49 protein-coding genes, 4 pseudogenes and 4 other annotated features (1 of these 57 cut by a window edge) are annotated in these 57,671 nt (G+C 35.3%); of the genes and pseudogenes, 17 read left to right on the top strand and 36 right to left on the bottom strand.

Going from position 1 to position 57,671, the window contains the following annotated elements:
- Positions 1 to 228, bottom strand: the 5' portion of a protein-coding gene (locus tag LOK41_RS06185; protein ID WP_241815722.1) for a thymidylate synthase. Its footprint begins 729 nt before the window's first position; the window shows 228 of its 957 coding nt (coding positions 1-228); its start codon is at positions 226 to 228; its stop codon lies beyond the left edge, outside the window.
- Positions 229 to 484: 256 nt separating this feature from the next.
- Between LOK41_RS06185 and LOK41_RS06180 the strand changes: the two genes are divergently transcribed.
- Positions 485 to 1,942 (top strand): serine hydrolase, encoded by a 1,458-nt coding sequence (locus tag LOK41_RS06180; protein WP_241815721.1) that lies wholly within the window; start codon positions 485 to 487, stop codon positions 1,940 to 1,942.
- Between the two features lie 307 nt (positions 1,943 to 2,249).
- Here LOK41_RS06180 and LOK41_RS06175 read toward each other — a convergent pair whose 3' ends face one another.
- The 4 genes from LOK41_RS06175 to LOK41_RS06160 form a co-directional block, all read right to left on the bottom strand.
- On the bottom strand, positions 2,250 to 2,825 hold the full coding sequence (locus tag LOK41_RS06175) for a YpjP family protein (protein ID WP_241815720.1): 576 nt from the start codon (positions 2,823 to 2,825) through the stop codon (positions 2,250 to 2,252).
- Between the two features lie 398 nt (positions 2,826 to 3,223).
- Positions 3,224 to 4,594 (bottom strand): IS4 family transposase, encoded by a 1,371-nt coding sequence (locus LOK41_RS06170; protein ID WP_241815719.1) that lies wholly within the window; start codon positions 4,592 to 4,594, stop codon positions 3,224 to 3,226.
- 104 nt (positions 4,595 to 4,698) lie between these two features.
- Positions 4,699 to 5,895, bottom strand: coding sequence for an ABC transporter permease (locus tag LOK41_RS06165; RefSeq protein ID WP_241815718.1), 1,197 nt, complete (start codon positions 5,893 to 5,895; stop codon positions 4,699 to 4,701).
- On the bottom strand, positions 5,873 to 6,598 hold the full coding sequence (locus LOK41_RS06160; protein ID WP_241815717.1) for an ABC transporter ATP-binding protein: 726 nt from the start codon (positions 6,596 to 6,598) through the stop codon (positions 5,873 to 5,875). Before LOK41_RS06160 ends, LOK41_RS06165 begins: the two co-directional genes overlap by 23 nt.
- Before the next feature lie 176 nt (positions 6,599 to 6,774).
- Between LOK41_RS06160 and LOK41_RS06155 the strand changes: the two are divergent.
- Both LOK41_RS06155 and LOK41_RS06150 read left to right on the top strand, forming a co-directional pair.
- Positions 6,775 to 7,206: pseudogene (locus LOK41_RS06155) on the top strand (GNAT family N-acetyltransferase).
- A gap of 26 nt (positions 7,207 to 7,232) precedes the next feature.
- Positions 7,233 to 7,772, top strand: a complete 540-nt coding sequence (locus LOK41_RS06150) for an HAD-IIIA family hydrolase (protein ID WP_241815716.1) — start codon at positions 7,233 to 7,235, stop codon at positions 7,770 to 7,772.
- Between the two features lie 75 nt (positions 7,773 to 7,847).
- Here the strand turns inward: LOK41_RS06150 and LOK41_RS06145 are convergent, their stop codons facing one another.
- From LOK41_RS06145 to LOK41_RS06115, 7 genes are all read right to left on the bottom strand, one after another.
- Positions 7,848 to 8,288, bottom strand: a complete 441-nt coding sequence (locus LOK41_RS06145; RefSeq protein ID WP_241815715.1) for a GNAT family N-acetyltransferase — start codon at positions 8,286 to 8,288, stop codon at positions 7,848 to 7,850.
- The gene (locus LOK41_RS06140) at positions 8,285 to 8,758 is read right to left on the bottom strand and encodes an SAM-dependent methyltransferase (RefSeq protein WP_241815714.1); all 474 of its coding nucleotides are present in this window, start codon (positions 8,756 to 8,758) and stop codon (positions 8,285 to 8,287) included. Before LOK41_RS06140 ends, LOK41_RS06145 begins: the two co-directional genes overlap by 4 nt.
- A 97-nt stretch (positions 8,759 to 8,855) precedes the next feature.
- Positions 8,856 to 9,572 carry an aspartate/glutamate racemase family protein gene (locus LOK41_RS06135; protein ID WP_241815713.1) on the bottom strand — a complete coding sequence of 239 codons (717 nt, stop codon included), beginning with the start codon at positions 9,570 to 9,572 and terminating at the stop codon, positions 8,856 to 8,858.
- A 120-nt stretch (positions 9,573 to 9,692) separates the two neighbouring features.
- The gene (locus tag LOK41_RS06130; RefSeq protein WP_241815712.1) at positions 9,693 to 11,132 is read right to left on the bottom strand and encodes a GntP family permease; all 1,440 of its coding nucleotides are present in this window, start codon (positions 11,130 to 11,132) and stop codon (positions 9,693 to 9,695) included.
- A 51-nt stretch (positions 11,133 to 11,183) separates the two neighbouring features.
- Positions 11,184 to 12,389 carry an iron-containing alcohol dehydrogenase gene (locus LOK41_RS06125; RefSeq protein ID WP_347269289.1) on the bottom strand — a complete coding sequence of 402 codons (1,206 nt, stop codon included), beginning with the start codon at positions 12,387 to 12,389 and terminating at the stop codon, positions 11,184 to 11,186.
- A gap of 109 nt (positions 12,390 to 12,498) precedes the next feature.
- Positions 12,499 to 13,938 (bottom strand): GntP family permease, encoded by a 1,440-nt coding sequence (locus tag LOK41_RS06120; protein ID WP_174100702.1) that lies wholly within the window; start codon positions 13,936 to 13,938, stop codon positions 12,499 to 12,501.
- A gap of 233 nt (positions 13,939 to 14,171) precedes the next feature.
- Positions 14,172 to 14,882, bottom strand: a complete 711-nt coding sequence (locus tag LOK41_RS06115) for an HAD family hydrolase (RefSeq protein WP_241815710.1) — start codon at positions 14,880 to 14,882, stop codon at positions 14,172 to 14,174.
- A gap of 162 nt (positions 14,883 to 15,044) precedes the next feature.
- Here LOK41_RS06115 and LOK41_RS06110 point away from each other — a divergent pair, with 162 nt between their 5' ends.
- A complete protein-coding gene (locus LOK41_RS06110) occupies positions 15,045 to 15,842 on the top strand; it encodes a lipid II flippase Amj family protein (protein ID WP_241815709.1) in 798 nt (265 codons plus the stop codon).
- Positions 15,843 to 16,007: 165 nt separating this feature from the next.
- Positions 16,008 to 16,583 carry a nucleotidyltransferase family protein gene (locus tag LOK41_RS06105; RefSeq protein WP_241815708.1) on the top strand — a complete coding sequence of 192 codons (576 nt, stop codon included), beginning with the start codon at positions 16,008 to 16,010 and terminating at the stop codon, positions 16,581 to 16,583.
- A 48-nt stretch (positions 16,584 to 16,631) separates the two neighbouring features.
- Here the strand turns inward: LOK41_RS06105 and LOK41_RS06100 are convergent, their stop codons facing one another.
- The 3 genes from LOK41_RS06100 to aspS all read right to left on the bottom strand — a co-directional run bounded on the left by LOK41_RS06100 (position 16,632) and on the right by aspS (position 21,319).
- On the bottom strand, positions 16,632 to 17,546 hold the full coding sequence (locus LOK41_RS06100) for an alpha/beta fold hydrolase (RefSeq protein WP_241815707.1): 915 nt from the start codon (positions 17,544 to 17,546) through the stop codon (positions 16,632 to 16,634).
- A gap of 133 nt (positions 17,547 to 17,679) precedes the next feature.
- Positions 17,680 to 19,020, bottom strand: coding sequence for a sodium-dependent transporter (locus LOK41_RS06095; protein ID WP_241815706.1), 1,341 nt, complete (start codon positions 19,018 to 19,020; stop codon positions 17,680 to 17,682).
- Positions 19,021 to 19,137: 117 nt separating this feature from the next.
- Positions 19,138 to 19,387: a binding site (T-box leader), on the bottom strand.
- A 633-nt stretch (positions 19,388 to 20,020) separates the two neighbouring features.
- A complete protein-coding gene (gene aspS, locus LOK41_RS06090) occupies positions 20,021 to 21,319 on the bottom strand; it encodes an aspartate--tRNA(Asn) ligase (RefSeq protein WP_241815705.1) in 1,299 nt (432 codons plus the stop codon).
- Positions 21,320 to 21,424: 105 nt separating this feature from the next.
- Positions 21,425 to 21,636 (bottom strand) — a binding site (T-box leader).
- Positions 21,637 to 21,923: 287 nt separating this feature from the next.
- Between aspS and LOK41_RS06085 the strand changes: the two genes are divergently transcribed.
- Complete coding sequence (locus tag LOK41_RS06085) at positions 21,924 to 22,412, top strand: hypothetical protein (protein ID WP_241815704.1); 489 nt, start codon at positions 21,924 to 21,926, stop codon at positions 22,410 to 22,412.
- 52 nt (positions 22,413 to 22,464) lie between these two features.
- On the opposite strand, the gene LOK41_RS06080 is transcribed toward LOK41_RS06085, so the two are convergent.
- The 3 genes from LOK41_RS06080 to LOK41_RS06070 form a co-directional block, all read right to left on the bottom strand.
- The gene (locus tag LOK41_RS06080) at positions 22,465 to 23,973 is read right to left on the bottom strand and encodes a M36 family metallopeptidase (RefSeq protein WP_241815703.1); all 1,509 of its coding nucleotides are present in this window, start codon (positions 23,971 to 23,973) and stop codon (positions 22,465 to 22,467) included.
- 321 nt (positions 23,974 to 24,294) lie between these two features.
- Complete coding sequence (gene ileS, locus LOK41_RS06075) at positions 24,295 to 27,396, bottom strand: isoleucine--tRNA ligase (protein WP_241815702.1); 3,102 nt, start codon at positions 27,394 to 27,396, stop codon at positions 24,295 to 24,297.
- A gap of 54 nt (positions 27,397 to 27,450) precedes the next feature.
- Positions 27,451 to 27,690 (bottom strand) — a binding site (T-box leader).
- Between the two features lie 115 nt (positions 27,691 to 27,805).
- The gene (locus LOK41_RS06070) at positions 27,806 to 32,014 is read right to left on the bottom strand and encodes a bacteriocin-processing peptidase family protein (protein WP_241815701.1); all 4,209 of its coding nucleotides are present in this window, start codon (positions 32,012 to 32,014) and stop codon (positions 27,806 to 27,808) included.
- A 484-nt stretch (positions 32,015 to 32,498) separates the two neighbouring features.
- On the opposite strand from LOK41_RS06070, the gene LOK41_RS06065 reads away from it, so the two are divergent.
- Together LOK41_RS06065 and LOK41_RS06060 are read left to right on the top strand one after the other, a co-directional pair.
- Positions 32,499 to 33,065 (top strand): PadR family transcriptional regulator, encoded by a 567-nt coding sequence (locus tag LOK41_RS06065; protein WP_241815700.1) that lies wholly within the window; start codon positions 32,499 to 32,501, stop codon positions 33,063 to 33,065.
- Positions 33,065 to 34,237 (top strand): MFS transporter, encoded by a 1,173-nt coding sequence (locus tag LOK41_RS06060; protein WP_241815699.1) that lies wholly within the window; start codon positions 33,065 to 33,067, stop codon positions 34,235 to 34,237. The genes LOK41_RS06065 and LOK41_RS06060 overlap by 1 nt, the downstream gene beginning before the upstream one ends.
- A gap of 89 nt (positions 34,238 to 34,326) precedes the next feature.
- On the opposite strand, the gene LOK41_RS06055 is transcribed toward LOK41_RS06060, so the two are convergent.
- The 11 genes from LOK41_RS06055 to LOK41_RS06005 form a co-directional block, all read right to left on the bottom strand.
- Entirely contained in the window at positions 34,327 to 35,190 is an 864-nt protein-coding gene (locus LOK41_RS06055; RefSeq protein ID WP_241815698.1) for an MBL fold metallo-hydrolase, read from the bottom strand.
- Positions 35,191 to 35,431: 241 nt separating this feature from the next.
- Positions 35,432 to 36,259 carry a DegV family protein gene (locus tag LOK41_RS06050; protein WP_241815697.1) on the bottom strand — a complete coding sequence of 276 codons (828 nt, stop codon included), beginning with the start codon at positions 36,257 to 36,259 and terminating at the stop codon, positions 35,432 to 35,434.
- A gap of 281 nt (positions 36,260 to 36,540) precedes the next feature.
- Entirely contained in the window at positions 36,541 to 37,434 is an 894-nt protein-coding gene (locus tag LOK41_RS06045) for a methyltransferase domain-containing protein (RefSeq protein WP_241815696.1), read from the bottom strand.
- A gap of 175 nt (positions 37,435 to 37,609) precedes the next feature.
- Positions 37,610 to 38,236, bottom strand: a complete 627-nt coding sequence (locus LOK41_RS06040; RefSeq protein WP_241815695.1) for a Type 1 glutamine amidotransferase-like domain-containing protein — start codon at positions 38,234 to 38,236, stop codon at positions 37,610 to 37,612.
- A 304-nt stretch (positions 38,237 to 38,540) separates the two neighbouring features.
- Positions 38,541 to 40,229: an arginine--tRNA ligase gene (gene argS / locus LOK41_RS06035; RefSeq protein WP_241815694.1), complete on the bottom strand. Its 1,689-nt coding sequence runs from the start codon at positions 40,227 to 40,229 to the stop codon at positions 38,541 to 38,543.
- A 45-nt stretch (positions 40,230 to 40,274) separates the two neighbouring features.
- Positions 40,275 to 40,488, bottom strand: a binding site (T-box leader).
- 40 nt (positions 40,489 to 40,528) lie between these two features.
- Entirely contained in the window at positions 40,529 to 41,305 is a 777-nt protein-coding gene (locus LOK41_RS06030; protein ID WP_241815693.1) for a class I SAM-dependent methyltransferase, read from the bottom strand.
- Positions 41,306 to 41,353: 48 nt separating this feature from the next.
- Positions 41,354 to 41,788 carry a BrxA/BrxB family bacilliredoxin gene (locus tag LOK41_RS06025; RefSeq protein ID WP_241815692.1) on the bottom strand — a complete coding sequence of 145 codons (435 nt, stop codon included), beginning with the start codon at positions 41,786 to 41,788 and terminating at the stop codon, positions 41,354 to 41,356.
- Between the two features lie 83 nt (positions 41,789 to 41,871).
- Positions 41,872 to 42,255 carry a thiol-disulfide oxidoreductase DCC family protein gene (locus tag LOK41_RS06020; RefSeq protein ID WP_241815691.1) on the bottom strand — a complete coding sequence of 128 codons (384 nt, stop codon included), beginning with the start codon at positions 42,253 to 42,255 and terminating at the stop codon, positions 41,872 to 41,874.
- Positions 42,256 to 42,259: 4 nt separating this feature from the next.
- Positions 42,260 to 43,387 (bottom strand): virulence factor, encoded by a 1,128-nt coding sequence (locus tag LOK41_RS06015; protein WP_241815690.1) that lies wholly within the window; start codon positions 43,385 to 43,387, stop codon positions 42,260 to 42,262.
- Between the two features lie 304 nt (positions 43,388 to 43,691).
- Positions 43,692 to 44,342 (bottom strand): PspA/IM30 family protein, encoded by a 651-nt coding sequence (locus tag LOK41_RS06010; protein WP_241815689.1) that lies wholly within the window; start codon positions 44,340 to 44,342, stop codon positions 43,692 to 43,694.
- A gap of 44 nt (positions 44,343 to 44,386) precedes the next feature.
- On the bottom strand, positions 44,387 to 44,737 hold the full coding sequence (locus LOK41_RS06005) for a lmo0954 family membrane protein (protein ID WP_241815688.1): 351 nt from the start codon (positions 44,735 to 44,737) through the stop codon (positions 44,387 to 44,389).
- A gap of 412 nt (positions 44,738 to 45,149) precedes the next feature.
- Here LOK41_RS06005 and LOK41_RS06000 point away from each other — a divergent pair, with 412 nt between their 5' ends.
- Together LOK41_RS06000 and LOK41_RS05995 are read left to right on the top strand one after the other, a co-directional pair.
- The gene (locus LOK41_RS06000; RefSeq protein ID WP_241815687.1) at positions 45,150 to 45,731 is read left to right on the top strand and encodes a TetR/AcrR family transcriptional regulator; all 582 of its coding nucleotides are present in this window, start codon (positions 45,150 to 45,152) and stop codon (positions 45,729 to 45,731) included.
- A 25-nt stretch (positions 45,732 to 45,756) separates the two neighbouring features.
- Positions 45,757 to 46,959: an MFS transporter gene (locus LOK41_RS05995; RefSeq protein WP_241815686.1), complete on the top strand. Its 1,203-nt coding sequence runs from the start codon at positions 45,757 to 45,759 to the stop codon at positions 46,957 to 46,959.
- A gap of 269 nt (positions 46,960 to 47,228) precedes the next feature.
- Here LOK41_RS05995 and LOK41_RS05990 read toward each other — a convergent pair whose 3' ends face one another.
- The 4 genes from LOK41_RS05990 to LOK41_RS05975 all read right to left on the bottom strand — a co-directional run bounded on the left by LOK41_RS05990 (position 47,229) and on the right by LOK41_RS05975 (position 51,068).
- Positions 47,229 to 47,567: a single-stranded DNA-binding protein gene (locus tag LOK41_RS05990; RefSeq protein WP_241815685.1), complete on the bottom strand. Its 339-nt coding sequence runs from the start codon at positions 47,565 to 47,567 to the stop codon at positions 47,229 to 47,231.
- A 157-nt stretch (positions 47,568 to 47,724) separates the two neighbouring features.
- On the bottom strand, positions 47,725 to 48,456 hold the full coding sequence (locus LOK41_RS05985; RefSeq protein WP_241815684.1) for a Bax inhibitor-1/YccA family protein: 732 nt from the start codon (positions 48,454 to 48,456) through the stop codon (positions 47,725 to 47,727).
- A gap of 75 nt (positions 48,457 to 48,531) precedes the next feature.
- Positions 48,532 to 50,424 carry an ABC-F family ATP-binding cassette domain-containing protein gene (locus LOK41_RS05980; RefSeq protein WP_241815683.1) on the bottom strand — a complete coding sequence of 631 codons (1,893 nt, stop codon included), beginning with the start codon at positions 50,422 to 50,424 and terminating at the stop codon, positions 48,532 to 48,534.
- Positions 50,421 to 51,068: an HD domain-containing protein gene (locus LOK41_RS05975; protein WP_241815682.1), complete on the bottom strand. Its 648-nt coding sequence runs from the start codon at positions 51,066 to 51,068 to the stop codon at positions 50,421 to 50,423. Before LOK41_RS05975 ends, LOK41_RS05980 begins: the two co-directional genes overlap by 4 nt.
- 117 nt (positions 51,069 to 51,185) lie before the next feature.
- Here LOK41_RS05975 and LOK41_RS05970 point away from each other — a divergent pair, with 117 nt between their 5' ends.
- Entirely contained in the window at positions 51,186 to 51,938 is a 753-nt protein-coding gene (locus LOK41_RS05970) for a hypothetical protein (protein WP_241815681.1), read from the top strand.
- Positions 51,939 to 52,592: 654 nt separating this feature from the next.
- Here the strand turns inward: LOK41_RS05970 and LOK41_RS05965 are convergent.
- Positions 52,593 to 52,706 (bottom strand): annotated as a pseudogene (locus tag LOK41_RS05965) (N-acetylmuramoyl-L-alanine amidase); the annotation flags it as partial.
- A 290-nt stretch (positions 52,707 to 52,996) separates the two neighbouring features.
- On the opposite strand from LOK41_RS05965, the gene LOK41_RS05960 reads away from it, so the two are divergent.
- The 6 genes and pseudogenes from LOK41_RS05960 to LOK41_RS05935 all read left to right on the top strand — a co-directional run bounded on the left by LOK41_RS05960 (position 52,997) and on the right by LOK41_RS05935 (position 56,424).
- Positions 52,997 to 53,272 carry a TIGR04197 family type VII secretion effector gene (locus LOK41_RS05960; protein WP_241815680.1) on the top strand — a complete coding sequence of 92 codons (276 nt, stop codon included), beginning with the start codon at positions 52,997 to 52,999 and terminating at the stop codon, positions 53,270 to 53,272.
- Between the two features lie 41 nt (positions 53,273 to 53,313).
- On the top strand, positions 53,314 to 53,676 hold the full coding sequence (locus LOK41_RS05955) for a DUF3958 family protein (RefSeq protein ID WP_241815679.1): 363 nt from the start codon (positions 53,314 to 53,316) through the stop codon (positions 53,674 to 53,676).
- Positions 53,673 to 55,238: an EndoU domain-containing protein gene (locus LOK41_RS05950; RefSeq protein ID WP_241815678.1), complete on the top strand. Its 1,566-nt coding sequence runs from the start codon at positions 53,673 to 53,675 to the stop codon at positions 55,236 to 55,238. Before LOK41_RS05955 ends, LOK41_RS05950 begins: the two co-directional genes overlap by 4 nt.
- An 11-nt stretch (positions 55,239 to 55,249) precedes the next feature.
- A complete protein-coding gene (locus LOK41_RS05945) occupies positions 55,250 to 55,582 on the top strand; it encodes a hypothetical protein (protein ID WP_241815677.1) in 333 nt (110 codons plus the stop codon).
- A gap of 110 nt (positions 55,583 to 55,692) precedes the next feature.
- Positions 55,693 to 56,106, top strand: a pseudogene (locus LOK41_RS05940) (RNase A-like domain-containing protein); the annotation flags it as partial.
- Positions 56,107 to 56,124: 18 nt separating this feature from the next.
- Positions 56,125 to 56,424, top strand: a complete 300-nt coding sequence (locus tag LOK41_RS05935) for a contact-dependent growth inhibition system immunity protein (protein WP_241815675.1) — start codon at positions 56,125 to 56,127, stop codon at positions 56,422 to 56,424.
- A gap of 179 nt (positions 56,425 to 56,603) precedes the next feature.
- On the opposite strand, the pseudogene LOK41_RS05930 reads toward LOK41_RS05935, so the two are convergent.
- Both LOK41_RS05930 and LOK41_RS05925 read right to left on the bottom strand, forming a co-directional pair.
- Positions 56,604 to 57,386 (bottom strand): annotated as a pseudogene (locus LOK41_RS05930) (SDR family NAD(P)-dependent oxidoreductase).
- Between the two features lie 22 nt (positions 57,387 to 57,408).
- Positions 57,409 to 57,597, bottom strand: a complete 189-nt coding sequence (locus tag LOK41_RS05925) for an SDR family NAD(P)-dependent oxidoreductase (protein WP_241815674.1) — start codon at positions 57,595 to 57,597, stop codon at positions 57,409 to 57,411.
- Positions 57,598 to 57,671: the final 74 nt, after the last annotated feature.

Raw genomic sequence — 57,671 nt, 5'->3', positions numbered from 1 at the left:
TAAATAACGAATGTTTGTATCGCCTTTCATAAACCAAAGAAGTTCACTAGCTACTAAGCGGAATGGCACACGTTTTGTCGTTAGTAAAGGGAACCCTTTACTTAGATCAAAACGCATTTGATATCCAAATACAGATACAGTCCCTGTTCCTGTACGATCTTCTTTTTTGGTACCATGTTCCATCACATGGCGGCACAAATTTAAGTATTCATATTCAGCATGTTTCATATGTAAGAAAAACCCTCTTTCACATCTATTTCCTATATGGAGTTTATCATACAAAAAATATTTCTGCATGCAAAACTCTCAGTAAGATAGATAAAAAACATTTCAATATAGTAAGTATTAACTGAAATCTAATACGGAATATCAATTTTAATGAATCTTACAAAATTCTTAACTTTTCATCTTTTAAGAGGGATTTCACTCCTTACCAAAGAAACTATAGTGCGGAAGTATAAAATAATATTTGGAGGTTAGAAAAATGTCTCAAATTGAAACTCCTGTTATTAGCACGATACAAACAACAATTGAAAAAATGATGACAGATTTAAATGTTCCAGGAGCTGCTGTAGCGATTATAAAAGATGGGAAAGTTATTATTTCAGAAGGGTTTGGCTATCGTAATGTAGAAAAAAAAGAAGCTGTTACACCACAAACACGCTTCGCAATCGGCTCTGCTACTAAAGCGTTCGGTACATTTTCTCTAAGTTTATTAGCAAAGCAAAAAAAGTTTGATTGGGATGCTCCTGTTCAATCTTATATTCCTACGTTCTCTTTATCCGATGTATTTGCAAGCTCACAAATTACAGCACGAGATTTAGCCTCCCACCGCTCTGGTGTAAGTCGTCATGATGCACTTTGGTACAACTCTTCCCTAACCCGAAAAGATATCGTTGAAAAAATAAAGCATTTATCACTCGATGCACCATTTCGCACTGCTTTTTTATATAACAACTTAATGTATGCAACAATCAGCTATCTTGTAGAAAGCATTACAAATCAAACATGGGAACAATACGTAACAGAACATATTTTAGAACCACTTCAAATGGAACAAACGAATTTCTCTATTACAGACTCACAAAATACGAATGACTATGCATTGCCTTACGTTGAGAAAGACGGAGAAATAAAAGAGGTACCATTCCGTAATATCGATACAGTAGGAGCTGCTGGATGCATCAATTCCACAATTGAAGATATGGCGAATTGGGTACTGTTCCATCTTAATCAAGGAAAAACAGGAGATCATGAATTACTATCTTCTGAATTACTAGAACAAATGTATACACCGCACAATACAATTCCTGATCAACCACTTTTATCTCCTCCTGAATCACCAGTAAATAGTTACGGTCTTGGTTGGTTTATTAGTTCTTACCGTGGCTATAAAGTGATTCATCACGGCGGAAATATTGATGGTTTTACGGCACTCGTCTCGTTTATTCCAAAAGAAAATATAGGTCTTGTCATATTAACGAACTCGGGAAGTACATTACTCCCTAGTTATCTCGCAAATCAAATCTATGACGAACTCCTCGGATTAAAAACAATTGATTGGCATAAGCGCGCTATAGAAGACACTGATAAGTTGAAAGAAATGATGAAAGAGGTAAATCAATCACTTCCAGAGCAAATAAAAGAGACTGCACCTTCTCATGCATTAGAAGACTACAGCGGAACCTTTGAACACCCGGCTTACGGGACACTAGAAGTATATAAACAAAATGAAGAATTATATGTACAATTTACAGAGATGAAAGTCCCACTACAGCATCATCACTATGATATGTTCTCTGCAACTTTAGACTTATTCCAAATAGAAATGAAGGTGTTGCTTGCTTATGAGATGGATATAAAAGGGCAATTCCAAACAATCCAATTACATGTACCAGCTATGTTAAGTACACAGCCTCTTACATTTACGAAAATGAAATAAACATATAATAAATAATATGAACTATATAGAGGGATGCATAGCTTCTCTCTATTATTAATTATACGGGCCTCCATCACATTTCCACATTAAGCGTATAAGCAACTTCTACTGCAAACTCATTCAGTCTTGAACTCCCCCCACTTAACATTCTAACAAACTGTTTGAAGTGGGGGATTCCTACGAACACCAAAGTATCCCTCGGCTTTATGAGTAGGCACTCCCCTCGCTATTAAGATCCTCTTTACCTTTAAATTTTCACATCTATAAAACAAAAAAAGAACAAGGTCATTACCCTTGTTCTTTTTCATTAAGACAGCCATTTCGGCGGCATATTTGTATTCCAATAAATATCCCCTAGTTCATGATGCGCTGTATAACCATCATCAAAGCGATGGTAATGGAAATTAAAATAATATCCATCTTGCGGTGGATGATCACGTCTTACATGAAAACGCAGTAAATCGTTTCCTGTTTTTGTATCATATACATGAAAAATCTTTTCATTATTGCCACCTGTTGGTTTCTGTGAAATTGCTAATGATTGTAAAGTTTCTTCTGGTACATCTGTCGCAAGTTCTGCGATTGCCTCTTCAATTTTAGGTAAAATAATATCTTTAAACTCATCTTCAATCACAGGTCCAATTTTAGAACCGAACTTTTGCATGGATTGTTTTTCAGCCTCTTGCATCGCATAAGTGATAAAGGTGTCTGTGGTTAACCTCTCACGATCTTCTTCATATGTATAGGACGGCTGCTCCAAATTTTGTTGCCTTGTAGGCTTGTCCGCTTTTGCATTATCAAGCAAAATAGAAGGAGGCGTCACTAAGCCAAATGTAAATACAGTAATTAATGCGACTAACGTCTTTCTAAACCAATTTGGCATTTTTTTATTCCCTCCTCTTTCACTACTTATATTTTTATAACCGTTGTTTCTTCTATTATACAAAATGATGCTAATTTTTGCACTTTACAAATTTATTAACTTTCATATTTTTTTCATTTGAATATGAAATAGTAAGATTTCATATAATATAAGTACAACAATAGTGAGGAGGATTTTTAATGACTCTAGATGTCATGTACTCCGTCGTGAGCATTTTTGTTCTCTTATATTTTATTTATCAGTCCATTACAGACTAAAAAAGAGCCATTCCGGCCATTGCCATCAATTTTAAAAAAGTGTCTCCGATGCCAAAGGCATCGGAGACACTTTTTTTACAATCTTTGAGTAAAATCCTGTATTTTGGGCATACTCAAATAGAACTTCCCTTGGTTCATATTTTATGAAGCCACTGGAAGTTGCTCCGTTGATATCTCTATTAAGCCTAGGATTTCAAACGGCGTTATTTTTCGGTACCGCCGCGCTTTTTTCCCATTCTTACTAATATCTTGAAAGAGCCTGCTAAGCACTGAAACAGGATGTTGGAAAGTACAAAAAAGTGTGGTGTGTATTTTTTTTAGATAGATTTGCACCATATAAGCGCACTTAAGCTCACTCATTTCTTTTCTATGTTTCTCCCATAAAAGTCTCCGCATTTGATAGGTCGTGCTTGCGACTAGACATAATCGCAAGAGTTGGCCATATAAGTGACATTGAAACCGTTCTAGTTTCATTCGTTTGTTTACATGAATGCTAAATATAGATTTCCATGTTTTGAATACAATTTCTACTTGCCATCGTAAGGAATAAAAAGCGTAAACTTCTGTGGCTGGCAATATTTCTGAAGGAGTGTTGGTAACTAATAAGTTTATCCGGCTTGCAGCTTTAGGCATCTTCTTCTTCATTTTTTTATGATGTACCAAGCGTTTATCCCATTCATTTTGTGTTAAACGGTATAAGATGAGTCTAGTTCGATGCTTGGACTTCAATCCGATATATACCTCTGGCAATTCTAGCGTCTCTCCTTCTTGTAAGTTCTTCGTTAAGGTTTCTATATGTAATAGAATCCATTTCCCATCTTCACCCTTTTGGTACACTTGCGTGTTCCACCGAATTCTAGATATATAGTAAGCCTCGCGCAGTGAGATATTCTCTAAATCACCAATATCATGATACCCAAGATCACGAAGTACAAGATCGCCAGCTTGTAAGGTCTTGGTGCGTTCTTGCCCATATTTTGCGTCGTTGCTAGTAGCGTGGTCTACCATCATGCCTAGAAATTCTCCTGAAAGTAGCTCATATTCCAATTGAATCTTCACACCAGCCTCAGAACCTCCACCCCCAAAGCCTTTATAAATTTCGGCATAGGAAGAAGGTAGTTGAAAGGATGTCGAATCTAAAATACGGATCCGTGTAAAGCGACTGGATAATGATGTGGCGGAACAAACTTTTTGCCGGAAGGCATACAGAAATAACTTTTTAAGGAATGCTACAGTCCGCGCGTTCCAACGCTTATTGAGCGCTTCGGCAGAGATACAAGTTCCTGTGGCTTCATTTAATTTTGTGCAGAGACTAACTAAAGACTCAGAACTGATTGTTTGCCCCAAAAATACACAGAGTGATACAAGGTCTTGTGCCTGAAATTTTCGTTTTCGTTGGATCATACCTGTTTGATACGCAAGTTCTTGTAAGTGATGGATAGAAAATTTATTTCGAAATTCTTCACCCAGTATGTGTAATTCCTCAACTAATATGTTGTTGTTTGTAGACATAAATTAAAACACCCTTTCATGCAGTACTGCATGAAAGGGTGCCCTAATTTTATTATTTTATTCATTTTCTTAAGTTGATGGCTATGGCCATTCCGGCTCTTTTTCTATGGTAAAAATACGATCCATCCTATTACTATTAATAACAGGATACCTATAACAATAGCTGGTAATAAATAAAATTGTGCCAGAAGAACTATTCCATAAATGAAAACAGCCGGAATAAACAAGCCCATCGTGGCCCTTCCTTTTAACAATAATAACTTCCCTTGTTCACAATATAACTGAAGAAACATTTTTTTCGCAAACTCATTCCATTGATCTCCTGAATAACGTGCAATAGCAACACCCGAAAATACAACAATAATAAGTGCAATCCACCACGGTGTTACTTTTATAGATGTTGCACTCAAAAAAATAATTTTTATATAAAAACTTAGAGAAGCACCTGATCGAAAATACTCCTTGAAAAACAATTCAATAATACGTGAATCAGATTTCTTTCCCAATATATGCTTAGAACGTGGAAACAACCATGGTCTCGCATTATTACTTGGCTTTGTTGTTTGACCACTGAAATGCATAATTTCCATCGTCCAGCGCATTCCTTCTTCCTTTTCTTTTTCAACTTCTTTAAAAAAGAAACGCTTATAATTCATTTTTTCTTTTATTAATATCAAACTAATTCCAATCAATACAATAATAAATAGCATTGCATATACTGGATGCTGAAAACCTAAAAACACTCCACTTCCCAAGCAAATAAAACTCATAAAAAATACAATAATCTTTACAATCCATAATATCCAGCGTTTACCTCCACGCACATCCATATATCTTACCAATAACGATAACACACACCGAAAAACGGTAAAGGATAACCAAAATAATACAACTTGTAAAAGGGATGCATCCATACTCTTAACCAATATAGGTAACATAATGATCGTTACAATAATATTTGTTATACTTATTCGAATACATGTATATACCCTGCCATATTTCATTAACTTTTGCATATGAGCTGGATGTTGAATTAAAAACAGGCTATCTGCTTGCTCAAAAAACGAACGCGTTCCTCTTGAATATGTAACAAAGGAAAATATAAACAAACCTAATAAAAAATAAGCCGGTTCTTCCACAGATAATTCTCTTATCCATAACGAACGATAGTACAGCCCGCTAAATATAAGTGCTGGAACGATAAAATATAATGCGATTGTCCAATCGGTTACAGAACGAATCGCCTTCCATTTTCTTTTTAGTTCATGACGTAACCTTCTATAAAACTGTTGTTTCATCATGTTGTTCCCGCCTTACGATTGCATCAAAACAATCTAGTAATGGACTGTTTGACATTTCTGCTAATGATTGAATCGCTTGTAAATTACCATTTGCTACTAATGTCCCGTTTGAAATCAATAAAAATCTTTCACAAATTCTTTCCGCTGTATCTAGTACATGGGTACAAAGTAAAATCCCTGCCCCGCGTTCTTTCTCTTTATGTAAGAAATTCAAAAACTCCCTCGTTGCTACTGGATCTAATCCAATAAAAGGTTCATCAATAATATAAAAGTCCGGTTCCGTTAAAAACGCCAAAATCAACATCGATTTTTGTTTCATACCTTTTGAAAACTTTGATAAGTATTCATGTTTATGCTTTTCCATTCGAAATGTATGTAAAAACTCCCGTGCACGTTCCTCCCAGCTCCCTACTTCACACCCACGTGCAGCCATTAACAATTCAATGTGCTCCCATAAAGTTAAATAATCATAATAAGTCGGATGTTCTGGTACATATGCATATGGATTTCTCTTTTCACCAAACGTAATTTCACCATCCATATTTGCAAGCAAGCCAAGCATTGATTTAATTATCGTACTTTTCCCCGCACCATTGGCACCGATAAGAGCAACCAATTCACCTTTTTCAATTGAAAAAGCTACATCATGGATTGTTTTTTCTCCTGTTTCATAACCTGCTGAGCGAATATTGACTTGTAACAAATTATTTCCCCTCTTTTCTATTTACAATAAGACCCAGGAAAATCATAACATATTTTCTTTTAAAATAGTATATCTAATATGTTAAATATTAATATACAGAGCAGGAAAAAATAAGTTTTGGCAGAATATTTAACATTTGGAGTTATTAATTTATATTTACAGATGGAGTTGAGAGTATGGAATCTCACATTCGAAAAGCGACTGCGAACGATATAGAAGCACTATGTTCACTAACAAAAGAATTAAAAGGCTCCTCTATTTCTCATGAAGATATGCAAAACCGATTACAATTTGTTGAAATGAGCCCATTTGATTTCTTATATGTTTACGAAGAAGATGATCATATATTTGGATTTCTTGGATTTCGTATACGAGAGAACTTAGAAGACGTGACACGATATGGGGAAATATCCATTATTAGCGTTGATTCAACAGCACGTCGATAAGGAATTGGCCAAATGTTAATGAATTACGCAGAACAATTAGCCAAAAAGCATAACTGCATTGGAACATGGCTTGTAAGTGGTACACAAAGAAAAGAAGCTCATCCATTCTATAAAAAATTAGGATACGAGATAAACGGATATCGATTTGTAAAATATTTTTAATCTACTAACTGAAAGGAATTAGTATGATGACAAACATTCAAGCAATCTTTATCGATCATGATGGAACAATTGGCGGAGATACCACTGTACATTATCCTGGTGAATTCACCTTATTTCCATTTACACAAAACGCCTTACGTGCATTAAAAGAGCAAAATATAAAACTATTTTCCTTTACAAACCAGCCTGGTATTGCTGATGGGAAAGCGAGTATAGAAGATTTTATTCAAGAACTAGAAGCATTCGGTTTTGATGACGTATACCTTTGTCCTCATAGACATGGGGATGGATGTGAATGCCGAAAACCAAGTACGGGTATGCTTCTGCAAGCAGCAGAAAAACATGAACTTGATTTGACAAAATGTATTGTCATCGGTGATCGCTGGACTGATATCGTTGCGGGTGCAAATGTTCATGCAACAACGATATTAGTTCAAACAGGAGCTGGATATGATGCTTTATACACATATCGCGATAAATGGGCTGATATTAAACCAAATTATATTGCAATAAATTTTAAAGATGCTGTCACATGGATTCTACAACATACACTTTGTCCTAAATAAATAATACGATTAAAAAAGTAGATTATATAAATATAATCTACTTTTTTATGTATACGTTTACTAGCTTTGCTAAGTCTAAAAAGTTAGTTCATAATGAAAATAACGATTATCTCTCAAATAACCATTTTCAGCATATAATCGTTGCGCTGATATATTGTCTATTTCTGTTTGTAGTTTTAATCCCTTCGCACCGTTCTCTAATGCGAAAGTTTTAGCTGCTTCTAATAATTTCTTTCCAATGCCAGCTCCACGTTTACCTTCTTGTACAAAAAGATCATTTAATATCCATAACTCTTTCATAGAAATAGATGAAAAGGAAGGATACAATTGGGTAAATCCAAGGTATTTTCCATCCTCTACTGCTACAAAAATAATCGATTCTTCTCGTTCGATGCGATTACGCAAAAATATTTTTGCTCCTTCTACATTCGATTCTTGTCTATAAAACATACGATAATTGTTAAACACATCCGCTAATCCTTCTAAATCTGAAATTGTTGCTTCATATATTTTCATTTTGTTCCGCTCCCCTTCCAATACTTCTTCATAAGATCCGTTACCCATTCAGGTTGTATAATATCTTCATTCGGTAGAAACTCTCTCATAACAGGCTTTATATCCAATATAGGCGTGCCATCAATTGCATCTAATCCTTCAACTACAATTGATTTCCCTTCTCGCCTTACTACTTTTGCAATTGTCGCCCCCAATCGATTTGGACGGTTTTTACCCCGCTGTGCAAAAATACCTATTTGGGGGTATTTCTTATTATTTCTTGGATGTCTAGCCGAATATTGAATCTGCTCATCTTTCACCTTATGAAAATAAAAGATTACTTCAATATGGGAAAAATCTTCAATTCCTTGTATGCTCTCTTCTGAATATGAATCCACTAATGTAATAAGGGATTGTACATCTCCCCATTCATCATCTATTATCATTTTTCTTTCATTATGTACAAAAGCAATTGGCTGAAGTGAAAACATCCATACTCCCCCTTTTTGTAACCACTTACATTATAAAATATTTTCTGAATGTTTTCCATCTATAAAGCGCATTAGTTTACATAATAAAATTATATTATTACTTTCTCTGCACCACATCAAAATAACTACCTAAAGAGATGTTCACAGCTTCAACTGCATGTATAAAAGCTGTATCAAATAAAGGAAATTGGGTATCTTCCTGTTTTACTAATAGTCCTATTTCCGTACATCCTAATATAATTCCTTCTGCACCATTTTGTACTAAGCGATTTATTATTTCCTTATAGGCATCTTTTGATGTTTGATTAACCTTTCCTAAACATAACTCGTTATATATGATTCTATTTATTATTTCCCTATCTGTTTCATTGGGTATTATTACTTTCATACCCTTTTCTTCTATTCGAGATTTGTAAAAATCTTGTTCCATCGTATATTTCGTTCCAAGTAAACCAACTGATCGAATTCCATGTCTTTTTATTTCCATAGCTGTTGCATCCGCAATATGTAAAATAGGGATACTCACCTTCTCTTTAATATTACTAATAACTTTATGCATTGTATTCGTACAAATAACAATGAAGTCTACACCAGCTTTCTCAAGAGAATATGCAGCTTCTCCTAGTACTTTCCCCGCCTTTTCCCAATCACCTTCAGATTGATAATATTCAATCTCTGCAAAGTCAACACTATATAAAAGGCATTTCGCCGAATGTAATCCTCCTAATCTCTTTTTTACTTCTTCATTTATTATCCGATAATATTCAGCCGATGACTCCCAGCTCATTCCACCGATAAGTCCAATCATTTTCATAATATTGTTATCCTCCTTATTTTAATTAATAGATTATTTTTCTAATTTTATTATATATTTTCCACATAATAAAACACGACTTTTACTTAAGGTCGTGTTTTATCCAAGATATAATATCTATTATACAATTCCCGTTAAGCTATACACACCAATCACCACAAAGACAGCTAATGTTTTAATGATGGTAATTGCAAAAATGTCACGATATGATTGCTTATGTGTTAACCCTGTTACTGCTAATAATGTAATAACCGCTCCGTTATGAGGTAATGTATCCATTCCTCCTGACGCCATTGAAATAACCCTATGCATGACCTCAAATGGGATATTATATTGTTCAGCTGCCGCAATATATTTCTCTGACATCGCACTTAAAGCGATTCCCATTCCTCCTGATGCTGATCCAGTAATTCCGGCAAGGACGTTTGTAGTCACTGCACCATTTACAAGCGGATTTGTAAACGTTGTAGAAATACTATCTCGAATAACACTAAAACCAGGTAATGCGGCTATAACTCCTCCAAAACCATATTCTGCTCCAGTATTCATAGCAGCAAGCAATGCGCCACCAATACTTGCATTTAAACCAGCTTGAAAGCCTGTAAATAAACGTTTCCAATTTAAAATTATCGTTGTGATAATTCCGATTAAAAGTGCTAGTTCCACAGACCATACACCGAGTACACCAGAAAGTTCTACTTTACCAAATGCGTTTAATCCAATTGATGAAAAATCAAAACCCTTTGGATACCATGTTGGAATTAACACTGTGAACACTTTATTCATGACTCCTACTAAAATAAGTGGTACGAAAGCCAGCACTTGACGAAGTGGTGTAATTTCAGCTGCATGAATAGCTGGTTTTATATTTTGTTCTGTTTCTGCTGTGGCAGCCATTTCAGGATTTTCATCTCCAAATCCATAATATCCTTCGCCACTTGCTTCTGCCTTTTTTCGTCTTCTTTCTAAATACAGCATCCCCACAATGAATACAAAGATTGCTCCGATAATCCCTAAAAAAGGTGCTGCATAAATATCTGTTTTAAAAAATGTCGTTGGGATGACATTTTGAATTTGTGGTGTTCCTGGAAGAGCATCCATTGTAAACGTAATCGCTCCAAGAGCAATGGTTCCTGGTATTAATCGTTTTGGAATATTCGCCTCGCGAAATAAATTAGCTGCAAATGGATATACCGCAAAAGCAACTACAAACAAACTAACACCACTATACGTTAATATAGCTCCCATTAAGACAATTGCTAGCATAGAACGTTTAACACCAACTAGCTGAATAATTGTTTTTGCAATAGATTCCGCAATCCCTGACATTTCTACTACTTTACCGAAAATTGCTCCAAGTAAGAAAACAGGAAAATATAATTTAATAAACCCAACCATTTTTTCCATAAAAATATTAGAGAAGAAAGGTAATACGTGACTTGGTTCTGTTAATAAAACTGCAAATAGCGCACAAATTGGGGCAAATAATATAACCGAAAAACCACGATATGCAACAAACATTAGCATGCAAAGAGCCAATAAAATAATTACTAATTCCATCCCCTGCCCCCTTTTCATTTCCATGGAAATATTTAAAAAATATTCAGAATTTTAATAAGAAACTCTAGAATTTTCATATTGATAGTCAAAACATATCCGATATAATTTTTTCACCTCATGATAAGAAGGAATGCGTGGATTATTACTCGGACTTCCACTAGCTAGTGCATCTTTCGCCATTTTTGAAAGAGCATTTTCAAATTCAACCTGATCAATTCCATACTCTCTAAGATTAGGAATACGTAGGTCCAAACAAAGTTTCTTTATTTCAAAAATAGCATGATCAGCAAGTTCTTCATCAGATAATGAATGTAAGTCTGGGTTTATAATCCGCCCAATATCTGCAAGGCGTTTGATTGAGCAAACTTTTGTAAAATCTAAAACTACTGGTAATATCATCGCATTTGATATACCATGAGGTACATGAAACAGCGCTCCGATTGGCCGTGACATTCCATGAACTAAAGTGACCGTTGCATTTGAAAAAGCAATACCAGCTTGTAAGGAAGCAATCATCATTGCTTCTCTCGCTTCTATATTTTTTCCATTTTCATAGGCAATTCGTAAATGTTTCATAATCGTTCCAATTGCTGCAAGCGCTAGTACATCTGTAAGCGGTTGCGAAAATCTAGAAAGATATGCTTCAACCGCATGACATAATGCATCAATACCTGTTGCTGCGGTAATATTCGGTGGAACAGAACGTGTTAATAATGGATCGATAATTGCTATTTGTGGCGTGAAGTTTGAATGCTTCATCATCATTTTGACATCTGTTTTTGTATTTGTAATAACAGCAACACTTGTTACTTCTGATCCTGTACCAGATGTTGTTGGAATTGCAATAAGAGGTAACGGTTGCTTTTCTACTTCTACATGAGTTTGAACATAATCTCCAATCTCTCCCCCGTTTGTAAACAAAACTGCTACAGCTTTTGCTGCATCAATACAACTGCCCCCACCAAGTCCAATAATAAAATCACATTTTGATTCTGTACATATCGTTAACGCTTCCAAAACATGAATATTAGTTGGTTCCGCATTTACATTTTCATAAGTAATAACATCTATTTTTTTTACTTTTAGTAGTTTCACGCACGCATCGATATAGCCAAGCTTTCTCATAATAGAATCACTGATAATGAACGCTTTTTTCCCTAATTTAATCGCTTGTTCTCCTAATTTATCAAGTGAATTTCTCCCATACAAAACGTTTTTTGGCATACGAAATTCCGCGATTTCTTGCAAGTAACCCACCCCTTCTTTCCCTACTAAATATTTTATAATGTGAACCTTCTACTACAATTAATTATCAAATTTAATATTCCACTTCGAATAATTATTTCCTTCCAGACTAATAAATTTATTAGTAGATTCCTGTAAACGTATAAAAAGCAATTACTAAAAATACCGCAACCGTTTTCAATATGGTTACAGCAAATATATCACGATACGATTGTTTATGTGTTAACCCTGTAACAGTAAGAATTGTAATAATTGCTCCGTTATGCGGGAGTGTATCCATTCCTCCCGATGCCATTGAGACAATGCGATGCATAACCTCTAGCGGAATATTATATTGATCGGCTGCTGCAATAAATTTATCTCCCATCGCACTTAAAACAATGCCCATCCCCCCTGAAGCTGAACCTGTAATACCAGCAAGAATATTCGTTGTCACCGCTCCATTCACGAGTGGATTCGTAAACGTTGCAGAAATACTATCTCGTATAATCGCAAACCCAGGAAGTGCTGCAATCACGCCACCAAAGCCAAATTCTGCTCCTGTATTCATTGTTGCCAGCAACGCTCCTCCAATACTTGTATTCAATCCCGCTTGGAACCCTGTCACAACACGCTTCCAATATAATAAAAGCGTTGTAATAATTCCAATGATAAGTGCTAATTCTACCGACCAAATTCCAATTACTGCACTTAACTCCACCTTTCCAAATGCTTGCATTCCAATTGCAGAAAAATCAAAACCATTCGGATACCACTTCGGGATTGTCATCGTAAAAAACTTATTCATAACCCCTACTAAAATAAGTGGTACAAAAGCAACGACTTGCTGTGCCCTCGAAATTTCAATACTTTGGAAAGTAGTATGATTCTTTTGCTCTAACTCTAGTGATGCTGCCATTTCAGAATTCCCATCTTCAAAACCAAAATACCCTTCTCCAGCTGCTTTTGCCTTCTTACGCCTGCTCTCTAAATAGATCAAACCTAACGTTAAGACAAAAATTGCTCCAATAATACCAAGTATAGGTGCTGCATAAATATCTGTTTTAAAAAATGTTGTTGGAATTACGTTTTGAATTTGCGGTGATCCTGGAAGTGCATCCATCGTAAACGTAACAGCTCCAAGAACGATCGTTCCTGGTATTAAACGCTTCGGAATATTCGCTTGACGAAACAGTTTTGCTGCAAATGGATAGACTGCAAATACAACAACATAAACACTGACACCACTATAAGTTAAAACAGCTCCCATTAAAACGATAGCCAAAATGGTCCGCTTTTCACCCACCACGTCAATAATTGTCTTCGCAATTGAATCTGCAATTCCAGACATTTCTACTACTTTACCAAAAATCGCACCAAGTAAAAAAACTGGAAAATATAATTTAATAAAGCCTACCATTTTCTCCATAAAAATATTCGAAAAGAAAGGTAACACAAAACTAGGTTCTGTTAAAAATACCGCAAACAGAGCAAAAATCGGTGCAAATAAAATGACTGAAAAACCTCTATAAGCAACAAACATAAGTAAACTAAGTGCTAATAAAATAATGACGAGCTCCAATTCTCTCACCTTCCTTTTAATTGAAAATTCAATCTTTTTAATCCGTTTTTTTCTATGTATTCCCTACAAAATCTCTTTTTTGACTATCCAAACCCTTACATTTCTCCCCCTTTTCTTACAAAATTTTTATAATGAAAATAGCATATTTTATTTATTCTATTACATATGAAAAATCCCTTTAAACAAAAGCGAATTAGCTACCGCTCTCTATAAAGAGATTTCCTTCTTTCACCTTATATTTTTAAACTCTGATCTTTTTTATAAAAGCTTCGCAACTCTTCGACATGTTTCACAATGTGTGTTGCCCCCGCCTCTTTTAACTCCTCTTCACTTCCATATCCATACAACACACCGATAGAGTCAATTCCACTACGATTCGCTCCGATTATGTCATGCTTTCTATCACCGACCATTACTACCTCTTCTCTTTCTAGCTCTGGATGCGTATGTAAAATATATTCAATAATTTCATTTTTCTTTATACGCGTTCCGTCTAAATTACTACCTACAATTTCTTCAAAAAAATGATTCAAGTTAAAGTGTTCTAACACTTGTCTTGCAAACACTGTTGGTTTTGAAGTTGCGACAAACAGCCTTTTCTTTTCACCCTTTAATTCTTGTAAAATATATGGAGTCTTTTCATAAACTTTGTTTTCAAGCAGACCGCTTTGCCGCATATATTCTCGAAAATACGCAACAGCTTGTTCAACTTGTTCTTCACTTATTTTGTATCTATCCGCAAACGAATGCTGAATTGGTGGGCCAATAAAAGATTCTAGCTCTTTCTGATTCGGTTCATCTATTCCCATTTTTCGCAATGCATATAAAACCGAATTGACAATTCCCTCTTTTGGATCTGTTAATGTTCCATCTAAATCAAATAGAAATGTTGTATACCTCCCTGCCTCATACTCTTTTGCACGATTACTATAATATGTATGCATAACACTCCACCCCCGAATTGACAAATCAACATCCTTTTTATATTATCAAAATATTCATTTGTTTTGAATTTTTATTTTTCGTGCACATTATTACTCGATTCAAAAGTAGATGTCGTTCTATTGTATGATTAGCATAATTTCATAGAAAAATGGTGACCAAAAATGACGATAACATTAATTTTCATAATGTCTTTCACGATTATCATCCATGCAGTCGAAACAAGTTCTTATAGTATTCGACTAGCTGGTGTTCGTTTAAAAAAGATTGCCGTTGCATTATCCGTAGTTGGAATGGTATTACTCGTTTCACGAACATCCAACTTACTACAAGCTTTTTTACTTGGTGGTATTATTGATCAGGCTAAGAGTGGTGCTTCAATTAATTTAGAACATACGATGCGTCTTATTTTATTATCTGCTTCTATCGGTACACTGCTCGCAATTATTCTGTACCCAACTTTAACAAAGTTATTTGGATATATAATTCGAAACTTTGAAGCAGATGGTTCATTCATTCGAATGATGAAAACAAACAATATGCAAAAATTGAAGTATACAAAAAAATATGTTCGCTTTCCAAAATTTGAAATGATCCACCGTATGCGAGTTGGTGGTATTCCAAAACGAATTATGCTCATTAATATGTTTGCAACTGCAATTTATACAGCTGGGGTCCTTTCAGCCTTATATGCTTCTTATTTGAGTCCGAAATTCGCAACGAAAGCCATCACGGCTTCCGGCCTTATTAACGGATTTGCTACAATTTTATTAACTGTACTACTAGATCCGCGTATTGCTCTTTTAACAGAGCGTGCGCTTCAATCAGAAAACGGTGCTGACACAATGAGTAAAATGTTCGGTTGGCTTATGATTTCCAGATTTCTCGGTACATTATTAGCTCAGCTCATATTTGTGCCTGGCGCCTATTGGATTTTATGGATTATTAAACTCACGAATTAAATGACTATTTCATTACCTTTGATAGTAGAAAATCAGTGCACGCCCCTTTTCACTATGACAAATCCATTACTATTAAAAATACTGAATGAAGAGATAGGCACACTACATCCAAAAAATTTTTAAATTCCTTACACGAAAGAGTCCATTGAATAAGGAGAGACATGTATGTATATGAAAACCGAACAAGATATTATAAAACTTATACAAAACGATACTTGGATGATGGAAGTATTACAGACGGCGAAATCTCTACAACTGCCTGATTGGTGGGTTTGCGCTGGATTTGTTCGTTCTAAAATTTGGGATGTTCTTCACGGATATGAAGTAAGAACGCCAACGCCAGACATAGATATTATCTACTTTGACCCATTACATATAAGTGAAACGACAGAAGAAAAATTAGAAAATAAGCTTAAAAATATAGACTCTACTATTCCATGGTCCGTAAAAAATCAAGCTCGAATGCATATAGCCAACAACATGCCACCTTATTCATCCTCAGTCGATGCCATTTCCAAATTTCCAGAAACAGCAACTGCTCTTGGAGTCACATTAGATGAACAAGATACTGTTGTGTTAACTGCCCCTTGCGGAATAGAAGATGTTCTCACACTGCAAGTAAAACCAACACTTCATTTCCTCGAAACGAAAGAGCGCATTACTATGTATGAAAAAAGATTACAAAAAAAGAACTGGGAAGGTAAATGGCCTAACATTACAATCTTCCATCCTGAAATTTAAACATTAGAAAAAGGTGCTTCTCATTGCTTTGAAGCACCTTTTCTTTATTTATTTCAAAAAATCTATCACAGTTTCTGCAAATCGACCTGCGACTTCATAGTGCGGTGTATGTCCGCTCTCTTCAAAGACAATCATTTTTCCGTTTAGAGCATCCTTTTTAAAAGTTTCGATTTGTTTTTCACAGGTTACCACATCATGTTTCCCTATGATAAGCAACACCGGATTCTCAACATTTTTTAATTTTGATAATAGTGATTGATGAATAGCCCCTTCCTCTTTCAATCTTGTAAAATGAATTTCGGAACGATTATAAAACTCTTCCCATTCCTCTTCACTATATAAACTATAATCCGTTTCATCCTCACCGTAATTATATATTTCCATTCTGTTTTCTTCTAATTCGCCACTTAATTTCGAATAAGCCTCTAGTAGTTCCTCTGAACTAGCATCGCTCTCGATGATCGTTATGCATTCATTCCCCTGTTTTTCTTTTCCATACTTCTTTAGTAGAAATGCTGTCTTTTTTAATAATGCTCTACTAGTTAATGCAAAATCAAAAGTAGGACCTTCAAAAATAATTTTTTGAATAGATTGTGGATACATTTCTGCATATAACAACGCTAGAAAACCACCAAAGGAATGTCCAATAATAGACCATTTTTCAATTTGTAACATCTTCCTTAACTCTTCGCAGTCTTCAATAAGATCCCTTAATCCAAACTGCTCTTGCCTCCCAATCTCTTCCGAACGCCCTACCCCACGTTGATCAATAGCAATGAGTCGAAAAGAATCTTGTAATCTATGCGCTTGATGATAGGAAAAATCAAAACACATCTCACCAGGACCTCCATGTAGATACAATACAGGATGATTTTCCAATGATCCATGAATCTTCACATACATCTTTTTCCCACGTACTTTCACCATTTCCCCTTGTAATGCTACTTCTTTTTCTTGTTTCATCTTCTTTCCTCCTCTTTTATATTTTGACTTCATATACAAATCGGAGGACCACGAATCCGTATACGTTATATGTCTGTAATATAATAATACATTCCCTCACCTCTTTTGATTCAGAATATTATAACACTTTAAGTTAAATTATCCCAATCACATTCAAAAAGACAATGACAATCGCAATCGGTGCAACAAATCGAAGTAAGAATATCCAGCAAATAAATACTGATTTTCCGTAATTCCCACCAACAAAAAATTCTGCTTCTAGTACCTTTTTCTCCATTTTAAATGAAACGAAAATACTAATGAATAAAGCTCCAAGTGGCATTAATATATTACTAGATAAGAAGTCTACTGCATCAAAAATATTTTTACCGAAGATTGTAATATCACTCCATGCACCAAATGAAAGTGCCGATGGAATACCTACTATGAAAATACAGAACCCAATCATCCATGACAGTTTCTTTCTTCTTTCTTGCTGTCCATTCGCTAGTGCTGAAACAACTGTTTCAAGTAGAGAAAATGCAGATGTTAACGTTGCAAACGTGAATAGCGCAAGAAATACTGTTAAGAAGAAATTTCCAAATGGAATTTGACTAAATACAGATGGTAATACGATAAATAACAAACCTGGTCCTTCTGTTGGCTCCATTCCTAGTGAAAAGACTGCTGGAAAAATAGCAAGCCCTGCGAATAGAGAAACAAATAGGTTCAGTCCAACAATCGTTACCGCAGAACGTGGTAAACTTTCTTTTTTATTTAAGTAAGAACTATACGTGACCATGATTGAAATCCCTATACTAATTGCAAAGAATGATTGCCCCATTGCAAACAAAATACTTTCCGATGTGATTTTTGAGAAATCCGGCTGTAAGAAGAATTTAACCCCTTTCATCGCATCATCAAGTGTTAAGGAGCGAACGATAAGAGCGACAAACAGAACAAACAATGCTGGTAACATATATTTACTCGCTTTTTCAATTCCATTTTGTACTCCTTTTGATACAACCCAAATTGTAATAAACATAAAAGCAAAATGACCAGCAATTGCCCAAACAGGATCCCCAATTGTTTCTGTAAATAACGAGCTATAATTTTGCTGCGGTGTAATCAATTGTCCAGTAATCCCTCTGAATAAATAGATTAATACCCAGCCACTAACAACACTATAAAATGATAGCAAAATAAAACAAGTGCCAACGCCAAGACGTCCTATCCAATGCCATCCTGTATTCGGTGCGATGCTTTTAAATGCTCCAATTGCTTGTTTCTGTGTACTACGCCCTATCATAAATTCAGCTATTAGTAACGGAAGACCTATTAATACTGTAAACAATATAAAGATTAAAAAGAATGCTCCTCCCCCGCTCTTTCCAGCAATATAAGGAAACTTCCATATTGCTCCAAGTCCAATTGCAGATCCTGCTGCGGCCATTATAAAACCTAATTTCGAAGTCCATTGCTCCGTCTGTTTCATCCTATTTTCCTCCTAATTAAATCTTTTTATATTAATAAATAAATATAATTGATCAATCCAAATAAACCCTCCATTTCTTCCTATATATAATAAAAAATGGCCCAGCATCTCTTTATATAAAGAGACGCTAAGCCATTTACTTAACGCGGTACCACTCTTATTGATTCCATTATGAATCCACCTTAGCAGTAATCGTTTGATTACAAACCTGTTATCGAAGGTTAACCGTTAAGATTTACTAAGAATTAGACTTCTGTTCCACCTTACTGCTCCTAGGCGAGTTCAGGATGTTATTTGACTATGTCACACCAACCCATAGCTCTCTGTACAAACACATGACCTTACTACTCCTATTCAACGCAACTTAATATTCCGAATATAATTTCTTTTGAAATTACTACGAATTATATCGGTTATATGTATGACTGTCAAGCAAGATATTTATTTTTTTGTCGAAAAGGAGGTTTTATCAAAATTTACAAAGAAAATATTTACAAAAATTAAATTATAAGGAGAAAAATCCTATGGTATTTTTTAAAAAATATGTTTCTTTATCATTCGATCTATTTTCATTATCATTGACATTATTTCTATTTGTTGCTTGCCAAAATTATTTTTAGGAGTGTCTCAAAAGTCAGTACATATACAAGGTATGGAGCCTCCTCTATTATTACAATTTAATATGAGTCAATACTTAGATTAAATATTAAACTTTGCCTCTTCTTTATTTCATCCTACTAAAATCACTTACAAAGTTAGTACTAACATGTACTTCTCAACGTCCTACTATCTATTTTTTATAATGCGAAATCCATTTTTCTATTCATGGTTTCGAATATGATTGTACTCGAATTTTTATTTAACTCATTTGGAATGTTTAAATTTTTAATTCTTCATCAAACATCTGAAATTATATCTATTAGCATTTTATTTTTAACGATGGCCTTTTATTTTTCATTAAAAAAGAATCTTCGCAACAAGCGCGAAGATTCTCTTCACTTTACGGTATGAGACGCGTACAATCTCTCGGAAATGCGCTCGCTTCTCGTACATTCGATAATTCTAAAAATTTATATACAAGCCTTTCTAATCCAATTCCAAATCCACCATGTGGCGGACAACCATACCGGAATGTATCCATATACGACTGAAATTTTTCATGGTGTAATCCTTTTTCTTTAAAAGAAGTAAGTAACATATCGTACTCATGAATACGCTGCGCACCAGATGTAATCTCTAATCCTTTATACAATAAGTCAAAGGAGTCCGTAACATCTTGATTTTCTTTATTTGGCATCGTATACATCGGTCTTGCTTCTTTCGGATAATGTGTGATGAAGACAAAATCACTACCGTATGTTTCCTTCACATATTTTCCAAGTAATTTTTCGCCCTCTGTATCTAAATCCCCTGCTGGTGATTCTTTTCTATATTTTGTTTTCAAAATACGCTGTGCCTCTGCCAGTGTAATCTTTGGAATTTCCGTAATGATAGGAACCGTAACTTGCAAGAGTTGTAATTCTTTTCCACATTTTTGTTCTACCTTTTCAAACATATAACGTAGAACATCCTTTTCTAATTCCATCACCTCATGAAAATCATGAATAAACCCAAGTTCTACGTCTAAAGATATATACTCATTCAAATGACGAGAGGAGTTATGATGTTCTGCTCGATAAACAGGGGCAATTTCAAAAACACGTTCTAGTCCACCAGCTACCATCATTTGTTTATAAAATTGCGGAGATTGAGCTAAATATGCTTCTTTTTGAAAATATGGAAGCTTAAAAACATTTGCGCCACCTTCTGCTCCTTGCGAAACAATTTTCGGTGTAAAGATACGTATGAAATCGTTCTCTATTAGAAATTCACTAAATGCCTGAACAAGCGTAGATTGAATCATAAAAATTGCTTGTATCCGTTCATGCCGAAGCGATACGACGCGCTCATTCAACATTTGATCTAAACCAACTTGCAATTTTCTTTTATTCACTTCAAAAGGAAGTGAATCAGAGGTATTTAACACTTTTACTTCTTCTACAATTACTTCCACGCCTAATTCTGTTTTTGTAGTCTCCACAAGTTTACCAATAATTTGAACAACACTTTCTACATCTACTTTATATCCAGCTAAGTCCTTTTCTAACACACATTGGATGACACCTGTTCGGTCACGTAATAATAAAAAACTGACATTCCCCAAGTGACGAATTTTTTTTACCCAACCTTGTAGTAAAACCACCTTTTTATTAGACGTTTTGCATTCACGAACGAGTGACCGCTTCATTGTTTCGCTCATTATTTTTTCCTCCTATATGCTCATATTTATTTACATTATTGTTGTCATCATCATCATCCACGGCCACTCACCTCCTTTCAAAGAATACAAAAATCCGCCCCTATAAATAGGGACGGATTTTTCCGCGGTACCACCCAAATTGTCATACTGACCATCTTAATCCTGATAACGGTAGGTACCGTTTGCTTTTACTAATCATCACGTTCAAAGCAACGCTCACAGGTGTCTTTCCATCATGCGGTATCGCAATCTTTTCAGCAGTCGATTGCTCTCTGTAGACCCTTGCACCATGTACTTTTCCTGTTCATCACTTTTTATATTTACAGAGTATTCTATTCCTTTAAAAGAAAAAACGCAAGTGTTTTTTCTTTATTTTCTGACTTTAATTCCAAGTTCATTCTAAAACAATTTCTTCTAATGCCATTTCTCGTAACCTTGTCACTAATATAACATCATTTTCATTTGCTACTTCTTCAATTTCTTTTACTATATCCTTTTTATTTAAAAACATCCGTACATTATCTTTTGAATCAATTTATTTACGTTACATGAAAATTTATTTTCCCGCACATATTATTAATAAATTTATTCTGGAGGTCTATACATGAGAAAAATTGTAAGTTTCTCGCTATTACTATTATGCTTGATTATACCAAATCAAGCATCCGCATATTCTCCACAATCTTTACCTGTCTCACAACATTCAAAACAATGGAAAGTCAATATTGATGAAGTAAAGAAAATAGACAAAGACATAGTACAACCTAAAAAAGGTATTTTTCACACATATCACTTCTCCGTACAAAACATCGGAAAAGATGAAGTTTATAACGTTCAAGTAGAAGTGTTTCGAAACGAACCAAAAACAGAGACAAAATATGAACTATTTTCTTTAAAAGAAGCCCGATTAGCAACCGGGAAAACAGGATTTGAACATGCGAATTTTCCTGTTTCCACAAAAGCAGACGAAGTAGATGTCATGATTACATGGCAAGAGCATCCTTTCCGTGCAATGCGAAATGGTCAGAAAGTGGAGGGGAGAAAATTTAAAGAACATTTTGTGTTTAAGGAAACTAAAAAACAACTTCCTTAAGAAAAGAGTCGCGACTACATGAAGAATCGCGACTCTTTTCTAATTACCAATATTAATTTGTACTAATTCCTCGTGCTGCCCAAATCCGATCAATTTCCGCAGCATTTTTTCCCCCGTAAAGTAGTGCATCTGCCTGCTTAATCGCTTTTGCCCCATCACGGAATGTCGCATTTGGAGTAAGTGACCAATGTGATTGTAAAATAATTTTTGTCGCTACATCACGGCCAAAAGCTTGCGCCATTTCATATTCTCCTTGCGCCCAAATTTCTCCATCTGCATGTACTTCATTTTGCACATCTCTTGGATACACCTTATTATTATCTAATCGGCGTAAGCATGTTGGATTTGAACTGGAATAAGAAGTCGCATCCCATTCTCCTACGCAAGCTTTTCCATATCCTGTCGTTGATGCAGCATCCTCATAAGTTGCACCTAAGAAATCTCCAAATCCTTCTCCCATCGCCCCGCCTTCTGCAGAATTTCCGAAGCCTGGAACTTGATTATCTTGAATCGAATGCCCATATTCATGTGCGATAATTCCTGCATCCTCAGCATCATCTACTCCACCTGTTCCGAATGTTAAAGCTTTCGTTGATGGCGAATAGAAAGAATTATCAGCTGTCGTTCCATTCACATTTACTTTAATTGAGCGATTATTAATATTTCCAAAACCTATTTGCTGAATATATCGTTGTAAAGTATCAATATGGTAATATGCCATTACATCTTCAAAACTATCATTAGAACGAGTGTAATTAAATTGAAGAGTTGAAGATTTTGTTTTTGCCTTTGAAGAAATTGTGACATAATCTCCAATTAAAAAGCCAGTTCCATTCAAACCTTTTAAAGTAACCGTTTTTAATTGATTATTTAATGCTACTGAATCTTTATCATTATTATCCTTTAATCCAGTTAAACTACCACTTGATACGACAGGATTAGGCAAGAATACTTTTCCTGTCCCCTCTGCTTTCCGGTTTATATCTACTTTTTTTAGTAACTTTCCACTCTCAGCATCAATAAATGTTTCCCACGCACCAAATGGCTGATTGGAGTGGACTACAACTCGATATACTGGAATAGCAATTCCATCTTCAATAACATACCCAAATTCATTCATTGTTGGAGCCCATAGATTTTGTTCACTTTCTCCACCAACATATGCCTTTGATTTTTGTTCTGCATCTTTTTCACTAATCTTTTGCTTTATTTCTTTCACAATCTGAACAGGCTGATAATCAGAAACTGCAAGTAATCCTTGACCTTTTCCATTAAGAGTCACGGTTATTTGTCTTGAAAATACAGGAGCACCATTTACTACTTGTTGAAATCTAACATAGGAAGCTACTTGTGTATCCGTTGTTGAGATATATTGTATGTCTGATAGATCTGGCTTTAATGAATATTGCGCGGCATTTGCTTTTAAATATTCGGCTGCTTTTTCCTGAGGAGAATACCTATCTATTTTTACTTGTTTCTCTTCTACCGCAGAAGCAGTCGATACTGTCCCTAGTACTAACGGTATTGCCGTAGCAATTGCCACTACTCTTTTTTTCAACATTCGAATCACTCTCCACTCTCTTTAATAAATTTTGAATGTACGAGTAATTCTATAAGGTTGATTATATTACCTTTCTCTTTTCCATGATAATAGATAAAGTAATATTTTCTCAATATTTGTGCATGAAAGTAATAAATACTTTCGAAAGATATAAATCACTATGAGTATTTAGAGATTTATGATATTTAGTTGTTTCCATAATCAATCGTAATACAAAAACCACGTCATTACTTAGGAAACAAATAATATAAGAACAAAATCCTGTATGATTCATACAGGATTTTGCAATTCCACTTTCTATCACATACTACTTTTTGTGAATTAGCTAGCCGAACTTAATCTGATTCGAATCTTTTTCTCACCTAAAGAAATCTCATCATCATCTTGTGTTAGTCCTTGAAATGTAAATTGCTTTACTAACAAGTTTTCCTCGAACAATTCTTTATGTTTTGTTAATGTTCTCTGTAATTCATCTTCTGTATCAAGAATTACATCTACTCGCAAATTAACTGGTAAATTCAACTGTTTTCGATACTCTTGAACAGCTCGGATAAACTCTCGTGCTACTCCTTCTTGTAACAATTCATTTGTTACGTTTGTATCTAACATGACTGTATATTGTCCATTTGTTGTATTAGAAAATCCTGCTTTTGGTACTTGTTCTACGAATACATCTTCAAGTGTTACTATAACCTGTTCTCCTGAGACAAGCTTATGCGTTGCTCTTTCATCTACAACAAAATTTTGTACTTCTTCTTGTGATAATTGTTTCAGCCATTGATTTACAGCATTGACGTTCTTCCCAAATTTCGGTCCTGCCGTCTTAAAATTCAGCTTTAATTGATATGATGTATACTTTGTTTCATCTAATTCTACATGAAATGCTTTTACATTCAGTTCATCCATTACAATATCACGATAAGATCCCCAGTCCACTTTCTGCTCATGATGCTCGAGTAGTACAAGTTCAGCTAATGGCTGTTTTACTTTTAATGCATGTTGATTTCGGTTACTCCGTCCAAGCTCGACAACTTGTAAAACAGCATCCATTTCTTGTTCTAGTTTTGTTTGAATAATCATTTCATCTACTACTGGATAATCCGCTAAATGAACGCTACTTCCTTCTAAGTTAAGATGAATATCTTCCGCTACAAATGGAGTAAACGGAGCCAGTAATTTACTAATTGTTACAAGCACTTCATGAAGTGTTTCATATGCCGCAGCCTTTTCAGGATTCATGCTAGATTCCCAAAAACGATTGCGAGAACGTCTTACATACCAGTTACTGACCTCATCTACAAGAGCCGCAATTTCACGAGCTGCATTTGTAAATTGATACTCTTCTAATGCGTTTCTTACTTTTTTCGTTGTACTGTGAAGACGTGATAGTACCCACTCATCTAGTTTTGTTCTCTTAACCTCGTACTTCCCTTTTGGATCATATTCATCTAAATTTGCGTATAAAACATAAAAGCTATATACATTCACAAGTGTATCTACAAGTTTTGATTTCGCTTCTTGCACTGTTCTTTCTGAAAAACGCTTTGCATTCCACGGTGCACTATCAACGAGAAGTGCCCATCTTAATGCATCTGCACCAAACTTTTCAACTAACTCTACTGGATCCAATGCATTCCCTTTACTTTTAGACATTTTCTGTCCTTGTTCATCTAGCACATGTCCAAGGGATAACACACGTTTGTATGGTACTTTTCCAGTATATAAAGCCGCTACTGCTAATAAGCTATAAAACCAACCACGCGTTTGATCAACACCTTCAGCGATTACATCAGCTGGAAATTGCTCCTCAAAAAGCTCTTTATTTTCAAACGGATAATGATATTGTGCAAATGGCATTGAACCGCTATCAAACCATACATCGATTACTTCTGGCGTACGAGTCATTGAATTGCCGCATATTTCACAGCATACTTTCACTTCATCTACATACGGTTTATGAAGCTCTAAATTTTCATCTGTCTGCCCTACGCTATGCTTTCTTAATTCATCGATACTCTTCGGTGCGAATTGATAATCACAGTTTTCACATTCCCATACATTTAACGGTGTTCCCCAGTATCGTTTTCGGCTAATATTCCAGTCCACCATATTCTCTAAAAATTTCCCGAATCGCCCGTGTTTCATATGATCTGGATACCATGTGACTGCATCATTATTCTGTAAGAAAGTCTCTTTAATCTCAGTTGTCCGAATGAACCAGCTTTCTCCAGCATAATACAAGAGTGGTGAATCACAGCGCCAGCAATGCGGATAACTATGTTCATATTTCTCTTTATGGTATAGCAATCCTTCTCCAGCTAAATAACGAACAATATCAACATCACATTCTTTCACAAACTTACCTTGTAAAAACGGAACAGCGTCCGTATACTTCCCTTGCTCATCTACAACATGCAGAAAAGATAATCCTTGATTTTGCACCACTTTATAATCATCTTCTCCATAAGCTGGTGCGATATGAACAAGTCCCGTTCCGCTATCTCCTGTAACAAAGTCTGCTGAAATAACACGGTATCCATTCGTAACTTCATCCATAGGAAATGGTGCTACGTATGAAGTACCTACTAATTCTTCTCCTTTATGAGTAGATAATACTTGATAGCCATGTTTTAATACATCATTTGCACGCTCTTTTGCGACAATATAAACAGTTCCATCTTTCTCTGCTTTCACATATTCCATATCTGGATGTACAGCAAGTGCTACATTGGCAGGCAACGTCCACGGAGTTGTTGTCCATCCAAGAAAATATTCATTTTCACTATTTAACACTTTAAATTTCACAGTCGCACTTAAATCTTTTACTGTTTTATATCCTTGCGCCACTTCATGCGAACTTAGTGATGTTTGGCAACTTGGGCAATACGGCGAAACTCGATGTCCTTTATATAGCAGCCCTTTTTCATGAATTGTTCCAAGAATATTCCATACACTTTCGATATAATGATTCTCCAACGTTACATACGGGGCATCCATATCGACCCAATATCCGATGCTCTCAGTAAATTCACGCCACTGCTTCTCATACGTAAATACACTTTCCCTACATTTTTGAATAAATGGTTCAATTCCGTATTCTTCAATCTCATGTTTACCAGAGATACCAAGCTGTTTTTCAACTCCTAATTCTACCGGTAATCCATGTGTATCCCATCCAGCTTTTCGAAGTACTTTATATCCAGTCATCGTTTTATATCTTGCTACTAAATCTTTAATTGTCCGTCCAAGCGCATGCCCTACGTGCGGCAATCCATTTGCAGTTGGTGGCCCTTCATAAAAAACGAAAGATTGTGCACCTTCACGATTTCGAATGGATTGCTCAAAGATATTCTGCTTGTTCCACTGCTTGCGAATACGTGTTTCTCTCCCTACAGCTGATTCTTTTACATCTACCTTCTCCATTTACAATCACTCCTTTGAAATTTTGTAAAAGCACACAAAAAACCCGTCCCTATAAGTAGGGACGGGTTTACCCGCGTTACCACCCTAATTCTATTAGCATCTTCACCAATAGCACTTAGCAACGTACTAACATACGCGTTCTTTGTAACGGTAGACATCCGTCCGAGCTTACTTTATTCAGCCACGGCTCCTCGGAGATGATTTTTAAATAAAGTCTGTACACCGGCTTTCAGCATAGTGCCGGCTCTCTGGAGAACAGTACGATATTTTACTCTTTCTCGTCTTCAGATTTGTATACTTTTATTAACAGTTATTTTATTCCATGAAACAGATAATTGTCAATCAATTCAAAAATATATTTTCATTTTCATCCTAAATTTCGAATCTTATACATCATAAAAGATTTCTATTACTTTATCGTTTCCCATACTTCCACTAAATCTTCATCATCTTCCACAAGTTCTGCAAAAAATCCAGTTTCATCTTCATGAAGAACTGTTTCAAGTTCTGCTTTCGCCTCATCATTTCTATTTAAAACAGCTAAATAGCATGCTCTATTGTATCGAACTAACAAATCCGAAGAATCGAAAGATAATATATAATTTGTTAGCTCTTCTGCCTTTTCTGTTTTTCCAATCTGGTGATAAGACGCTGCTAAGGCGAGAAACATTGCACGATCTTTTGGATGATGCAAGACTCCCTCTTCTAACATCGAAATAGAATCTTCAAATCTTGCTTCACTTTGATAGATTTCCGCTAAAGCAAGAAATGTTCGGCTCACAAAAGGCATTCTTTCAATTAATTGTAAGCAGATCTTTTCTGCCTGTTTCTCTTCCCCTAACATGAACAGAACATTGGAATGTAATAACAGAGTGTTATAATCATTGGGCTCTTCTCTAATCATCTGTTTTATGAATTCAAGAGCATCTCTTAACATCTCTTCATCTTCATCACCGTGTTCGATGAGAAGATTTACAAGTTGCCTTACCGTGCTAACATCCCAAATGTTTTCTAATGATGTTTGTAATACATCTATCGCTTCTTTAATCATATTTCCGTTTTCATAAAACATCGCTAAACGCTGCGCTGCTATACTATTTCTAGCATTTAATTTTAAAGAGATTTCAAATAAATCAATTACAGTTGTAATAAACGAGATTTCTTTCGCACGGTTTTTCATTCGATAAAATGCTCTTGTAAAAATTGATTTCTTCGGTTCTTCATTTTGTTGTTGCGCAGTCAATCTCTCAGCAAGTACAGATGCAGCATACATAAATGCTGTGCTTCTTTCTTTTTTCTTAACGGGCAACAAATGAAGAGAATCTCGTATTTGAGATACTTTCCGCTGTTGTTCCATCGCTTGAACGTACACTTCAAATACACGCTCATTTTCAATGTCTTGTCTTATTAAACTTGTAACAAATGGAATCGCTTCTGAATCCCTTTTTTTAACAAGTACTTTTGCATAGTGATATCGTACTTCTACATGTTCCTCATCTATTTGTAAAGCTTCTTCCACTAGCTCTTGTTCTTTCTCCCTCTCTTTCATGGCACCATATACATATGCAAGGGCATCTAAACGCCACATTTCATCTACTTTACCATCTAATTTATCTAACTCAGATAAAAGCTCTTTATGAAGACAATTTTTTACTGAAAGCTCTGCTAAATACTCCATATTTACGATCATCGGCTCTTGCAGCATTGCCTGAAACATATGATATTGTTCTTTTAGACGATTTTCTTCTTTTTCATATATTTCCGCTAGCTTTACGTGCACTCCAATAAAAGTTGAATCCATTTCTAAACAAGTCTCATACGCATTTTTTGCCGATTCCAATTCTCCTAATGCCATAAGGGATTCACCAATACGATAATACGGAAGCGTACTCTTTCTGAACTTTATTGCCTGATGGTATCGTTTCATCGCTTGATCATATTGTCCAAGAGATTCATATAAAATACCAGCATAACAATCATACTCGGTTATATCTGGTCTTTCTTTTCCTAGTTTTCTTAAAAACGCGATCCCACGTTGTATAAATACCGTTCCTTCAACTCTATTTACATATTCCTCTAACATATTTGCTATATTATTTTTCAAACATCGGATACCCTTCTCTAACTTAGACAACGCTATCTTTAATTGTTCTTCATTAGCTCCTAATTCAATTTCAGCATCCCACAGTACCATTCCTGCATTCATAAGAAACTCATCATTTTGTTCAAATTGCTGTTCCATACTAAAAATATACCGCTTTGCATCACCATACTGTCCTTTTGCCATATAAATTTGAATCAAACCAAAATGAGAATAAACATCTCTATTATTCTCTTCTAAAGCACGTTTATATATCTTTTCAGCTTCTTCAAATTCATCATTTTGAAAATGTAAATCTCCTAATCGAACATATAATGACGTTGCTTCTTCACAATTTTCGATACCCTGCAATAAAATTTCTTCTGCACCCTTTTTATCATCTAAATCTAATTCATATATTTCTGAGAGTTTCACATATGGATATGATACTGTTTTATCTAATTGAATTGCGGTGCGAAGTCCTTTGATTGCTAAATGTAATTTCTCCATTTGATGCGCACATTTGGCTCTTTCATACCATATATGTGCTTCACGCTTATATTCTTTCAATAAATCATTAAACACTTCGTATGCTTCCTTATAGCGCTCTAAATCCATTAAGATCAAACCATGGTTTACAAGAACAAACCGATCAGGATGACGCCCTAGTGCAATTTGTGACATTTTCAAGCCCTGTTCAGACTGATCGATATACATATATGATAATGCTAGAAAACTCCATGCGATTGGCTGATCAGCATCTAATTGTAACGATGAGCGAAAACTAGAAATTGCTTCCTCATACTCTTCTTTCTCTAAAGAATAGCGTCCATGTATAAAATGATACAATGCTTGATTATTCTTTTTCTCGACACTTTGTAAGACATCACTAGCCCGCTCCATATCTTGTATACGGATAAAGCATTGTGCACTATGAAGCTTAACAAAGTCTGAATCTGGATATTTTTCTATTAACCTTTCAGCACAAAAAAGAATAAACTCCTGATTTACTTCAACATCCATATGTTTGATTGTGTATAACCACGTATACGGATTTTCGCTTGTCTCTTGTAAAAATGAAACTAATTTTTCAATTCCTTGTTTATCCTGTTCTTCTAAATGATCCGTCAAAGAGAATAGCTTGCGGAAATATACATCTTCCTCTTCTACTAAAAATGACAATTGTTCCTTTTCCTCCTTAGGAACAAATACAATAGATAGGCCATCGGTGTAACGATATCTTTCCTGCAGCTTCTCATATTCAATAAAAAGTGGTTCCAAAAAGTTAGGATCTTGAGCAAAAAAAGCTTGTAACTGATCATCATATCCAGAAAGAACTTGAACGTGGGATGCATGTTCAATATCTATACTTAATAAAACTGGAATGTTTCGGTCAAGTAACGCTTTATAATTCTTTTCGTTTCCCTTGAAATAACGACAAACATAGCCCATTTTTTCTAAATACGTAACCGTATCTGAAAACTTCGATCCTGTTACATCAAATATATGATTCGCAATTTCATCTTGTGTACACCTTTCTCCCCATAAGCGGAGCATCATCTCCAAGCTCGCTGGAACACAATAGTTATCTTTTTGTACGATTGGTACTAATGGTAATCTTACTTTTTTTCCAGCCCGGTATTTTTCCATATTATGATATAGCGACTTTTTTAAACATACTTCCGTTTTTAATAAAGCAAGTAAATCCTGAATCTTATTCATTTTATACAACGCTTCTGCACGTAAATGTGTAAAATAGGCTTTATACGAATGATACGGCAATATCCGATTGATCTTATCTATTACAATTAGCATTTCCTCATAACGCTGTAAATCTAGTAAATGTTTCACCTTTTCAAAATAAAAATACGGTATTTGTGGAAACTGATCTATTGCATCGTTAATCAGTTGTAACGCTCGTTTCTGTTCGCCTTTATATGCATACAGCTGTGATAATAGATAGATCGCTAATTCTTCATTTTCCTTATGTTCCATCCCAGCTAAAAGCGAATTTTCCGCTTTCTCCCATTCTCCTGTTTGTATATAAAAATAGCCCCATTTATCAAAAACTGGACGTGTACTATAACTCTCAGCTTTTTTCATATATTCGAATGCTTCTTCATTTCGTTTCATTTCTAAAAGACATCTTACCAATGTAAAATATGCTTTAGATAAAATATCAGAATCTATTTGATCTACCTTTATATCTTCCAAGGCATCCTTTAATAATTTTTCAGCATCAAGTATTTTTCGGTCATCAATTAGCTCATCACAATATAAAGAGAGCGTTCTCATATTTGGAAATTTTTTATATGAATAGCGGATTAAAAAGGCACTATATTGGTGCATAAGCCCTTCGTCAGTGAGACGGATCAGTGTATCAAATTCCTCAGTGGATGAAATCGAAGAAAGCCATTCTTTCAAATAAGAGAATTTATTGACTTCTTTTATATGAGAAATTTCACTATTTACATCTTGTAATCCGTCTACAAATCGTTTTTCTTTCAAACATGTCTCCAATCGCCTCAATTCTAACATGCATTCACCTCAAGTAATTATTTTTATTACGCATCGTTGACCACTCCCACGGCTAAAGTTCGTGGGCTTTCCCACTCACAAATTCTGGAAGTATTATCCTTATCTGCTTTCTTAGATTTTACACAGTATATATAAGGTATTCAATAAAAACCTTATATAATTCTCAATACTAAACGATATAGTTTAAATTATTGTTTAAAAATAAGAAAAACAACTATTTTTGCATCTATTTTATTTAATTTAATAAAATACAACCATTTTATTAAATTGATCATTATTATATATCAAAATTTCCGAGAGGTTTGTATCCGATCTAAACGCCTTTGCTTTCACTAGATTTTGAGGTGAGAGTCTTACTGCCCGTTTATGCGAGATAAAACAAATCTCATCCTTTTATTGACAAAACAAATATTCCCACATATATTTTAAATAAATACTAAACGTTTAGTATTCTATCTTTTCTATTGGAATGGAGGCTATACATATGACACGATTAATGGTGCTAGGTTTACTCATGCAATATGGTCCTATGTCTGGATATGAATTACAGCAAGCTATGCAATCTGCACAAACTGATACTTGGGCAGGTGTTTTTCCTGCTTCGATTTATCATGCTTTTAAAAAAATGGATAAAGAAGGATTAGTAGAGCTTGATGCTGTTGAAAAAACAGGGAATCGTTCCAAAGCAATTTACAGTATTACGCCTGCTGGAAAAGAGGAGTTTCATACACTCATGATTCAGTCATTCCAGCATTCTTCAGTTGCTTTCCCAACAGAGTTATATACAGCACTCACTTTCTTCAACGCAAATACTGTTTCTCTTGAACACATCTCATCCGCCTTACAAGAACAAAAAAAGAAAATTATAGAAATGTACGAAAATATGAAAGCTGGACAATCTATTAAAGAAAAAATGATAGATATTCCGGAGCATGTAAGTCTGATTTTTGAAAATATTTTTGAACAATGCGAAATGCAGCTACGTTTCATTGAAAAAATGGAAAAAATGTTATCTCGATTAGAAAATAAGAAGAACACGGGGGAAAAATGATGGAGGCTAGATTAAAAATGTCTCGCGTACAAAAAGCTTCATTATGGGTTGTAGCAGTAGCTGTCTTTACAGATATGCTCATCTACGGAATGATTGTCCCAATTTTACCACGGTACGCAGAAACCCTAGGTGCTTCCCAAACAGAGATTGGTTTTTTATTCGGTAGTTACGCGATTACTCTACTTCTCGCCACTCCCATTTTAGGAGTGGTTTCTGATAAAGTTGGAAGACGCCTTCCTATGATTCTAGGCTTATTTGGACTTGCAGCTGCAACTATATTATTCGGGCTTGCAAATAGCTTTTGGTTACTCGTACTAGCAAGAATGCTACAAGGTATCTCTGCAGCAGCAACATGGACAGCTGGATTAGCACTCCTTGCAGATGTATTTCCTCTGCAAGAACGTGGAAAAGCTATGGACCTATCCTTATCTGGCCAAGCAGCTGGAATGCTCCTTGGTCCAACAATTGGCGGGACGCTTTATCAATGGGGCGGGTATCATCTTCCCTTTATGATCGCTGCAACTATTGCCTTCATTGATGGCATATTACGAATCACTTTGCTTCGTGATGAACCAATATCCAGCACAGACCAACGAATTAGCTATCGATCTATTCTTAAGATGCATTCTTTATTTATTATCATGGGCATTATTATTCTAGGAGCTGCCTTGCCTAGTGCTTTAGAACCAACTCTTCCTCTCTACTTACAAAACATCTTGCACCTTAGCCCAGGAACAATTGGACTATTATTCGCTGTCCCAACACTCGCATATGGCTTTACCGCTCCAATCATCGGCACACTTTCGACTAAACTTGGCAGAAAACAAACGATGGCACTCGGCATAGCTTTGGCTACTTTATGTTTCCCATTTACAGCGATTGTTTCTCATACCGCTCTTGAAATATTTGTACTTGCTATCCTTGGAATTAGTTTTAGCCTCTTACTAGCACCAGCTTTACCAGAACTTACATATCTCGCAGACAAAAATGGAGTTCAAGCATATGGAATACTTTTTGCAATCTATAATACAGCCTACTCAATTGGTATGTTTTTCGGACCTATGCTTAGCGGAAGTTTATCAGATTTATTTGGGTTAACAAATGCTTTCTACATATTTAGTGTTCTTCTTTTCTGTTATCTTTGCTTGTTTTTATGGAAAATGAAAAAATAATGTTGGGTTATAGTCATGAAAAGTTACAACACTAAAAGGCCCAGAGACAAAAATTCTTGGGCCTTTTAACATACTTTTTTCTGAGTGCATTATTCAAATCTTTCTATCTGGTATCCATTTGCAAAAAAATTGATTATTTCCATTTCTTCAGCATTTAATTTTCTTTGCAGCCTCTTTACAAGCTCTTTGGTAATGGCTTTTTCATTCCCCTTATATGTTTCCGTCAGAAATGCTGTATCTTTTAAAAAATTAATTTTCATTTGGAATTCCTCTTTATAAACGGGCTTATCATGATGAGACAAGAAAAAAATGTCTGCATCATATTTTTCAAGCTGCTTAACTAGCTGCAAGGTATTTTTAATGGTATAACTCCATTTTTTCGAGTAGAGATTTGCGTACATGCAATCCCCAAGAAAAAGAGCTTTTTCTTCTGGAATATAAATAACAATACAATCATCAGCGTGATCGCCACCTACATGTTCAATTACAGCTGTTACTTCCCCTAAATTAATAGACATTTGCTTATCAAATGTAATATCAGGTATTGGAAGAAACACCTCTCTCTGATGACCCAATTCTTTCTTTATTGCTTCCGCACAAAATGGAATTTCTATACCTTCTTTAACACGCTGATCTAAAAATTTGTCTTCCCATGATAAATTCTGAAGCCTTTTAATTTTTTTGTGAGTTTTATAATGAGCTATCGTTGGTATATTCATTGCACTCATGCCAAATACATGATCCCAATCTGAGTGAGTGAGAACAAGATAATCACCTTTAATATGTACGTCTTCTAATTGTTTAAGAAATAAATTAGCATGTTTAGATGAATTGCCAGCATCAATTAATAATGTTTTTTTGGCCCCTTTAATTGCCGCTAAAATTGGTCGATCCGTTTCTTGATATGGTGGTAAGTATAAAACCCGATTTGATATTCTTTCTATTTTTTGCAAATTCCCATTCTCCTTTATATGGTGACATATGTTGCTCTAATTCTTTAGAAAATAATTGTAGCTTATCAGAATTTGATAGATCCATAAAAATACCATCTTTTCTGTATAATTCTATAAAAAGAATAGCTTGTTTTTCGTTATATGAATACAAATTTATCCTATACTTATTACTAAAACATTTCATCTCTTATTCACTGAATTATTTCCCTTTACATAACTGGCGCATCAAAAAAACCGTGAATTATTCACGGTTTTTTCCTTTCGAAAAGCTAATCGCAATTGTTCCAGCACCTGCATGAACAGCAAAAGATATAGGAAGTGGGTAAATTAAAAACTTCATTTCAGGAAATGCTGCTCTGAAATCAGAAATCCATTCTTCTGCTCCTTCTTTATCATTCGCATGGAAAACATGGACTACTTTCGGCATTTCTTTTTCAAGTTCACTTCGCATATATTCTTTACATTTTTGTATTTTACGAACTTTCTTTTTCAATATAAGTTCACCATGGTGTACTTCTAGAATTAGGTTTACGCTTAGTAGGCTACCTATTATAAATTGCACACCCTTCACACGTCCACTTGCATATAGACCTTTCAAATCTTTTGGAAATACATAGTAAGGACTACGTTCCATATGTTGTATTGTCTCTTGTATATCTTGTAAAGTCATACCCTCACGGTATAACGTTTGCGCTTTTGTTAAAATTTCATCCATTGGATAACTCGTTGTTTCACTATCTATTACGATTAAAGGAAATCCTGCCATTTCTGCTGCAAGTATCATATTTTGATAAGTTCCACTTACTTTCCCGCTAATTGTGATCGCAAATCCTTCTTCATATTCTTCTTTACATTTAGAGAAGAGTGCAACCATCTCTCCAAAATTAGGTTGTGACGTTGTTACGGTTACACCTTCTTTTAATGCATCGTAAACACGTTCACGAACACCTTCTTCACAATCTTTATAGGCTGTTCCATTAATAACAATTTCAATAGGTATAACAAAAGTATCTTCACTTGTTGTAAAGCTTGCAGTTGTACTATCAGTAAACCAAGCAACACGCTTCATGTTGTTCCTCCCTTGTGTGCATCCTTTTCTTGAACTTTTCTCATAATTCTATCTATTTGAGTTATAAAAAGGACTATGCTTGTTATCATAACAAGACTATCTCTGTTTTTCCATAGGAGATAGATGGTTTAAGCAAGGTTTTCAAAATTAATATCGAATCTATTCGCATTCGTACACGATTTTGACATATTTACTTTTAGAAAATACTATCCAACTGAAAAATAAGACTTCTAACACGTATACGAAGTTAGAAGTCTTATCTCATTGCTTTATTTGTCAGCCTACCATTCATATGACTTATTCTTCACTATTCCAAAAGGAATTTTCATACTTGGGGCATAGACGAAAGAAGATTCTACAGTAAATTCTTTAGAGAATCTTCTTTCTGCCTCGTACTGTGCTATCGCTTCATTGTATGTCAATCCTCGGTTGATTAAACGTTCAATAAACTCATCCTTTTCAGCAGGGGTATTACCAATCCCCTCTTCCTTAAGTGAGTGATACAATTGTTGTTTAACTCTTTGTATCTCATTTGTATTAAGAAAATTAACTTTATCGCTAACCCTACACTCAATATTTTCTATCCCTAACTCACTTAGATATGTCGGTAATTTAATCCCGATGTTGCCATCTTTGCCATTTCGTTTTGCATCTATTTCAAACAATTTTTGTAGAACACCAAGCTGGATTATTTCAGATTGCTCTTGATTATTCAAATAATACGAAGACATGTTAGAAATCCAATGCGGTTCAAAACATATGATATTACCTCCATCAACCACTGAATCTATCATTTTTCCCAACATGTTTTTTGGATTATCCATATGTAATAAAAAAGCATGACAAACTGCTATATCATACTTAGTCTCTAATTCAATTTCAGTAACATCTGCCTCAATAAATTCCACTTCATATGGAAGACTTCGAAACAACTCTCTTGCTTCATTAATTAATTTTTTCCCCTTATCAATTCCTGTATATCTAGACCCTTTTGGTAACAAAGGCAATAGTTTCAGACCTAAATAGCCGTATCCACAACCAAAGTCAACAATATGAACCGGTTTAGAGATTTTCCAAACTGCATTTATCAAAAAGCTTATATAATCATCGTTATAATATAGATCCCTTGTATTTCTCAAATACTCTAACTTATTATCCCATTCATACTCATTCAATCGAGCAGCCTCCTTGTGTTTATATTGAAAGTACTGATTCGATTCCCTTCTTTGAGCAGATGATAAAAATATTTTCTAGATATAAAAGCATTTTTTCATGTTCATAAGTTCTTAATGTAGCTAGAAATCTATTAAGCTCATTTAGACAAAATGTATTTAATAAATTGAAACCAAATTAGATTTTCATAACATTTCCAATCAATTTAATATCTTCTTTATCAATAACTATCCCATCACCATCTTTACAAGCATAAATTGTCCTATTTTTCCGCTTGGAATAATCCTTTAATAACTCTAAATATTTTTCACTTTGCTCCTCGCTCCAATGAGGCATAAAATCAAAATCTACAAACCCTAAAGAGCTCCTATCCTCTAGTCCTATAATATCCTCGTCTACAAATTGAGCTGTATCAATACTTTTAGTTGTTATTATACTACCTGCACTAACACCAATTAAAACCCCACCATTTCCCGCATAAGATTTTAATGAATGCAATAAATTTCTTTTTCTTAGGGAATTTAAAAAGCGAAATGTATTTCCACCTGAAAGATGTATTGCATCATAATTAAATATGTTATTAACCTTTCTTTCATCGTATTCTTTATCTAAATCAAAATATTCTACATTACTAATTCCTAAATCTCTATAGTATTTAACTACACTGTTAAAATACTTTCCCGTTTCATCTGAAGATGATCGAAGATATGCTATTGAAGGATTTTCTTTATTTAATAACCTTAAAAGCTCATAATCCAATTTTCTATCTTCTTGTATTTGATCGCTATATAATATCATTTTCATCATTAAAATCCCCCTATTTTTCAGTTTATATTTTCTTATTTTTCAGTTTTTTTGATTTCTTTTTGACCTTTTTCACTTGTAAAGCTTAATACTAATTTTAAAATATATATCTTTTTTGAATATATTTTAAATAATATAAAATGAAATTCTAATCAGTGGAAGTTTTCTTCACCCCCACTGATTATTAACCTTTACCAGTCAGGCTTTTACAAGCAGTTTATTTCCCACCTAACTTCTTATTTCTTACTGAATTTTGAGGTCGGAGTTTTACTGTCCACAAATAGTAAGATAAAATTCTACTCAATTACATCTCTTCCGGAGCACCCATTCCAAGTAAACGCAATCCTTCTTTTAACACAATCGTTACTGCATAAACAAGTGCAAGTCTACTTTCCTTCTCTTCATTATTTTCTAAAATACGAATATTTCCATAATATTTATTAAATGCTTGTGCGACATCTAACAAATACTTCGCAATATGTGAAGGTTCATTTTTAGAAAAGGCTGTTTCAATGACCTTAGAGAATCTATTTAATAATTTTATCGTACTCCAACTATGATCATCGTTTAGCGCAAACGATTCTGTTTCAAATTCAACATTTTCTTTTCGTAAAATGGAGCAAGCACGTGCATGTGTATATTGAACATATGGTCCTGTTTCCCCTTCGAATTTCAGCATTTTTTCTAAAGAGAATTCAATATTGTGCATACGTTCATTTTTCAAATCATGGAAAATGACTGCCCCGACACCCACTTGTTTTGCAACTTCTTCTTTTTGCTTTAAGTTCGGGTTCTTATCTTCGATATTTTGCTCTGCAAGCGTAATCGCTTCTTCTAATACTTCCTCAAGTAATACAACTTTCCCCTTACGTGTGGACATTTTTTTACCATCTTTTAAAATGAGTCCAAATGGTACATGTGCCATCCCATCTACCCAGTTATAACCGAGTTTCTTTAATACGGTGAAAAATTGTGTAAAGTGCAAGCTTTGTTCTGCGCCTACTACATATAGCGCTTTATCAAATTCATATGTGTTTTGACGATAGAGTGCCGCTGTTAAATCGCGGGTTGCATAAAGCGTGGCTCCATCTGATTTTTTAATTAAACATGGCGGCATATCTTCTTTTTCTAAATTAACAACTTGTGCTCCATCTGATTCTTCTAATAATCCTTTTTCTTCTAAGGTTTCAACAAAGTCATCCATTTTATCATTATAGAAAGCCTCTCCTTGGAAGTTCGTAAATTCAACACCAAGAAGTTCATAAATACGAGAGAACTCTTTTAAAGATTCATGACGGAACCAATTCCATAAGAAGACCGCTTCTTCATCACCATCTTCTAATTTCTTAAACCATGCACGACCTTCTTCTTCTAGCTCTGGGTTCTCTTTCACTTCTTCATGGAAGTGAACATATAATTTGAATAATTCACGAATCGGATCTTCTTTTACAAGCTCTTCATTTCCCCATTTTTTATATGCGGTAATTAATTTTCCAAACTGCGTTCCCCAATCACCAATATAATTGATTCCTACAACTTCATATCCACACTTTTTAGCGATATGTTTTAAAGAGTTGCCGATCATCGTTGAACGTAAATGTCCCATGGAGAACGGTTTCGCGATATTTGGTGAAGAGTAATCAATTACTACTGTTTTTTCTCGCCCAAAATGCCCCTGTCCATATTCTTCTTTTTCAGCTAAAATCGTTTTTAATACATCATCGCTTACGATATGACGGTTGAAAAATACATTCACATATGGTCCAACTGCCTCTACTTTTGTAAAAAATGAATCATTTAAGTTCTCAGCGATTTCTTTCGCGATAATTGCTGGTGCTTTTTTATATTGCTTGGCAAGCATGAAACAAGGGAATGCTGCGTCTCCGAATTCATCTTGCTTCGGAGTTTCAATTAGATCTATAATCTGTTCCAGTAATAATTCTGATTCAATTACTTCAAATAAACTTTTTGCAAATTTAATTTTATATTTCATGTTACTCCCTCCTTATTTTTTAAAACACAAAAAACTCGCCTCTAAAAAAGAGACGAGTTATCACCCGTGGTACCACCCTTGTTGTTCCGAAGAACCACTTTCCCGTTGATAACGAGGACAGGGGGCCCCGGCTTACTCTACTATTCATTTCAAGCAGCGTCTCCGAAGTGCGTTTCATCCGTTTCTCCGTACTAGGCTCGCACCATCCCTAGCTCGCTTTACTTCTGAACCAGACTACTCTCTTCATCTACGACATCCTATATGATTGATTATTGCTTATTATACATCTTTTCAAATAATTAGCAAGGTTCAATTACACCAAAATGAAATTTTGCACTTTTTCGCTTATGGACAAAAAAGTTATGTCGTTCAAATCGTGTACTACGAAAATGATCTTTTAAAACAACACGTTTCCTAGCAACACGCTTTGCTTCTGCAATCGTTTCATCTGTAATATCATTATATAAAGCAAAGTGTTTTAAACCTCGAATTCCATCAGATTCAATTACTGTTTCTTCAAACATCGGATCCAGATACACAACGTCATAACTATCGTCTTCGCAGTTCTTTAGAAAATCAAAATGTTCGGTTTGTTTCACTCTAATTCTACGCATTGCTTCCTCGATTGCTAGTATCCCCGCACACCACTGCTTTAAGCCTTTATTCATTATATAAGCCATATAGCGATTTCCTTCAAGACCTGTTATAGATCCCTCTTTTCCAACAATATAACTCGCTACAATGCTATCCGATGCCATGCCAAGCGTACAATCTAACACCGTCATTCCTTTTTCTAACTTTGCAGCTTCTACAAATGGATCATGTTCTCCACGCATTAATCTTTTCACACGAAACATTGCAGAATTAGGATGGAAAAAGAAAGATTCTTCCGTACCTTTTGGATAAATTGCTAACCGATTCTTTCCTACGACAAGTATATCTTGGCCAAACTGTTCATGTAGTTTGGACACAGATACATCGTTACGTACTACAAAAGAGCATTGTAATTCTTCCGCTACCTCTTTTGCATAAGTTGTCATTTCCTCATTCGTTCGTCCTGCTGTTGTTACAATCATCATTTCACCTCATATATAAAGAAAAAAGGGAGAATCACTCCCCCTTTTTTAGCAATGCTTTTCAAAAGCTTGTTCTAAGTTATTAATAATCTCTTCCATTGTTGCACCTTCAATTTCATGACGATGAATGAAGTGAACAACTTCGTTTCCTTTTAATAATGCCATAGATGGTGAAGACGGTGGAATTTCTCCGAAGTACTCACGCATTTTTGCAGTTGCATCTTTATCTTGACCTGCAAATACAGTTACAAGGTGATTAGGTTGTTTCTCAGAACGTACAACCGCTTGACCAGCTGATGGACGAGCTAAACCAGCTGCACAGCCGCAAACAGAGTTTACAACCACTAATGTTGTACCTGTCGCATTTTCCATATATTCTGTTACAGCTTCTTCTGTAGTTAATTCTTCAAATCCAGCACGCACTAGCTCTTGGCGCATGGGAATTACCATTTGACGCATATATTCTTCGTATGCATTTGACATCTTGTAATCTCTCCTTCAACTTTCATTCCAAATTCATCATATCACGCTCTTATAATAGGTGCAAAAGAAAGATAGCAATGTTTTCATTTTTTTGAAGGAATTTCACAAACCCCTTCATGACAGTGCCCAACAGGTACCAGTTTTCTATTATTAGCAATATAATTATACACTTTATTTCCAAATCCAAGTAAAATAGATAACTTAATAAAAGGAACCGCAAACCAGTATGATGGCACAGCCTTGGCTAATACATATACACTACCAATCCCATCATACCATTTATGATTTTGTAAAATGTAAAGTCTTTGTTCCATCTTTCCTTGCAGCTCTTTGGAAAGATGATATTCCTTTACAACATCTTTATCACGAAAAGAAACAAACTTCACTGCACCTTTTTTATCAAGCTTCTTCGTACGCTCTGCTACTGCGGTGCACATCGGACACCAGCTATCATAGAAAACAATCATAGGATTACTCTCCTTTACGAGACTCCGTCATTTGTTTCCAAACAGATCCTTTCGCTTCTTCTCCGCCTTCAATACGTTCTAACGCTAAACGGGCTTGCATTGCTACTTCGAACTCTGGATCATCTTGCGCAGCGCGCAGTGCTGGAATCGCACTTTCATCACCAAGTTCAAATAAGAACATCGCTGCACGCCAACGTACCAATTTACTTGGATCTTTAAGTGATTTAATCATCACAAACATCGCTGCTGGATCCCCTACATCTGATAAACAATCTCCCGCAGTACGGCGGACACTTACAGATCGATCTAGTAAAGCTTTATATAGTAATGGCAATACTTCATCACCTTTTACCATACCTAAGTACGCTGTTGCCAGGCGACGGATTGATACTTTTTCATCTTCTAATGCTTTCTTCAATACAGGAATATCTTCTTCTGTAGGATCCATTTGCTCAAGCGCTGCATAACGATTCTTCCAATCAGGATCTGCCATCATTTCCTCTGTTACTTTATATGGTTCACGCTTTGCAATCGTTACTTCTTTCGCACCTGCTTGATTTAATAATTCTTTTACAGTTTTGTTAACGCGCTCTTCTGGATAAGCAGCTACAATTTCTTCGACAACTTCTTTTCCAATTTCCTCAAAATTACCGTAACGTGTACTTTGTTCTACCCATTTACGCTCTTTCACAACGTTAGGCGCAGACATTTGTACTTTCATAATCGCCTCTTTAAAACGGTCTGGTAACCCAACTCGCTCTTCCGTTGTTCCATCTGTTAATTTCACCTGCATCGGAATTGTAAAGAACATTTGAATGAATACTTTCACTTCACCAAAATGTGAAAGTTGCTCCCTCTCATCTTCTTCAGTTACTTCTTCTCCAAACACAGCGCGAACTTGTTGCAAAAGTACTTTCCAGTCATACTTCGCATTTCTCTCAACTGCTAAAAAGTCTGCAACATGGTATACACCTTTAATACCTTCAATTTTTAAAATGTGCTGCACTTGCTCTGGTGCTTGTTCCATATTTTCATTTGTATAATTATTACGTGCTCCTGATGGTAACACTTCATTTAAGATAACTTTCATCGTATTTGGACTTGGCGTTGGTTCAATTGCTTTAATCTTCACGTAAATAAACTCTCCTTTATTGCTTGTTCTTAGCTGTATTGTAACATGTTCTAGAGAGATACTCCTACTGAGACGCTTACTTTTTCTAATCACAATTATAGTCTTAGTAGAATTAGTAAATATCATGTAACAACTGCTCCTATTTACACATCCTTTTTCGTAGCATATTCCGTCTCTCTGCCGCTCAAAAAAGCAGATTGATAATAGACAATATGAGAGAATTATTATCCGTAAATAAAAAAAGGTATTGCTTTCCACAATACCTTTTTTCTATCACTATGAATTCATTTATAATGTACTACAATTATTTTGTTAAAGATACTTCATCCTTTTCTTTCATTTCACGCTCAAGTTTTGCAATTTTCATATCAAATGTATCACGCTCATGATCTTCATTCATGCGAAGCTCTAAATCACGAATGTGATCTTCAATTTCTTCAAAACGTAAGAACGGATTATTCTTATCCATTTTATGAAGAGCTGTATTCATACGACGGTTTGCATGTGCCATATTTTCGCGAGCCATTAATTCCATGCGCTTTGCATTCATTTCTTTTAGTTTATTCTTCATTTCAGAAAGGCGACGTTCTAACTCATCAATTTGCTCCAATACACCTGCATACATTTCTTCTAGACGAGCGACTTGCCCTTCATAATATGCTACTTCTTCTAATGCACGTTCATGCAATTGCATTTCCCCTGCTTCTTGTGCGATAATCGCCTGTTTTGCTCTCTTATTTACGAAGTAACGAGCCTGCTCAAGTTCACGAGCAAAGTTAGATTTTAATGTTTTATGACGCTGAATTAATTTTTCAATTTTTGTTACTTCACGCTCGCTATCACGTAAATATTGATTTAACATAGCGATTGGATTTTTTCTTTCCTTCTCATCTAAAACATTATGAAAATCTGCTAAAATTGCATCGCGTACGCGTCCGAATAAAGATTGTTTCATCCTAATCTGCCTCTCTTCTACTTTATAATTTATATTGTTTTATATTAGTTTTTCATTAACTTGTTCCACTCATCTTCAAAGTTGCTATATCGTGTAGAACCCTCAGAAGAATCCACTACATTTTTTTCTTTTTTCCACTCCCGATATCCGTAGTATAGAACGACTAATGCTGCGATACCGATTAGTGCTGGGGAATGAGATAGGGCAATTGACAAGCCGATTAAACCAGCAATACCCCAAGCTAACTTTCCAAAAAATGATTGTGCTCGCATAAATGATTTATAGCTCCAATACACGATCCCTGCTCCAATTGCGAATCCTACAATACCAGCAAGGCTACCAAGAGCAATTAAAGCCAAAATACCGGCTGCGATAAACGCTAGAAATTGTTTCATCTTGTGCTTGCCTCCCTTCGATTTGATACTCTTATCTTAACTATTTTTTGGATTTTCCATAACGAGCTTAAGAACCGTTTTCAAATCAGACTTAAGACCTATTCCAGGTTAGACCCACATTAAGATGTATATAAAACGAAGTGGAGAGTTAAAATTTTAATATTGTTTCTTCTTAGAATGCACTCTTTTTATATGTAAGAAACTATATCCTTCAACACCATATAGTAAAGTCAGCTAGATTCCATTCGCATCCTGACATACCTTCTCCTTCTTTTAAAGCTTTTCCTAATTAGATTGAATGTCAATCTTTAAAGTTATTTGTTTAGATATAAAAATGTATTTTTCGCTTGCTTACATGTATTTAATTTGCTATCATAACTGACGAACGTTCGTAAAATTTGAGGTGATTTTATTGAAAAGTAATGAAATTAAGGACGCCGCTCTAAAATATTTCACAATTCATGGTTATGAAGGGACGCCCCTTTCTTTAATAGCTGAAGAAGTTGGCATGAAAAAGCAGTCTATTTACTCACATTTTAAAGGAAAAGATGATCTTTTTCTTCAGGTGTTACGTGATGCAAAAGAAACAGAACTAGCTTCAAAACTTCAATACTTAAGTAAAATTGATTCACAAAATCCCGAAAAAGATTTATACAGGCTGCTACAATTGGAAATCGATCTTTTTCAAAAAAATGAACAGTTAAAGTTTTGGCTACGTATGTCATTTTTTCCGCCGGCACATCTTGCAAAAGCAATCGAAAAAGAAGTAATTGACATATCAGAGAAGGTGTATATGCTATTGGAGAATAAATTTCAAGATTGGATCGATGCTAAAGTGATAGTCGGAGATACAGCAAAAACACCAACCCTCGCCTTCTTAGGAGTAATCGATTCCATTATCCTTGAGCTTGTATACGGTAATGATGAAAAACGGCTGAAAGATAAATTAGAGGCCTCTTGGGCAGTATTTTGGAGAGGTATCTCACATCAATGATTCTTACAGGAAGAGGTGTTGAAACATGAAGAAAACAATAAAGGAACAAAAGATGGTATTAATTATTCTTCTAAGCAATATATTCATTGCATTTTTAGGAATTGGCCTCATCATCCCTGTTATGCCATCTTTTATGAATCTCATGCAATTATCAGGAAAAACAATGGGCTATCTTGTTGCCGTATTTGCAGTAGCACAACTGCTTATGTCACCAGTCACAGGACGCTGGGTTGACCGCTATGGCAGAAAGAAAATGATCATAATCGGCTTATTCCTTTTTGGTTCTTCAGAACTTATCTTTGGTTTAGGAACGAATGTATCGATGCTTTATTTAGCAAGGGCTCTAGGAGGAATTAGTGCGGCCTTTATTATGCCAGGTGTTACTGCATATGTTGCAGATATTACATCCGTTCAGGAACGGCCAAAAGCGATGGGCTATCTATCTGCTGCCATCAGTACTGGTTTTATTATAGGACCTGGAATCGGTGGATTTATTGCAGAATTCGGTGTACGTACACCCTTCTTCTTTGCAGCAGTTATTGCGTTTTTAGCATGCATTTCGTCAATTTTTATTCTAAAGGAACCACTAACAAAAGAAGAGCTTGCCGAAATTTCCGCCAATACAAAACAAACAAATTTTATAAGCGATTTAAAAAAATCGCTTAATCCGCTTTACTTTATCGCATTTATTATTGTATTTGTACTCGCTTTCGGCTTATCAGCATATGAAACTATTTTCAGCCTATTTTCTAACCATAAATTCGGCTTCATGCCGAAAGAAATTGCAGCTATCATTACAATAAGCTCCATCTTTGGCGTTGTTGTACAAATATTTATGTTTGAAAAAATGCTAGATATACTCGGCGAAAAAAAATTAATTCAATTATGCTTAATTATAGGTGCAATACTAGCAGTCGTTTCCACTGTAATCTCTAGCTTTTTGGTAGTACTGACGGTAACTTGCTTCATTTTTCTTGCTTTTGACTTACTTCGTCCCGCATTGACGACATTTTTATCAAAATCTGCCGGGAAAGAGCAAGGATTTGTTGCTGGAATGAACTCAACCTATACAAGCTTAGGTAACATCGTCGGACCAGCAATAGGCGGAATACTATTTGATATAAACATCCACTATCCTTATCTTTTCGCTGCAGTTATTTTGGCCATTGGACTTGGTATTACATTCTTGTGGAAAGAAAAACAATTGGCAGCTAGCTTAGCGGAGTAACTAGAACTCCCGAAGACTCTTTCGGAACAATCAAAATAGTTTTCCTTTTGAAGCTAGATCATTATCTAATTCAAAACAAAAAACCCCTTGTCCATATTGCGCAAGGGGTTTTGATTTTCTTCTACTAGGTATTACATTAATCTAAGGTTTCGAATTATCCAAAAACGATTTTTTTCTCTCTCGACAGTTACATATGGGAAGGAATTAATGAAAAATAATAGTTATCTGATAATTACACCCATTTCTTTTTTTACTTATATCACCGTTCTCTACCGTGAAGCTCCTTCTCTCTTCCGCTCCAAAAACGTAATTTTTTCAATCACAACCTCAGTTTTATATACCCTCTTCCCCTGTTCATTATCATAGTTATTCGTATGAATACGACCTGTAATCCCAACTAGCGACCCCTTTTGGCAATACTCTGATACATTCTCAGCCGATTTTCTCCAGACGACGCAGTAAATATAGTCTGCTTGTTGCTCTCCTAGACTATTTCGAAACCCTCTATTTACCGCAACACATATACGTGCATAGGCGATTCCTTGCTTTGTATAGTATAGTTCTGGATCTTTCGTCAACCTTCCGATTAATACAACTCGATTCATCATTTCTATACCACCTCACATTTTTTCTTTATTGTAGAAAAAAATAGAAGATAGGTAAAAAATGCAAAATGATATATTTCTAACGGAAAATACTCACTTTGAATCTAAAAAAACAAAAAAAAAAATCCTGCATGTTTCAAACATGCAGGATTTCTTGCAATTAGTCGTTTTTCGTAAAGTAAGATACAAAACGAAGAATTTCTAAGTACAACCACACTAATGTCATCATTAGCCCCATTGCACTATACCACTCCATATATTTTGGAGCTTCGCTACGTGCACCATTTTCGATTAAATCAAAGTCTAGTAATAAATTTAATGCAGCTACTACAATAACAACTGCACTAATGATGATACCAATTGTTCCACCTTGATGAATGTACGGAACAGTAACACCAAACATGTTTAATAGGAAAACCATTAAGTACATAATCAAAATTCCAAACGTTGCAGCCATCACACCTGTGCGGAATTTATCTGTTACTTTTACAACACGAGTTGCATATAAAACTAACATCGCAAACAAAATCGAAATTGTTAGTAATACAGCATTTAAAATAATAGAGTTGTCAAAACGAAGCGCATATACTGCTGAAATACTTCCTAAAACAATCCCTTCAACCGCTGCGTAAATAGGTGCAGTAATAGGTGCCATTTTCGGGAAGAATATAGCAGCAAATGCAATAATTGCAGCCACAATTAATGCTCCAATTAAAACGGGCATTTGCATTTTTCCATTGTACATCTGTATGTATGAATAGACAGACGTTGCAAGAAGCAAAGCAAGCATAATAAATGTTTTGCCTACAGCTCCGCCAATTGTCATCGCAGACGCACTTGCTCCCTGTTTACGAAAGGCTTCTTTTTTCAACATTGGATTAGATGTTCTCATTTTTTCCCTCCTAAAATAGGTTCTACCAATAGTGTAAAGTTTTTCTCTTTACATTTCAATATATGCAGCTTGTTTTTATTTTAAACCTTCAACGATGTCAGATAGTTCGCTCCAGCGTTCCATCGCTTTTTCTAGCTCTTCTTCCGTTTGCTCTTGCGCTTCTGAAAGTTCTTGTGCCTTTGTAAAGTCAGAACCTACATTCGCAAGTTCTTCCCCAATTGCTTCAAGCTTTTCTTCAAGCGCCGCAATCGTATCTTCAATCGTTTCCCATTCACGTTGTTCATGATAAGAAAGCTTACGTTTGCGTTGTTGCTTTGGAGCCTCTTCTACTTTCTTTTCTTTCTGTACTTCTACTTTTTCTAATAGTTCTTGAGTCTTTTGTATATCTAAGTAATCACTATAGCTGCCTAGGAATTCACGAATTTCTCCACCACCAGTAAAGATAAACAGTTCATCTACCACTTTATCTAAGAAATAGCGATCATGTGATACAGTCAGAACAACACCTGGGAAATCTTCCAAATAATCTTCTAGTACTGTTAACGTTTGTGTATCTAAGTCGTTAGTTGGCTCATCTAATAGAAGTACATTTGGCTCCCCCATTAAAAGACGTAATAAATACAGACGTCTTCTTTCACCACCAGATAGTTTACCAAGTGGTGTTCCATGTGAATGCGGCGGGAATAAGAAACGCTCAAGCATTTGGGATACTCCAATAACTTTACCATCCGTTGTATGAATGACTTCTGCAATTTCTTTAATATATTCAATCATACGTTGATTTAAGTTCATATCTTCATTTTCTTGCGTATAATAAGCAACTTTCACAGTTTGCCCAACTTCAATTTCACCACTGTCAGGTGATAATTTGCCTGCAAGCATATTTAATAAAGATGATTTCCCGCTACCATTAGCCCCAATAATACCAATTCGATCGCCTGGTTTCACGATATGATTAAAATTATGTAATACCGTTTTATCACCAAATTTTTTCGTCACATCTTTTAATTCAAGTACTTTCTTTCCTAATCGGCTTCCACTAAGGGAGATATCAACAGATTGCTTTGCTGCTGGACCTTCTTGTTCTTTCAACTCTTCAAAACGCTGAATACGTGCTTTTTGTTTTGTCGAACGCGCTTTTGCACCACGGCGAATCCAAGCAAGTTCACGGCGATATAAGTTTTGACGTTTTGATTCTTGTGCTAATTCTTGCTCTTCACGAAGTGCCTTTGCTTCTAAAAATGTACTATAATTCCCTTCATAGCTGTACAGTTTACCACCATCTAGTTCAAAAATACGATTGGTAACACGGTCTAAGAAATAACGATCATGTGTTACAAGTAAAACTGCTCCTGTATAACGTGCTAAGTACTCTTCTAACCATTCTACCGTTTCATGATCAAGATGATTCGTTGGCTCATCTAATATTAATAAATCTGGCGTTTCAATAAAGCACTGCGCCATTGCAATACGTTTCTTTTGTCCACCAGATAAATTTCCAACTGTTGCGGTGAAATCTGTAATACCAAGCTTCGTTAAAAGTGATTTTGCATTCGCATTTGCTTCCCATGCATTCATCGCGTCCATACGTTGTTGCACTGCAAATAGTTGCTCTTGTACTTTTTCATTACTTGGGTCTTGTTCTATGTTTAACAATACTTGTTCGTATTCACGAAGAAGGCGAATGAGCGGCGTATCACCGTGGAATACTTGCTCAAGTACTGTCAAATTTTCATTAAAATCCGGTTGTTGTGATAAATAGCTAATTGTATAGCCACGCGTATGCGTCATGTCACCTGTATCAGGAATCTCTACCCCTGCGATAATTTTTAATAATGTAGATTTCCCTGTACCGTTCACACCAATAATCCCTGCACGTTGTCCCTCTGCAATACTAAATGATAATCCGTCGAATAATGGTTTATCTCCATACGATTTTGATACGTTTTCTACTGTTAGCATTTTCATATTTGTGCATTCCACTCTTTCATAAATTGTTCGATAAACTCTTCCATGTAGTGATGACGAACTTCAGCCTCTTTTTTTGCAGCCTCTGTATTCATTAAATCTTTCAACTTCAAAAGTTTTTCATAGAAATGATTTAATGATGGATCATTATTTTTTCGATACTCTTCTTTCGTCATTATTTCACGCGGTGGAATATTTGGATCATACATTAAACGACCTTTTGCACCACCATAAGCAAACGTACGAGCAATACCAATTGCACCAAGTGCATCTAATCGATCCGCATCTTGAACAATCTTACCTTCCAAAGTTTCTACATTACCACCATGTCCACCTTTATATGACATATTCATAATAATATGAAGGATATGTTCTTTTTCTTCTTCAGCAACACCCAATCCTTCTAACCAATCAGAAACTTTTTTTATACCAGCTTCTTCACTTTCATTTAACTTCTCATCTGCTACATCATGAAGTAAAGCTGCCATCTCAATTACAAAACGATTCCCACCTTCTTTTGCAGACAAAAAAATCGCTAATTTATGTACACGTTCAATATGATACCAATCATGTCCACTGGCATCTTTTTCTAAAATGTTTTTTACAAAGCTGACTGTTTTTTGTATTTGTTCTTGTTTTTTCATTTATCTTCACCCAATTTCTTATTGTAACACGCCCTCATTTTTTCATCACATATTTTCTTGTCTGCCCATACACTATTTTGCATGCATAATCATGAAGGATCTGAAGGAGGAAATAAAATGTTCTATAACAATCAACATCCTTACCCGCAACAACCATACTATCCTCAAAATCAAGAACAACAATATCGAGAGTCGCAGCTTGAAGACCAAGAACCACAACAACAGGAATTTGAACATCAACAAAATTCATACGTAGCACAACAAACTCATGAAACACAATACCAACAAAATCCATACGTAGCTCAGCAATCTCACGAAACGACATATCAACAAAATCAATACGTAGCTCAGCAATCTCACGAAACGACATACCAGCAAAATCAATACTTAACCCAACAAGCTCATGAAACTCAGTATCAACAAAATCCATACGTAGCTCAGCAATCCCATGAAACCCAATATCAGCAAAATCCATATCAACAACCACAAATGTATCAACCATTCCAGGACCCGCGCGTTTCACCACCGGCACCAACATTAGATCCAACTCAGCCACAAATCTTACCACCAGCTCCATTTGATCCGGCGCAAATACAAATCTTGCCTCCAAGTCCTACTACAGCTATTCCCACTGAGCCAACACAACAACAAATCCAACAAGTTGTTGGTACACAATTTTTACCTTTAAAGAAACCTGTATTGGACTTCGTAAAACCATGGGTAGAGTACGGAATGAATGAAGCAAAACATACCTCTCACAAACATGCTATGACAGAGGTTGCTGCGATTATGTTTTTAATTGGAAAAGGGTTCAACCCGACAATTGCTCACTATATTGTAGAGTCTTGGGAGAAGAATGAACAGTTTTAAGGGTTTTCATTTTGTGTTATATAAAACTATAAAAGTGTCACAAATGCCTGTTATACAAGCATTTGTGACACTTCTTATTTGTTACATTATATTTTATTTCAAAAGTGAATTTCATATTTTTTCACGTGTTTTTATATTATTTGTGAGCAAAATGTGATCAAATAATAGCCTTTTAATTAAACTGTATTAGATAAATTTTTATTTTAAAAACAATTCATTTAACATAAATTTCCGCGATAAATCTTGTATCACAATCACCTTGATAAATAGGTATTACCGTTCCGATTGTTGAACTTGTGTGCGGAACGTGTATTCATATATTCAAACCTTCCCAACACCCTCACAAATCCTGTTATATCAATGTTTTTCAAATTATCCCTTTTCAAAATATATTCAACTTTTTTTCTATAAAGTGGGGCAAAGGTGGGGCGTAACTAAAATACCTCACTTAAATATGATGCAGAAAAGTATTTACCCTATAAAGATGTATGACCAAAATTGAAACAACTAGCTGAGTATTTTAATGAAAATCCAGGACGATTCAATCCGGCACCTATGTAAATGGATATCGAAACTGCCAAAGAAATATTAGAACAAATAGGTACTGATGAAGTTTAAATGTTTTAATAAAATAAAAAAGGATTCCCTTTTACCTTACTTCACATATACGTAGGCTTCGTTTGCAGTAACATAGTATGTCTTTCCCTTACTATTGTATACCTTGTACTGTGGTGATCCATTAACAGTTATATTTACATCGATTATAAATACTATACTCATCTCTACTATTCAAGCCATATCTAATCTCTTTATCTATTATTTCATTCCTGGCAAAGTCCTTTCTCTCATTATGAACTCTCCGCTCCCAACTGAAGATTGTAAACACACACATGTTATAAAAAGGAATTTTTTAAGGAAAACATAGCCAATTATTGTTATAATTAAATCCGCAATATTTTTCCAGGAGGATTCCTATGAAGAACAGTAGGATAATGGACATACATACTAGGCACTCCCCTCCTTAATACATTCATAGAAATATAGAAAGGGTTTATGCGATGGGACAATTTCAAAGTAATTTTCAAGCGGCACAACAAATCGCTACGCAGATGAGAAATGCTTCGGATACAATCCAAAGTGCGACAAATCGTTCTATAAAAAAGGCGACGCGTACTACACTATCTGTTAACTCCAAAGCACAAGAAGCGAACCAACAGGTTTTAGTTTTGACGAAACAATTTTCCGCCGCCTTTCAACAAGCGGTCGATAATATTCATTCGGTAGCCAAAGAGTTCGAGAGAATGGATCACGAACTTCACAATACTTTTCGCTAATGTGGTAACCTACGTAAAGGTAAAACGGTAGGAGGAAAAAGATGAGTCAAGATATTGAAAAACAAATCAATCAATTAAATCAAAAGTTACGAAGTGTATTTGAAGAACAGGACCGAAATCAATCCGCGATTCACACTCAGGAGCAAACGGAAGCAGATTTTCACGAATGGAAAAGTCGAAGCGATCGTTTGTTTAACCGAATTCTAGAAACTTGGCATGGGGATAAAGAGTTATCTCATTTTTTTATGAATATACGGCAAGAAGCACAACACGTTGAGCGAAAACTTACATTCGAACTGGAAAACCAAAAAGAAACGTTGCTTAAAGAAAGACGAGACCTGAGTGATTTAGAAAACGACCTTTCCTATCACCAACAACAATTGGCAAGGGAGGTCAATGCATGAGTTTAAATATGTATTTGGGAGAAGTACAAAGCCAGACTCAAAGCATGAACGCTGTATGTACCGCTACCATTCAAGGTATGGAACAAGCTATTCAGTCGATTGAAGCTTTCGCAAGCGATACTGTCTTGCAAGGGCAAACATATGATAGTGCAAAAGCTTTTTTTGTAGAAGCCTTTCTTCCTTTAGCACAAGGAATTATTTATTTGTGTGAAGAATTAATTCGTCAAAATGATACTTTTCCGAGTGATTTTCAATCACAAGTCGCTTCAACTGATGTCATTGAACAAGAAATATTAGAACAAATTCGAGAAATTGACCGAATGAAAACAAGTATGGAAGCTGTCAGTCAAGCTATGCCAATCCCAGGTATGGATGCTATGGCGAATCTTTTTACTGTCATGAGAAAAAAACTGCAAGAAAAGTTAGATCATTTGTATGAGTTCAACCAAACATCTAGTAATAACTATAATACAGCAATTCAATTAGCCGCTAGCATCGCGGCGGGTTTGGCGGAAGTCCAAAGCGGAAAAGGTTTTAGTTTTGCCAGTGGCACTTTTAGTACGCAAGGATTAAATATGGCATGGGCAGATTCTATTCAAGAATATTTAGATACTAACATTCGTTTGGATAATAGAATTAAATCAAGTGATGTAGTAGAATCAGATACATTACAAGATGGTACTTCTGAAAAAAATATACTTGAAAAAGTTGTGAGTGGTGTCTGGTATGGTTCTGGACAATTTATTGGAGGAATCGTAGAATTTTTTGATTCACTAGACGATACAGTAGCAAAAGAAAACATGAAATATGCTATAGGTCACCCTCTAGAAACAGCGTCTACTGCATGGAATACTTTTTCAAATTCATTTATGAATGATGTTTGGAATGGGGATGCTGAAAGTCGTACAAGGTGGGGTACGAATCTTTTTATGCAAGTTGGATTAGCAGGAGCAGGAGATAAAGGGTTAAATAAAATAGGCAAAGTAACTACACTCGGTGAAGGTGTGAATCTAGCAAAATTCTCAGAAGGTATCTCGTCCGTTTCGAATCAAATACCATTGAAAGACCGATTTGCTTTTGCTGATGGAAGTGGTATGCGATCTAAATTTAATGCACCTGATTTTAGACAAGCTAAAGATACTTTCTTATTCTTTAATCCGTTTAAATCTCACCCTAATTCTATTTATAAAAACAATGGCACCGTTGAACATATATTTCACGGGAATATAAATAGAGAAGGAGCTGCAGGAGGATATCATCATAAAAGCATGATGGGAAAAGGTGGAATTTTACACATTATTGATCCTCCTGATGCAAACGGAGTATATAGAGCAAAAGTCAAAGTTGATAATCAAGTTAAAGGAGCGCCGTCCACATTTTTTCCAGATGACTGGAGTCGAACACAAGTCTTAAAAGCTATTGAAGAAGCTTATGGAAATGCTAGATTTCAAGCTGGCTCAAGTAATGCATATATTGGAGTAACTTCAAATGGAATGAAAATCAGAATGTTTCTTACTCCAAATAGAAAAATTATATCGGCGTTTCCAATTTATAAAAGATAGGAGCAAGAAAAATGAAATATAGTTATGAATTTATTGTTGGCCCATATGATACATTATTAATAAAATTACCTTCAGAAATATCTATAGTTGCAGATTTTTTAGCTTCTGATATACAAGGCGGGACCGCCGAACCATGGATTACAGAAATCGATCAAGTGTTAAACGGGAAAGAAGAATCCTCCAAATTTGGAGGGAATGCCTGTGACTTAGAAATAAAACCAGATTTCACACATATCTCAAATCGTTATGTTGAAGATGAAGATTATTCATGTACAATTGAAACTTCTGAGTTAAGAGAATTAATTTTAATATGGGAAGCAGAGAATCTAAAGTATGAAAAATAAGCCAATTCTTATGAATTGGCTTATTTTTGCTTCGTTTGCAGTAACATAGTATTGCCCTTATTGTTGTCAATCGCTAATGGAAGAACGAGCTCGTCAGGCTGAAAACATAGATAGATAGATCAACCCAATATAGTTCACGTGTATTTGATGGTGATTTAAGGCAACACGAAGATAAAGGCGAACATTTAATGGAAAAGCATGTTGAAATATCTAATGAAGCATTGGCTCAACGCTTAATAGATGATCCAGATATCACAGGGTCTTCATCTTTTAATGATTTAGAAACAGCCCAAAAAGTTGCTGATGAAATGTTAACCAATCCTCAAAATATACGTAAAATAGAAAGGTGGTTAGCTGATCCTTACAGCCGGCCAACGTTAGGGTTAAAGTATAGAGGTGATGAAGTTATTGGTCGATCTATTGTAAGAGGATCTGAAAATGTTTTAGAGGTAACTAATGCTAAAATTATCTTAAAAAAAGACGGACAAGGAAGTTATATTCGAACAGGATATCCTGTAAGATAGAAATTTAGAAGGATACTTATGAATGATAAAGATTATATGCATGAAGAATTAAGTGATTTTTTAGAGGGAACATTTCATCAAGATATGGGGACAGCAGAAAAAGCCTTAAATGAATTTATAGAAGAAGCCCACAAAGTGTGTATAGAAAATACTATAAAGTACATAACTGCATTTTTAAAAAGTGATTTATCCACACAAGAAAAAGAAGAGTTTATTGAATATTATGCTGAAATTTATTTTCCTTCTTTAAAACTTACTCCTATAGAATGGCTCGAACAAACAGTTGAGACGTTAAAACAAGCATTAAAAAACACTTAATAAGAAAAATCGACCGCCCGTAAAAGGCGGTCTTTTTTCGTTAAATTAACGAACATTCACATACGCATCACTAGCCGTAATATAGTACGTACTCCCTTTCGAATTGTCACAAAAACGTTGTTTTATCAAGGTTTTATAAAAGTGATGTTTCATAGTGTAAAATGTACCTTTATGTTTATTTACACTTTTTGCTCGAGAAGTTTTCGGGTATAGATGGTTACCCATTTCCTTGGCAGCAATCCCACAGATTTAGCCATGAGTTTATTTTTAAAGCCAGGGATGATTACCCTTTTATTCTTCATTAATCCTTCAAAGCCGCACTTAGCAACCGTTTGCGGATCCAACATGTTCTTATTGAACACTTTCGTGCCCGCTTCGGCGAATTGCTGCGTGAGCGGTGTTTTGGTAAAACTGGGACATAGTACAGAAACTTGAACCCCGGTTCCTTTCAGTTCTTCAGCAATCGCTTCCGAAAAGGATAAGACGTACGATTTACTCGCTCCATACATCGACATTCGTGGAACTGGCTGAAAGGCCGCTAGTGAAGCCACGTTCAAGATTTTACCTTACTTTCGTTTCACCATGTCATCCGCAAAAAGTTTGGTTAAATACGTAAGCGAGATCATATTGAGCTGTAGATATTCCATTTCCTTCTGAATATCCACTTCCGTCATGAATCCAAACCCGCCAGCTCCGGCATTATTAATCAATATATCGATGTCAATTCCCTCGGTTTTCAAGTGTCGATGCAAGCTCTCTACCGTTGTATAGTTGCCTAAATCGCCGGCAAAAGTATTCACTTGCATGCCATAATCCTTTTTAAAATTCTCGGCTTGTCGCTCCAATGACGCTGCGTCTCTGGCGACTAACACCAAGTTATAGCTATGACTTGCGAAAATTTTAGCGAATTCCAAACCGATTCCTTTTGTCGCACCTGTAATTAAAACAGTTTCTGTTGTCATCCGTTGCCTCCCCATGTATTATTTATCCAGTTAAGAAATGAGAAATTTCTTTATCCATACCTCGAACAACAGATTCAGGATCTGTTACATCCATTGCCAGGACAAGTGCTCGTTTCCCTAATACTCTGATCTCTTTCACAACTTTCTCGTAAGCCTCTATACGACGCGAACATACTACAACGCTTGCATCTTCCTTTACCAACGTAAGCACGTTTAGTCTCCGTTAACCTGCTACCATCTCCATTAACTATTTCTGTCTGTCCTGTTAAACCAAACAATTGTTTA

Source organism: Bacillus sp. TL12 (assembly GCF_022625245.1).
GTDB lineage: Bacteria > Bacillota > Bacilli > Bacillales > Bacillaceae_G > Bacillus_A.
The sequence above is the reverse complement of the archived record's forward strand: the minus strand, read 5'-3'. Positions and strand labels throughout refer to the sequence as shown.

Bases quoted from the DNA above. Each gene is read 5' to 3' on its own strand.
- LOK41_RS06180 (WP_241815721.1), top strand. From the start codon at position 485: ATGTCTCAAATTGAAACTCCTGTTATTAGCACGATACAAACAACAATT.
- LOK41_RS06175 (WP_241815720.1), bottom strand. From the start codon at position 2,825: ATGCCAAATTGGTTTAGAAAGACGTTAGTCGCATTAATTACTGTATTT.
- LOK41_RS06170 (WP_241815719.1), bottom strand. From the start codon at position 4,594: ATGTCTACAAACAACAACATATTAGTTGAGGAATTACACATACTGGGT.
- LOK41_RS06165 (WP_241815718.1), bottom strand. From the start codon at position 5,895: ATGATGAAACAACAGTTTTATAGAAGGTTACGTCATGAACTAAAAAGA.
- LOK41_RS06150 (WP_241815716.1), top strand. From the start codon at position 7,233: ATGACAAACATTCAAGCAATCTTTATCGATCATGATGGAACAATTGGC.
- LOK41_RS06145 (WP_241815715.1), bottom strand. From the start codon at position 8,288: ATGAAAATATATGAAGCAACAATTTCAGATTTAGAAGGATTAGCGGAT.
- LOK41_RS06140 (WP_241815714.1), bottom strand. From the start codon at position 8,758: ATGTTTTCACTTCAGCCAATTGCTTTTGTACATAATGAAAGAAAAATG.
- LOK41_RS06135 (WP_241815713.1), bottom strand. From the start codon at position 9,572: ATGAAAATGATTGGACTTATCGGTGGAATGAGCTGGGAGTCATCGGCT.
- LOK41_RS06130 (WP_241815712.1), bottom strand. From the start codon at position 11,132: ATGGAATTAGTAATTATTTTATTGGCTCTTTGCATGCTAATGTTTGTT.
- LOK41_RS06115 (WP_241815710.1), bottom strand. From the start codon at position 14,882: ATGCATACATATTATAGTAATCGTGCAAAAGAGTATGAGGCAGGGAGG.
- LOK41_RS06110 (WP_241815709.1), top strand. From the start codon at position 15,045: ATGACGATAACATTAATTTTCATAATGTCTTTCACGATTATCATCCAT.
- LOK41_RS06105 (WP_241815708.1), top strand. From the start codon at position 16,008: ATGTATATGAAAACCGAACAAGATATTATAAAACTTATACAAAACGAT.
- LOK41_RS06100 (WP_241815707.1), bottom strand. From the start codon at position 17,546: ATGAAACAAGAAAAAGAAGTAGCATTACAAGGGGAAATGGTGAAAGTA.
- LOK41_RS06095 (WP_241815706.1), bottom strand. From the start codon at position 19,020: ATGAAACAGACGGAGCAATGGACTTCGAAATTAGGTTTTATAATGGCC.
- aspS (WP_241815705.1), bottom strand. From the start codon at position 21,319: ATGAGCGAAACAATGAAGCGGTCACTCGTTCGTGAATGCAAAACGTCT.
- LOK41_RS06085 (WP_241815704.1), top strand. From the start codon at position 21,924: ATGAGAAAAATTGTAAGTTTCTCGCTATTACTATTATGCTTGATTATA.
- LOK41_RS06080 (WP_241815703.1), bottom strand. From the start codon at position 23,973: ATGTTGAAAAAAAGAGTAGTGGCAATTGCTACGGCAATACCGTTAGTA.
- ileS (WP_241815702.1), bottom strand. From the start codon at position 27,396: ATGGAGAAGGTAGATGTAAAAGAATCAGCTGTAGGGAGAGAAACACGT.
- LOK41_RS06070 (WP_241815701.1), bottom strand. From the start codon at position 32,014: ATGTTAGAATTGAGGCGATTGGAGACATGTTTGAAAGAAAAACGATTT.
- LOK41_RS06065 (WP_241815700.1), top strand. From the start codon at position 32,499: ATGACACGATTAATGGTGCTAGGTTTACTCATGCAATATGGTCCTATG.
- LOK41_RS06060 (WP_241815699.1), top strand. From the start codon at position 33,065: ATGGAGGCTAGATTAAAAATGTCTCGCGTACAAAAAGCTTCATTATGG.
- LOK41_RS06050 (WP_241815697.1), bottom strand. From the start codon at position 36,259: ATGAAGCGTGTTGCTTGGTTTACTGATAGTACAACTGCAAGCTTTACA.
- LOK41_RS06040 (WP_241815695.1), bottom strand. From the start codon at position 38,236: ATGAAAATGATATTATATAGCGATCAAATACAAGAAGATAGAAAATTG.
- argS (WP_241815694.1), bottom strand. From the start codon at position 40,229: ATGAAATATAAAATTAAATTTGCAAAAAGTTTATTTGAAGTAATTGAA.
- LOK41_RS06030 (WP_241815693.1), bottom strand. From the start codon at position 41,305: ATGATTGTAACAACAGCAGGACGAACGAATGAGGAAATGACAACTTAT.
- LOK41_RS06025 (WP_241815692.1), bottom strand. From the start codon at position 41,788: ATGTCAAATGCATACGAAGAATATATGCGTCAAATGGTAATTCCCATG.
- LOK41_RS06020 (WP_241815691.1), bottom strand. From the start codon at position 42,255: ATGATTGTTTTCTATGATAGCTGGTGTCCGATGTGCACCGCAGTAGCA.
- LOK41_RS06010 (WP_241815689.1), bottom strand. From the start codon at position 44,342: ATGAAACAATCTTTATTCGGACGCGTACGCGATGCAATTTTAGCAGAT.
- LOK41_RS06005 (WP_241815688.1), bottom strand. From the start codon at position 44,737: ATGAAACAATTTCTAGCGTTTATCGCAGCCGGTATTTTGGCTTTAATT.
- LOK41_RS05995 (WP_241815686.1), top strand. From the start codon at position 45,757: ATGAAGAAAACAATAAAGGAACAAAAGATGGTATTAATTATTCTTCTA.
- LOK41_RS05990 (WP_241815685.1), bottom strand. From the start codon at position 47,567: ATGATGAATCGAGTTGTATTAATCGGAAGGTTGACGAAAGATCCAGAA.
- LOK41_RS05985 (WP_241815684.1), bottom strand. From the start codon at position 48,456: ATGAGAACATCTAATCCAATGTTGAAAAAAGAAGCCTTTCGTAAACAG.
- LOK41_RS05980 (WP_241815683.1), bottom strand. From the start codon at position 50,424: ATGAAAATGCTAACAGTAGAAAACGTATCAAAATCGTATGGAGATAAA.
- LOK41_RS05975 (WP_241815682.1), bottom strand. From the start codon at position 51,068: ATGAAAAAACAAGAACAAATACAAAAAACAGTCAGCTTTGTAAAAAAC.
- LOK41_RS05970 (WP_241815681.1), top strand. From the start codon at position 51,186: ATGTTCTATAACAATCAACATCCTTACCCGCAACAACCATACTATCCT.
- LOK41_RS05960 (WP_241815680.1), top strand. From the start codon at position 52,997: ATGGGACAATTTCAAAGTAATTTTCAAGCGGCACAACAAATCGCTACG.
- LOK41_RS05955 (WP_241815679.1), top strand. From the start codon at position 53,314: ATGAGTCAAGATATTGAAAAACAAATCAATCAATTAAATCAAAAGTTA.
- LOK41_RS05950 (WP_241815678.1), top strand. From the start codon at position 53,673: ATGAGTTTAAATATGTATTTGGGAGAAGTACAAAGCCAGACTCAAAGC.
- LOK41_RS05945 (WP_241815677.1), top strand. From the start codon at position 55,250: ATGAAATATAGTTATGAATTTATTGTTGGCCCATATGATACATTATTA.
- LOK41_RS05935 (WP_241815675.1), top strand. From the start codon at position 56,125: ATGAATGATAAAGATTATATGCATGAAGAATTAAGTGATTTTTTAGAG.